57 protein-coding genes, 3 tRNA genes, 2 pseudogenes and 1 riboswitch (2 of these 63 only partly in view) are annotated in these 55,587 nt (G+C 55.2%); of the genes and pseudogenes, 29 read left to right on the top strand and 33 right to left on the bottom strand.

Going from position 1 to position 55,587, the window contains the following annotated elements; all coding sequences use genetic code 11:
- The 3 genes from L379_RS14280 to L379_RS14290 form a co-directional block, all read left to right on the top strand.
- A protein-coding gene (locus L379_RS14280; RefSeq protein ID WP_017693649.1) for a Kdo(2)-lipid IV(A) acyltransferase crosses the window boundary here: on the top strand, positions 1-232 show its final stretch. The gene continues 695 nt to the left of window position 1, outside the view; the window shows 232 of its 927 coding nt (coding positions 696-927); the start codon falls outside the window, past its left edge; it ends in the stop codon at positions 230-232.
- A gap of 141 nt (positions 233-373) precedes the next feature.
- Entirely contained in the window at positions 374-1,609 is a 1,236-nt protein-coding gene (gene mdtG, locus L379_RS14285) for a multidrug efflux MFS transporter MdtG (RefSeq protein ID WP_017384746.1), read from the top strand.
- 79 nt (positions 1,610-1,688) lie between these two features.
- A complete protein-coding gene (locus tag L379_RS14290; RefSeq protein ID WP_003858026.1) occupies positions 1,689-2,063 on the top strand; it encodes a MysB family protein in 375 nt (124 codons plus the stop codon).
- Positions 2,064-2,070: 7 nt separating this feature from the next.
- On the opposite strand, the gene L379_RS14295 is transcribed toward L379_RS14290, so the two are convergent.
- The 3 genes from L379_RS14295 to mdoG form a co-directional block, all read right to left on the bottom strand.
- Positions 2,071-2,298 carry a YceK/YidQ family lipoprotein gene (locus L379_RS14295; RefSeq protein ID WP_003858030.1) on the bottom strand — a complete coding sequence of 76 codons (228 nt, stop codon included), beginning with the start codon at positions 2,296-2,298 and terminating at the stop codon, positions 2,071-2,073.
- Positions 2,299-2,382: 84 nt separating this feature from the next.
- The gene (mdoH, locus tag L379_RS14300) at positions 2,383-4,911 is read right to left on the bottom strand and encodes a glucans biosynthesis glucosyltransferase MdoH (RefSeq protein ID WP_003858032.1); all 2,529 of its coding nucleotides are present in this window, start codon (positions 4,909-4,911) and stop codon (positions 2,383-2,385) included.
- Entirely contained in the window at positions 4,904-6,457 is a 1,554-nt protein-coding gene (gene mdoG, locus L379_RS14305) for a glucans biosynthesis protein MdoG (protein WP_015570847.1), read from the bottom strand. The genes mdoH and mdoG overlap by 8 nt, the downstream gene beginning before the upstream one ends.
- A gap of 255 nt (positions 6,458-6,712) precedes the next feature.
- Between mdoG and mdoC the strand changes: the two genes are divergently transcribed.
- The gene (gene mdoC, locus L379_RS14310; protein ID WP_017384749.1) at positions 6,713-7,852 is read left to right on the top strand and encodes a glucans biosynthesis protein MdoC; all 1,140 of its coding nucleotides are present in this window, start codon (positions 6,713-6,715) and stop codon (positions 7,850-7,852) included.
- Positions 7,853-7,893: 41 nt separating this feature from the next.
- Here mdoC and ymdB read toward each other — a convergent pair whose 3' ends face one another.
- The 5 genes from ymdB to csgB all read right to left on the bottom strand — a co-directional run bounded on the left by ymdB (position 7,894) and on the right by csgB (position 10,324).
- On the bottom strand, positions 7,894-8,430 hold the full coding sequence (gene ymdB, locus L379_RS14315; protein WP_015570849.1) for an O-acetyl-ADP-ribose deacetylase: 537 nt from the start codon (positions 8,428-8,430) through the stop codon (positions 7,894-7,896).
- Between the two features lie 80 nt (positions 8,431-8,510).
- Positions 8,511-8,831, bottom strand: a complete 321-nt coding sequence (locus tag L379_RS14320) for a type 1 fimbrial protein (protein ID WP_017384751.1) — start codon at positions 8,829-8,831, stop codon at positions 8,511-8,513.
- Positions 8,832-8,984: 153 nt separating this feature from the next.
- Entirely contained in the window at positions 8,985-9,317 is a 333-nt protein-coding gene (csgC, locus tag L379_RS14325; protein WP_023296298.1) for a curli assembly chaperone CsgC, read from the bottom strand.
- A gap of 56 nt (positions 9,318-9,373) precedes the next feature.
- Positions 9,374-9,829: a curli major subunit CsgA gene (csgA, locus tag L379_RS14330; RefSeq protein ID WP_003858043.1), complete on the bottom strand. Its 456-nt coding sequence runs from the start codon at positions 9,827-9,829 to the stop codon at positions 9,374-9,376.
- Positions 9,830-9,868: 39 nt separating this feature from the next.
- Positions 9,869-10,324, bottom strand: coding sequence for a curli minor subunit CsgB (gene csgB, locus L379_RS14335; RefSeq protein ID WP_017384753.1), 456 nt, complete (start codon positions 10,322-10,324; stop codon positions 9,869-9,871).
- Positions 10,325-11,067: 743 nt separating this feature from the next.
- On the opposite strand from csgB, the gene csgD reads away from it, so the two are divergent.
- The 5 genes from csgD to csgG all read left to right on the top strand — a co-directional run bounded on the left by csgD (position 11,068) and on the right by csgG (position 14,614).
- Positions 11,068-11,718, top strand: a complete 651-nt coding sequence (csgD, locus tag L379_RS14340; protein ID WP_017384754.1) for a biofilm master transcriptional regulator CsgD — start codon at positions 11,068-11,070, stop codon at positions 11,716-11,718.
- A gap of 4 nt (positions 11,719-11,722) precedes the next feature.
- On the top strand, positions 11,723-12,112 hold the full coding sequence (gene csgE / locus L379_RS14345; RefSeq protein ID WP_003858052.1) for a curli production assembly/transport protein CsgE: 390 nt from the start codon (positions 11,723-11,725) through the stop codon (positions 12,110-12,112).
- Between the two features lie 68 nt (positions 12,113-12,180).
- Positions 12,181-13,161: an IS5-like element IS5 family transposase gene (locus L379_RS14350; protein ID WP_001575870.1), complete on the top strand. Its 981-nt coding sequence runs from the start codon at positions 12,181-12,183 to the stop codon at positions 13,159-13,161.
- Between the two features lie 176 nt (positions 13,162-13,337).
- Positions 13,338-13,754: a curli production assembly/transport protein CsgF gene (gene csgF / locus L379_RS14355; protein ID WP_003858054.1), complete on the top strand. Its 417-nt coding sequence runs from the start codon at positions 13,338-13,340 to the stop codon at positions 13,752-13,754.
- 26 nt (positions 13,755-13,780) lie between these two features.
- Positions 13,781-14,614 carry a curli production assembly/transport protein CsgG gene (gene csgG / locus L379_RS14360; RefSeq protein WP_003858055.1) on the top strand — a complete coding sequence of 278 codons (834 nt, stop codon included), beginning with the start codon at positions 13,781-13,783 and terminating at the stop codon, positions 14,612-14,614.
- Positions 14,615-14,657: 43 nt separating this feature from the next.
- On the opposite strand, the gene L379_RS14365 is transcribed toward csgG, so the two are convergent.
- The 4 genes from L379_RS14365 to ghrA form a co-directional block, all read right to left on the bottom strand.
- Positions 14,658-15,140: a DUF1097 domain-containing protein gene (locus L379_RS14365; protein WP_072203222.1), complete on the bottom strand. Its 483-nt coding sequence runs from the start codon at positions 15,138-15,140 to the stop codon at positions 14,658-14,660.
- 96 nt (positions 15,141-15,236) lie between these two features.
- Positions 15,237-15,791, bottom strand: coding sequence for a TorD/DmsD family molecular chaperone (locus tag L379_RS14370; RefSeq protein WP_032653197.1), 555 nt, complete (start codon positions 15,789-15,791; stop codon positions 15,237-15,239).
- Between the two features lie 19 nt (positions 15,792-15,810).
- Positions 15,811-16,548 carry a phosphatase gene (locus L379_RS14375; protein ID WP_003858061.1) on the bottom strand — a complete coding sequence of 246 codons (738 nt, stop codon included), beginning with the start codon at positions 16,546-16,548 and terminating at the stop codon, positions 15,811-15,813.
- Between the two features lie 84 nt (positions 16,549-16,632).
- Positions 16,633-17,571, bottom strand: a complete 939-nt coding sequence (gene ghrA, locus L379_RS14380) for a glyoxylate/hydroxypyruvate reductase GhrA (protein WP_017693654.1) — start codon at positions 17,569-17,571, stop codon at positions 16,633-16,635.
- Between the two features lie 229 nt (positions 17,572-17,800).
- On the opposite strand from ghrA, the gene L379_RS14385 reads away from it, so the two are divergent.
- Positions 17,801-17,888, top strand: a tRNA-Ser gene (locus L379_RS14385).
- A gap of 120 nt (positions 17,889-18,008) precedes the next feature.
- Here the strand turns inward: L379_RS14385 and L379_RS14390 are convergent.
- Positions 18,009-18,914 carry a LysR family transcriptional regulator gene (locus tag L379_RS14390; RefSeq protein ID WP_032653195.1) on the bottom strand — a complete coding sequence of 302 codons (906 nt, stop codon included), beginning with the start codon at positions 18,912-18,914 and terminating at the stop codon, positions 18,009-18,011.
- Between the two features lie 109 nt (positions 18,915-19,023).
- On the opposite strand from L379_RS14390, the gene L379_RS14395 reads away from it, so the two are divergent.
- The 3 genes from L379_RS14395 (at position 19,024) to L379_RS14405 (ending at position 20,806) form a co-directional block, all read left to right on the top strand.
- Complete coding sequence (locus L379_RS14395) at positions 19,024-19,884, top strand: pirin family protein (RefSeq protein ID WP_015570855.1); 861 nt, start codon at positions 19,024-19,026, stop codon at positions 19,882-19,884.
- Between the two features lie 19 nt (positions 19,885-19,903).
- Entirely contained in the window at positions 19,904-20,581 is a 678-nt protein-coding gene (locus tag L379_RS14400; RefSeq protein WP_003858068.1) for an isochorismatase family protein, read from the top strand.
- A 137-nt stretch (positions 20,582-20,718) separates the two neighbouring features.
- Positions 20,719-20,806, top strand: a tRNA-Ser gene (locus L379_RS14405).
- A 245-nt stretch (positions 20,807-21,051) separates the two neighbouring features.
- Here the strand turns inward: L379_RS14405 and L379_RS14410 are convergent.
- The 5 genes from L379_RS14410 to efeU all read right to left on the bottom strand — a co-directional run bounded on the left by L379_RS14410 (position 21,052) and on the right by efeU (position 27,556).
- Complete coding sequence (locus L379_RS14410) at positions 21,052-22,557, bottom strand: alanine/glycine:cation symporter family protein (RefSeq protein WP_017384761.1); 1,506 nt, start codon at positions 22,555-22,557, stop codon at positions 21,052-21,054.
- A gap of 418 nt (positions 22,558-22,975) precedes the next feature.
- Positions 22,976-23,767 (bottom strand): phosphate starvation-inducible protein PhoH, encoded by a 792-nt coding sequence (gene phoH, locus L379_RS14415; RefSeq protein ID WP_017384762.1) that lies wholly within the window; start codon positions 23,765-23,767, stop codon positions 22,976-22,978.
- A 500-nt stretch (positions 23,768-24,267) separates the two neighbouring features.
- A complete protein-coding gene (gene efeB, locus L379_RS14420; protein WP_032619947.1) occupies positions 24,268-25,551 on the bottom strand; it encodes an iron uptake transporter deferrochelatase/peroxidase subunit in 1,284 nt (427 codons plus the stop codon).
- 3 nt (positions 25,552-25,554) lie between these two features.
- Positions 25,555-26,682 (bottom strand): iron uptake system protein EfeO, encoded by a 1,128-nt coding sequence (gene efeO / locus L379_RS14425; RefSeq protein ID WP_023303411.1) that lies wholly within the window; start codon positions 26,680-26,682, stop codon positions 25,555-25,557.
- 40 nt (positions 26,683-26,722) lie between these two features.
- Positions 26,723-27,556, bottom strand: a complete 834-nt coding sequence (gene efeU / locus L379_RS14430) for an iron uptake transporter permease EfeU (RefSeq protein ID WP_017384765.1) — start codon at positions 27,554-27,556, stop codon at positions 26,723-26,725.
- Between the two features lie 251 nt (positions 27,557-27,807).
- Between efeU and L379_RS14435 the strand changes: the two genes are divergently transcribed.
- The gene (locus tag L379_RS14435; protein WP_015570861.1) at positions 27,808-28,992 is read left to right on the top strand and encodes a NupC/NupG family nucleoside CNT transporter; all 1,185 of its coding nucleotides are present in this window, start codon (positions 27,808-27,810) and stop codon (positions 28,990-28,992) included.
- 72 nt (positions 28,993-29,064) lie between these two features.
- Here the strand turns inward: L379_RS14435 and L379_RS14440 are convergent, their stop codons facing one another.
- Both L379_RS14440 and putP read right to left on the bottom strand, forming a co-directional pair.
- On the bottom strand, positions 29,065-29,484 hold the full coding sequence (locus L379_RS14440) for a DUF3574 domain-containing protein (protein ID WP_023296292.1): 420 nt from the start codon (positions 29,482-29,484) through the stop codon (positions 29,065-29,067).
- 72 nt (positions 29,485-29,556) lie between these two features.
- Positions 29,557-31,065, bottom strand: a complete 1,509-nt coding sequence (gene putP, locus L379_RS14445) for a sodium/proline symporter PutP (RefSeq protein WP_032653192.1) — start codon at positions 31,063-31,065, stop codon at positions 29,557-29,559.
- 422 nt (positions 31,066-31,487) lie between these two features.
- Between putP and putA the strand changes: the two genes are divergently transcribed.
- Together putA and L379_RS14455 are read left to right on the top strand one after the other, a co-directional pair.
- Positions 31,488-35,450 (top strand): trifunctional transcriptional regulator/proline dehydrogenase/L-glutamate gamma-semialdehyde dehydrogenase, encoded by a 3,963-nt coding sequence (putA, locus tag L379_RS14450; protein ID WP_032653190.1) that lies wholly within the window; start codon positions 31,488-31,490, stop codon positions 35,448-35,450.
- Positions 35,451-35,550: 100 nt separating this feature from the next.
- The gene (locus L379_RS14455) at positions 35,551-35,946 is read left to right on the top strand and encodes a lysozyme inhibitor LprI family protein (RefSeq protein ID WP_017384770.1); all 396 of its coding nucleotides are present in this window, start codon (positions 35,551-35,553) and stop codon (positions 35,944-35,946) included.
- Here the strand turns inward: L379_RS14455 and rutR are convergent.
- Positions 35,943-36,581: an HTH-type transcriptional regulator RutR gene (gene rutR, locus L379_RS14460; RefSeq protein ID WP_023324433.1), complete on the bottom strand. Its 639-nt coding sequence runs from the start codon at positions 36,579-36,581 to the stop codon at positions 35,943-35,945. The genes L379_RS14455 and rutR overlap by 4 nt on opposite strands.
- Before the next feature lie 245 nt (positions 36,582-36,826).
- On the opposite strand from rutR, the gene rutA reads away from it, so the two are divergent.
- From rutA to rutG, 7 genes are read left to right on the top strand one after another with little or no spacing between them, the layout of a single operon-like run.
- A complete protein-coding gene (gene rutA, locus L379_RS14465) occupies positions 36,827-37,918 on the top strand; it encodes a pyrimidine utilization protein A (protein WP_003858092.1) in 1,092 nt (363 codons plus the stop codon).
- Positions 37,918-38,607, top strand: a complete 690-nt coding sequence (gene rutB, locus L379_RS14470; protein ID WP_032653188.1) for a pyrimidine utilization protein B — start codon at positions 37,918-37,920, stop codon at positions 38,605-38,607. The genes rutA and rutB overlap by 1 nt, the downstream gene beginning before the upstream one ends.
- Positions 38,608-38,618: 11 nt before the next feature.
- On the top strand, positions 38,619-39,005 hold the full coding sequence (gene rutC / locus L379_RS14475; protein ID WP_015570870.1) for a pyrimidine utilization protein C: 387 nt from the start codon (positions 38,619-38,621) through the stop codon (positions 39,003-39,005).
- Positions 39,006-39,012: 7 nt separating this feature from the next.
- Positions 39,013-39,813: a pyrimidine utilization protein D gene (gene rutD, locus L379_RS14480; protein ID WP_023296287.1), complete on the top strand. Its 801-nt coding sequence runs from the start codon at positions 39,013-39,015 to the stop codon at positions 39,811-39,813.
- Positions 39,814-39,822: 9 nt separating this feature from the next.
- The gene (locus L379_RS14485; RefSeq protein WP_017693662.1) at positions 39,823-40,413 is read left to right on the top strand and encodes a malonic semialdehyde reductase; all 591 of its coding nucleotides are present in this window, start codon (positions 39,823-39,825) and stop codon (positions 40,411-40,413) included.
- 12 nt (positions 40,414-40,425) lie between these two features.
- The gene (gene rutF / locus L379_RS14490) at positions 40,426-40,917 is read left to right on the top strand and encodes an NADH-dependent FMN reductase RutF (protein WP_032653187.1); all 492 of its coding nucleotides are present in this window, start codon (positions 40,426-40,428) and stop codon (positions 40,915-40,917) included.
- Positions 40,918-40,938: 21 nt separating this feature from the next.
- The gene (gene rutG / locus L379_RS14495) at positions 40,939-42,261 is read left to right on the top strand and encodes a pyrimidine utilization transport protein G (RefSeq protein WP_032653185.1); all 1,323 of its coding nucleotides are present in this window, start codon (positions 40,939-40,941) and stop codon (positions 42,259-42,261) included.
- A gap of 58 nt (positions 42,262-42,319) precedes the next feature.
- Here the strand turns inward: rutG and L379_RS14500 are convergent, their stop codons facing one another.
- The 4 genes from L379_RS14500 to L379_RS14515 form a co-directional block, all read right to left on the bottom strand.
- The gene (locus L379_RS14500; RefSeq protein ID WP_032647926.1) at positions 42,320-42,841 is read right to left on the bottom strand and encodes a GNAT family N-acetyltransferase; all 522 of its coding nucleotides are present in this window, start codon (positions 42,839-42,841) and stop codon (positions 42,320-42,322) included.
- 6 nt (positions 42,842-42,847) lie between these two features.
- On the bottom strand, positions 42,848-43,117 hold the full coding sequence (locus L379_RS14505; protein WP_001303459.1) for a type II toxin-antitoxin system TacA family antitoxin: 270 nt from the start codon (positions 43,115-43,117) through the stop codon (positions 42,848-42,850).
- 73 nt (positions 43,118-43,190) lie between these two features.
- Entirely contained in the window at positions 43,191-44,096 is a 906-nt protein-coding gene (locus L379_RS14510; protein WP_032653183.1) for a DMT family transporter, read from the bottom strand.
- A 116-nt stretch (positions 44,097-44,212) separates the two neighbouring features.
- Positions 44,213-44,383, bottom strand: coding sequence for a con-10 family general stress protein (locus L379_RS14515; protein WP_001273664.1), 171 nt, complete (start codon positions 44,381-44,383; stop codon positions 44,213-44,215).
- Positions 44,384-44,773: 390 nt separating this feature from the next.
- Here L379_RS14515 and wrbA point away from each other — a divergent pair, with 390 nt between their 5' ends.
- Complete coding sequence (gene wrbA, locus L379_RS14520; RefSeq protein WP_006809323.1) at positions 44,774-45,370, top strand: NAD(P)H:quinone oxidoreductase; 597 nt, start codon at positions 44,774-44,776, stop codon at positions 45,368-45,370.
- An 18-nt stretch (positions 45,371-45,388) separates the two neighbouring features.
- Positions 45,389-45,616 carry a YccJ family protein gene (locus L379_RS14525; protein ID WP_006809324.1) on the top strand — a complete coding sequence of 76 codons (228 nt, stop codon included), beginning with the start codon at positions 45,389-45,391 and terminating at the stop codon, positions 45,614-45,616.
- A gap of 223 nt (positions 45,617-45,839) precedes the next feature.
- On the opposite strand, the pseudogene L379_RS26275 reads toward L379_RS14525, so the two are convergent.
- The 5 genes and pseudogenes from L379_RS26275 to agp all read right to left on the bottom strand — a co-directional run.
- Positions 45,840-45,941, bottom strand: a pseudogene (locus L379_RS26275) (type VI secretion system lipoprotein TssJ); the annotation flags it as partial.
- Between the two features lie 152 nt (positions 45,942-46,093).
- A complete protein-coding gene (locus tag L379_RS24575) occupies positions 46,094-46,525 on the bottom strand; it encodes a DUF6201 family protein (protein WP_050597034.1) in 432 nt (143 codons plus the stop codon).
- A complete protein-coding gene (locus tag L379_RS14530; RefSeq protein ID WP_032653182.1) occupies positions 46,522-47,403 on the bottom strand; it encodes a DUF6402 family protein in 882 nt (293 codons plus the stop codon). The genes L379_RS24575 and L379_RS14530 overlap by 4 nt, the downstream gene beginning before the upstream one ends.
- Entirely contained in the window at positions 47,403-49,874 is a 2,472-nt protein-coding gene (locus tag L379_RS14535; RefSeq protein ID WP_081754686.1) for a type VI secretion system Vgr family protein, read from the bottom strand. The genes L379_RS14530 and L379_RS14535 overlap by 1 nt, the downstream gene beginning before the upstream one ends.
- Positions 49,875-50,163: 289 nt before the next feature.
- Positions 50,164-51,405 carry a bifunctional glucose-1-phosphatase/inositol phosphatase gene (gene agp / locus L379_RS14540; protein WP_032653180.1) on the bottom strand — a complete coding sequence of 414 codons (1,242 nt, stop codon included), beginning with the start codon at positions 51,403-51,405 and terminating at the stop codon, positions 50,164-50,166.
- A gap of 152 nt (positions 51,406-51,557) precedes the next feature.
- Between agp and L379_RS26270 the strand changes: the two are divergent.
- Positions 51,558-51,665, top strand: a pseudogene (locus tag L379_RS26270) (winged helix-turn-helix transcriptional regulator); the annotation flags it as partial.
- Between the two features lie 66 nt (positions 51,666-51,731).
- Here L379_RS26270 and L379_RS14545 read toward each other — a convergent pair.
- Entirely contained in the window at positions 51,732-52,091 is a 360-nt protein-coding gene (locus tag L379_RS14545; RefSeq protein WP_017384779.1) for a winged helix-turn-helix transcriptional regulator, read from the bottom strand.
- A gap of 100 nt (positions 52,092-52,191) precedes the next feature.
- Between L379_RS14545 and L379_RS14550 the strand changes: the two genes are divergently transcribed.
- Complete coding sequence (locus tag L379_RS14550; protein WP_032653176.1) at positions 52,192-52,941, top strand: SDR family oxidoreductase; 750 nt, start codon at positions 52,192-52,194, stop codon at positions 52,939-52,941.
- Position 52,942: 1 nt separating this feature from the next.
- On the opposite strand, the gene L379_RS14555 is transcribed toward L379_RS14550, so the two are convergent.
- Entirely contained in the window at positions 52,943-53,446 is a 504-nt protein-coding gene (locus tag L379_RS14555; RefSeq protein ID WP_015570881.1) for a DedA family protein, read from the bottom strand.
- Between the two features lie 159 nt (positions 53,447-53,605).
- A riboswitch (M-box (ykoK) riboswitch) is annotated at positions 53,606-53,775 on the top strand.
- A 60-nt stretch (positions 53,776-53,835) separates the two neighbouring features.
- On the opposite strand from L379_RS14555, the gene L379_RS14560 reads away from it, so the two are divergent.
- Positions 53,836-54,837 (top strand): magnesium transporter, encoded by a 1,002-nt coding sequence (locus L379_RS14560; protein ID WP_032653174.1) that lies wholly within the window; start codon positions 53,836-53,838, stop codon positions 54,835-54,837.
- A 42-nt stretch (positions 54,838-54,879) separates the two neighbouring features.
- Here the strand turns inward: L379_RS14560 and L379_RS14565 are convergent.
- A tRNA-Ser gene (locus tag L379_RS14565) sits at positions 54,880-54,967 on the bottom strand.
- Between the two features lie 254 nt (positions 54,968-55,221).
- Here L379_RS14565 and L379_RS14570 point away from each other — a divergent pair.
- Positions 55,222-55,587 carry the 5' portion of a LuxR C-terminal-related transcriptional regulator gene (locus tag L379_RS14570; RefSeq protein ID WP_003858117.1) on the top strand. 153 nt of this gene lie beyond the right edge of the window, so only the first 366 of its 519 coding nucleotides appear in the window; the start codon lies at positions 55,222-55,224; the stop codon falls past the right edge of the window.

Genomic DNA, 55,587 nt, shown 5'->3' with positions numbered 1-55,587 from the left:
GATGTCCAAAGCGGCTATCGTGCCGTTTGTGCCGCGCCGTAAACCAGACGGTTCAGGCTATCAGCTCATCATGCTGGAGCCGGAACTCGCGCCACCGCTGATTGATGCAGAAACCACCGCCCGCTGGATGAACGGCGTTGTCGAGAAATGCATTATGCTCGCGCCGGAGCAGTACATGTGGCTGCATCGCCGCTTTAAAACCCGGCCTCAGGGCGTCCCTTCCCGGTATTAACCTGCGTGCGGCCTTCCGGGCCGCATGTTGTTTTAGCTTTAAAAGCTCCCCGTCATTGCGGCAATCATACCCCGGGCGCATAATTAGCAGGCTTATTACCTCACTGTTCACGGTGCCCTGCACCTCATTATGCGGATAGTTATGTCCCCCACAGATGCTCCCATAAACTGGAAACGTAACCTGACGGTTGCGTGGCTGGGTTGTTTTCTTACTGGCGCCGCCTTTAGCCTGGTGATGCCCTTCCTGCCCCTCTACGTTGAACAGCTCGGCGTCACCGGACATAGCGCCCTGAATATGTGGTCCGGCCTGGTGTTCAGCATTACGTTCCTGTTCTCCGCCATTGCGTCGCCTTTCTGGGGTGGGCTGGCGGATCGCAAAGGCCGCAAAATTATGCTGCTGCGCTCCGCGCTCGGCATGGCGATCATTATGCTGCTGATGGGGGTGGCGCAGAATGTCTGGCAGTTCCTGATACTACGCGCGCTTCTGGGCCTGCTCGGGGGATTTATCCCTAACGCCAACGCCCTGATCGCCACCCAAATCCCGCGCCAGAAAAGCGGCTGGGCGTTGGGCACGCTATCCACTGGCGGCGTAAGCGGCGCACTGCTGGGCCCACTGGCGGGCGGGCTGCTGGCCGACCACTACGGACTGCGGCCGGTATTCTTCATTACCGCCAGCGTGCTGTTCCTCTGCTTCCTGGTGACGCTTATCTGTATCCGCGAGAATTTCACGCCCGTGGCCAAAAAAGAGATGCTGCACGCCCGGGATGTGCTGGCCTCGCTGAAAAACCCAAAGCTGGTGCTGAGCCTGTTTGTAACCACCATGATTATCCAGGTGGCCACCGGTTCAATCGCGCCTATACTGACGCTCTACGTACGCGACCTGGCGGGAAACGTCAGCAATATCGCCTTTATCAGCGGCCTAATCGCCTCTGTTCCCGGCGTGGCGGCGCTACTGAGCGCGCCGAGGCTCGGCAAGCTGGGAGACCGTATCGGCCCGGAAAAGATCCTGATCTGCGCCCTGATCGTCTCCGTCCTGCTGCTGATCCCCATGGCGTTGGTGCAGTCTCCGTGGCAGCTCGGCGTCCTGCGCTTCCTGCTGGGGGCTGCGGATGGTGCGCTACTCCCGGCTGTACAGACGCTGCTGGTCTATAACTCCACCAACCAGATAGCCGGTCGTATTTTCAGCTATAACCAGTCGTTTCGCGATCTGGGTAACGTCACCGGACCGCTGGTCGGCGCGGGGATTTCGGCCAGCTTCGGTTTCCGGGCGGTCTTTATCGTGACGGCAGGCGTCGTGCTGTTCAACGCCGTTTATTCGTGGCTCAGCTTATCCCGGGCGCTACGCCCGGCGCGAATAAGACAACATCGTGACGGCTAATTTTCGCATTCATACTTGCAAAATCACATAATCAGCTATTCTTTCCCTGAATACCTTCACGAAAAACAGGGAGACACCAATGACCATGTACGCCACGCTGGAAGAAGCAATTGATGCCGCTCGCGAAGAGTTCCTCGCCGATAATCCCGGCATTGAGGAAGAAGATGCTGACGTGCAACAACTCAATATCCAAAAATACGTCCTACAGGACGGCGATATTATGTGGCAGGCCGAATTCTTTGCTGATGAAGGTGAAGACGGTGAATGTCTGCCGATACTCAGTGGTGAAGGTGCACAGGCGGTATTCGACGGCGACTATGACGAAATTGAGTTACGTCAGGAGTGGCTGGAAGAAAATACGCTGCACGAATGGGACGAAGGTGAGTTTCAGCTCGAACCGCCGCTGGATACCGAAGAGGGTCAGGCCGCAGCGGACGAATGGGACGAGCGATAAGTCACCGCTACTCGTAGGGGCCGTGGCTGGCATCGATGGGCAGCAGTAGCGTGTCGAAAATCAGAGAAAACGGCAGATCGAGCACGGTGAGATAGCGCCATGCGGAATCACGGACATCCCACTGTACGCCGGGGTAGTACTGATTCCCGTGGCCCTGCCCGGGGATGGTGCGGCTGATAATGCTGCCGCAACCGCTGAGCAGGCATGCCATCATGACGACAATGATTACTTTCATTTCTGACCTCTAAAAAAATACCGGCGATTAAGCCGGTATTTTATTTGGCGGGTGGCGCTTCGCTTACCCGCCCTACTTAACAACTTACTTCGCCTTCAGGGCCAGCGGATTGAGCTTCACGTCCTTGTAGTAGTTCACCCACGAAGAGTATCTCTCCGGAGAGGACCACACGCGGTAGTGAAGCCGTGCCATCGTCACCGGATCGCTCAACAACACCAGACGACGGTCGCGGTTAAGCTTTTCTGGCGTCTCGTTCAGCGCCTGCTCAACGTGGCGATCGCGGGCGATCTCCAGCACCTGGCTGGCGCGGTGACGCGCCGTCGCCATCGCGGTTGCCAGCGCGTTGAATGACGGGTTAAACACGGCGTGCATAAAGCCATCATCCAGCGTGCGTTTGCGGTTCTGCTCCAGATAGGTATCGGTATCCACCAGCACCTGCGGCGGAGAATACTCTTCCGGGATCAGGAACAGCTTCCAGCGTTTGGTACGCAGGCCCACCGTGGAACGGCTGGAGATCACCGATACAAACGGCGACAGGATCAGCGAGAACACAATCGGCGCAAGCCAGAACAGGAAACGCAGATCCAGCCAGGCCATACCAACGGCCCACACCAGGCCCAGCAGCAGCTGAGAGCCGTGGCGCATAAAGGCTTCACTCCACGGCGTAGAGTCATCGTCACGCTGCGGTGAATTCCACACCACTTCCCATCCCAGGAACGCGCTCACCACAAACACCGTATGGAACAGCATACGCACCGGCGCCAGCAGGACCGAGAACAGCACTTCCAGCAGCAGTGAAAGGGTCACGCGGCAGAAACCACCGTACTCCTTCGAACCTTTGCACCAGATCAGAATGATACTGAGCAGCTTAGGCAGGAACAGCAGCACCATGGTCGACGCGAACAGCGCGATCGCAAGCTCCGGACGCCACTGCGGCCACACCGGGAACAGCTGGCGCGGTTGCAGGAAATACTGCGGCTCCGTCAGGGCATGCACAACCTGCAACGCGGTTGAGAGCGCCAGGAACATAAACCACAGCGGCGCAGACAGATAGGACATAACGCCCGTCAGGAACACCGCACGGTGAACAGGGTGCATCCCTTTCACCAGGAACAGGCGGAAGTTCATCAGGTTACCGTGACACCAGCGGCGGTCGCGTTTGAGCTCATCCAGCAGGTTCGGCGGCAGCTCTTCATACGAGCCAGGCAGATCGTAGGCAATCCAGACTCCCCACCCTGCACGACGCATCAGCGCGGCTTCCACAAAGTCATGCGACAGAATGGACCCGGCAAACGACCCTTCACCCGGCAGCGGCGCCAGGGCGCAGTGCTCGATGAATGGCTTCACGCGGATAATGGCGTTGTGGCCCCAGTAGTGGGATTCACCCAACTGCCAGAAGTGCAGACCGGCAGTAAACAGCGGCCCGTAGACGCGGGTCGCAAACTGCTGGCAGCGCGCATACAGCGTGTCCATACCGGACGCTTTTGGCGAGGACTGAATAATTCCCGCGTTCGGGTTGGCTTCCATCAGACGGACCAGCCCGCTCAGGCAGTCGCCGCTCATCACGGAGTCTGCATCCAGTACCACCATGTAGCTGTACTGGTTACCCCAGCGACGACAGAAGTCATCAATGTTTCCGCTCTTACGCTTAACACGACGACGACGACGACGGTAGAAGATCTGCCCTTCGCCCTGCACCTCGGCAATCAGTTCCATCCAGGCTTTTTGCTCCGCCACGCAGATATCCGGATTGTAGCTGTCGCTCAGGATATAGACGTCGAAATGCGCCGCGTTACCGGTCGCCTTCACGGACTCCCAGGTAGCACGCAGCCCGGCGAATACGCGGTCAACGTCTTCGTTACAGATAGGCATGATCAGCGCGGTACGATGCTCAGGATTGAGGGGCTCATCCCCGACCGTCGACGCGGAAATGCTGTATTTGTCACGCCCCATCAGCAGTTGCAGGAAGCCCATCAGCGCCGTCCAGAACCCGGCGGAGACCCAACAGAACAGCACCGCGAACAGCAGAAGAATGCCGCTCTGTAAAATATACGGCAGCAGTTGCATGAAGGAGACCCAGATATCCTGGCCAATCATGTCAGCAGGGTTAATCAACGCCCAGCCCTGGTACGGCAGAATGGTTTTCATGTACCAGGTGGCGACAACCGTCTGCGCCAGCGTCAGCAGCAGCAGAATGTAACGACGAATCGTTCCCACGGTACGCCATTTCTGCTCGGATGCCTGCTGTTCTTTGGTCAGACGTGACAGATAGCGCGGCGTCACGTCACGCCCACGCAGGCGATCCCAGAAGCGGCCCACCGGGTTGGTGCGCCACGGATCGGGGAACATGGAGGAACGCGTGGCCTTCGGCATCGCCTGTAGCTGGTCACGCCCTTCGTCATCCTTGATTAGCTGCCCTTCTGCCAGCGAGTCCGGCCATGCCTGCTCCAGACGTGCCTTCACTGACCCCAGCGGCGTATCATCATCACGGGAAAAGTGACGATGTTCACCATCCAGCGCGGTGTGAACCGCGCGGATGTCGCTCGCAGGGAGTGCCGCTTTTTCAATGTCCGTCAGCGGCATGGCATCAATATATTCAGATGTATTATTCATTGGCAGGTAGCTGATAGCTCCAGGTTTCACTCAGCGGCTTATCGTTACTGACCAGCGCGGCGCGCATTTCAGTGGTCTGTTTCGGATCTTTCACCTTCACGCGCAGGGTCAAACGCCACCCTTTGGTGACCGGGTTGTAACGCACGGCGTTCTCAACGATTTCACCGTTATCGCCAATGCTGGCCTGTGCCGTCACGGCAGTATCCGGCGCCAGTTTTTTCATATCCTGGCCGGTGAAGTCCACGATAAACGCCAGCGTGCCATCCGGCTGACGAATCAGGTTGGACTGCTTCACGTCACCCGTCGAACGACGCGTCTGCATAACATACGCGTTATCCGGTGCGTGCAGTTTGTCTTCGTCACGGCTGAAGGTGATCGCATACTTGAAGTTCATCTCTTTACCGGCTTCCGGCAGCTGATCCGGTGTCCAGTACGCCACAATGTTATCGTTGGTTTCATCGTTAGTTGGAATTTCAACCAGCTCAACCTTGCCTTTACCCCAGTCGCCTTTCGGCGTTACCCAGGCGCTTGGACGCAGATCGTAGCGGTCATCCAGATCTTCAAAGCGGGAGAACTGACGGCCACGTTGCAGCAGACCAAAGCCCTGCGGGTTTTCCATCGCAAAGCTGCTGACGGCGAGGTGTTTCGGGTTGTTCAGCGGACGCCAGATCCACTCGCCGTTACCCGCATGAATGGAGAGGCCGTTGGAATCATGCAGTTCAGGACGGAAATTGGTCGCCGGAGAGGGCTGGTTCGGCCCGAACAGGAACATGCTGGTCAGCGGCGCGACGCCCAGTTTGCCCACTTTATCGCGCAGGTAAACTTTAGACTGTACGTCAACCACCGTGTCACGCCCTGGCATGATCACGAAGCGATAAGCGCCTGTCGCACGAGGGGAGTCCAGCAGCGCATAAATTGTCAGACGTTTGTCGGTTGGTTTTGGACGTTCGATCCAGAACTCGCGAAAACGTGGAAATTCTTCACCTGATGGCAGCGCGGTATCAATTGCCAGACCGCGCGCAGAAAGCCCGTACACCTGCCCCGCGCCAATCACGCGGAAGTAGCTGGCGCCAAGCATGCTGACGATTTCGTCGTTTTTATCTTTGCTGTTAATCGGGTAAAGCACCTTGAAGCCTGCGAAGCCGAGGTCTTTTACCGTGTCTTTATCGTGTTGCACATCGCCAAAATTGAAATAATCCGGGCTGTACTTGATTTTGCGTACCGCGGTCGCCGTCACTTCGTTGATGGCAACCGGCGTGTCGAAGTACATACCCTGGTGGTAAAATTCAAGCTTGAACGGGGTTTTAATATTGTTCCAGTACGCTTTATCGTGATTGAACTGGATCTGCTGATAGTCCGCGTATTTCATGTCGCGGAAAACGGAGGGCAGGTTACTTTTTGGCGCTTCGTAGCTCTTGCCCGCCATCGATTTAGCCTGTTTTGCGACATCATCGATGTTAAAGGCCAGTGCAGATGAGGTATACAGTGACAACAGCACTGCTACACCCAACCAACGCATTTTCATCATTTGTGGTTTATGTTTCATAATAAGTAAGCACTTCCCCCTTTGTGTGCTTATATCGATCCGATCCATTTTAATGGAAACTCAGGCAATCCGACAACATTATCACTGCTTTGTTCAGCTCGCTGGCTCATGGATTAAGCAAATGAAAGAACCCGCTTTTCACTTTGCGTGCTTATCCTGGAGACAGGGTGTCGGTCTTGGTGTAGGGTTGGCTCCGAATGTAACCATTATGAGCCTTAGGGATAAGGCGAAAAGTCTGAGAATGCGCAAAGTTATATGAGCACAACCCCTGTACAACGTGAATATTTCCTCGACTCGATCCGCGCATGGCTCATGCTATTGGGGATCCCTTTTCATATTTCACTGATCTATTCCAGCCACACCTGGCACGTGAACAGCCAGATGCCCTCCTGGTGGCTGACGCTGTTTAATGATTTTATCCATGCCTTCCGCATGCAGGTGTTTTTTGTCATTTCCGGTTATTTCTCTTACATGCTCTTCTTGCGCTATCCCCTCAAACGATGGTGGAAAGTGCGCGTGGAGCGCGTGGGCATACCGATGTTGACGGCCATTCCGCTGCTGACGCTGCCGCAGTTCATCATGTTGCAGCATGTTAAAGGCAAGGCGGAAAACTGGCCGAATCTCTCCTTCTATGAGAAATACAACACCCTGGTCTGGGAGCTGATTTCCCACCTCTGGTTCCTGCTGGTACTGGTGGTGCTAACCACGGTGAGTTTGCTGATCTTCAGCCAGCTGCGCCAGCGCGCGAGCACCGCATCCTCGACCTTCTTCGCCAACATCACCCTGGGCAAGCTGTCGCTGCTGTTTCTTGCGCTGGGGGTCGCGTATGCCGCCGTCAGGCGTACCCTGCTCATTGTCTACCCTCCCATTCTGAGCGATGGGCTGTTTAATTTCGTGGTGATGCAGACCCTGTTCTACATTCCCTTCTTCCTGATCGGGGCGCTGGCATTTATTCATCCCCGGCTTAAAGCGCTGTTTACCACCCCCTCCCCCTGGTGTGCGGTGGGTGCTGCGCTGGCCTTTGCCGCCTATCTTCTCAATCAGCGCTATGGCAGCGGGGACGCGTGGATGTATGAGACAGAGAGCGTGATAACGATGCTGATGGGCCTGTGGATGGTTAACGTGGTGTTCGCCCTTGGCCATCGTCTGCTGAATTTTAAATCCAGCCGCGTCACCTATTTCGTTAATGCTTCGCTGTTTATCTACCTGGTTCACCATCCGCTGACGCTGTTTTTCGGGGCGTACATTACGCCGCATATCGCCTCGAATGCGCTGGGCTTCTTCACCGGCCTGGTCTTTGTGGTTGGCATTGCCATCGTGTTGTATGAAATCCACCTGCGGATCCCGCTTTTGCGTTTCCTGTTCTCAGGCAAACCTCAGGTTAAAGCGGGATAACAAAACGGCGCCTCCAGGGCGCCGTTTTTGCATTTCAGACATCAAAAAGCCTGGCTGCGCGCGGTCAAAATCCGCTGATACAGGTCGGCGGTGTGCTCATCGAAGCAGACAAAAATGACTTTTTCCGGCATGGGTTTAAGGGAAAGGTAGTGATAAACGGTATTCACGGCGATTGTAGCTGCCGCTTCCTTTGGATAACCGTATACCCCGGTGCTAATGGCGGGGAACGCCATGGTCTTATACCCGTTATCCGCCGCAAGCCGCAGGCAGTTACGATACGCCTGCTCCAGAATCTCAGCCTCATGGCGGTCGCCACCGTGCCAGACGGGTCCAACGGTATGGATCACCGCTTTGGCCGGGAGATCGCCTGCAAGCGTAATAACAGCATGCCCCGGCGGGCACTCTCCCTGCTGCTGACGCACGGTTTTGCATGCTTCAAGGAGCTGAGGGCCTGCGGCCCGGTGAATGGCACCGTCCACCCCGCCCCCACCCATCAGGGAGGAATTGGCTGCGTTGACGATCACGTCAACGTGTACCGTCGTGATATCGCCATGAATAACGTCGATTTGCGGTCTCATAAACACCCTCTGCAACCCGCCTTTTTCATCAGTGTATCGCAGAGGGAGAAGGAGAAAAACTGCCGTGAAAAAAACGTCGGTTAGCGGTAATCCACCTGAACGACCGCAAGCGTTTTCTGTTCATTCAGGTATTTCATGCTGACAGCGGCCAGAGCTGAATGAGGATGATGGCCCCGGAGCGCCTCGTCATAACTGATGGTATGCGTTTTCATACGGTTATTTTCCGGACAGGAGATCGCAAACTGCTGATGCCGGGGCGTGACTTCGCACGGGTCAGCGACCACCGCGCCACGAAAATGAATCACCCCACCATTTTCTATAGTTGCTGAATAAGCCGGAGATAAAAAAGAGGACAGGATCAGTCCCAGACCAGAAATAATACACGCTGCGGATTTGAACATTATTTGTACTCCTCAATGAAATTCGTCCTTGAGGGGTAAAAACGCTCCGTTATGACGTATCAATTTAAGCAACCCGATGACTGGGTTCTTGATATCAGCATAGCTTACCTGTGCAGCGCCGCCACTTTATTAAATCATTGATTTCATGAATTATTAAAGCGTACTTGCCGGTGCGTTCCACTGCTGTGATAAATGAAGCGATTTTCCATCGGAAACGGTGACGATTATTTTTACCGCATCCCCTGAACGAATATTTAAACTGATTCGCGTTAAATCAATCGGCTGATTAGCGGGTATAAAAAGAGTATTTTTCTGCCGCGATGTACTTTGTCCCGCTTGCCCCTGTCGGACAGATAACACCTCAACCTGACATTCGCAGGCGTCTGCCAGCGTGACCTGAGGAATAATGGTTGTCATATTTGCCTGCTGTGAGGTGCTGAACGTTATCTGGCTGGCAAGCGCAGCAAGGAGAATGAAGGTGCTCATGAGATCCTCCCGAAAAAAAACAGGGCACATGCCCTGTTTTTTGGTACAGAATTGAATCAGTACTGATGTGCGGTCGCGTTGTTGCCAAAGCCAACCTGGTGCACAGTCACCGTTGAGCCGGACGCTGTCTGGTCTACCGCCGCGCCGTTGCCGCCGCCGAACTGTTTCACGTTGATAACAGAGTCTTTGCTATTCCACTGGTCGATGGTGGCGCTGTTACCAAAGCCTTTTTGCAGCAGATCGATAGAACTGTCATCAGAGCCCTGACCAACATCTGCGCCGTTACCGCCACCGTGCTGGGTAATGGTCAATTCAGAATCTCGGGCGTCCGTCTGCAAAGCAAGCGCGGAGTTACCGCCGCCGTACTGGTAAATGCTCAGGGTTGAGTCAGGGCCGTTATTGCCGCCACCCCAGCCACCTCCGTGGCCGCCGCCAAATTGTGGTACCGCACCTGCGAAAGCACTGCCAGAAACTACGATTGCTGCAATAACTGCCACTTTGAAAAGTTTCATGGTAAACCCCCATCGGATTGATTAAGGCGTCACACATCGCTAGCGTTGAATAACGCGAATAGCCATTTGCGACTGTCTCTGTACTACAACTGCTGTTTTCTGCGTACCATACTGCGTTATATTCGCCCTGTTACCCGAGCCTTTCTGGATAATCATGGCGGTGTTGCCAAAAGCGCCCTGCTTAATACTCGCATCGTTGCCGTTACCGGTCTGATCGATATAAGCAAGGTTATACGTCCCTGACTGATCAACATGCGCGCGGTTATTCCCGCCCTCCTGGGAAATAATGGACAGCAATTTAGAACCGCCCTGGCGTACATCAGCATTATTACCTGAGCCCTGTTGACCAATAATGGCTGCCTGATTGTATGAAGCTTTACTTAATTCATTTATCGCAAAATTATATTCAGAACTGGCTAAATCTGAATCACCTGCGATTACAAACCCAGGCGCACCCAGTAATGTAAACATCATAAACAACATTTTGTTTTTCATGCTGTCACCCTGGACCTGGCTATAAAATAGGTATGTCTTTACCCGTTAACGCGATTCGTTTTGTTAACGCCGCGTTACGGAAAAGAGTATGTCTGCCGAAACATATTTAATATCTCACCCGTGTGCCTTATTTTTATATGCTCATTCACCTCAAAGTCGTAAATCTCGCCTGAAACGACGCGACACACCACTAATGCAGAAATAAATTCTTGTCTGAGCGTCTGGACAACAGCGAGACAGGCTGTCCAACCTGTACCGGCTTCTACAGACAAACATGGCAATGTCTTTTGCCAGGTGCGTGACACGAAGCAAGTTTTCTTAAGAAAAATTTCCAGCTTAGAGAAGTCTTAACTTTTTAGCTGAGTTCATACTTTTTACCGGCTGGCTTACAATAATTAAAAGCTCAATAATTCAATTCTTTATAATATATTGTATGACTTTCAAAATCTGTGCACGTTTATACACCTGTACAACTTTCCCCTTATCTTAAAATCTATTCACCCTGCAAAATACACAACTTAATATCGAATTTTACATTCTGTTACATGATTAACACTTGCTTTAACGTTTGCAATAGCTAGATTGAAAACAGCAGTACGTTATTTGTTTTTAATTTTACCGCCTCCTTTGGAGGAAGGTTTTTTAACTACACACAGCAGTGCCACACCTGTCAGTACTTCTGGTGCCTTTTTCAATAATACGAGGGCAGCTGCCGGGTGTCATAAATAACGTGGGGTTTCATCATGTTTAATGAAGTCCATAGCTTACCCGGTCATACATTATTGTTGATCACAAAACCTTCCCTACAAGCGACAGCGTTATTGCAGCATTTAAAACAATGCCTCTCGCTTAACGGGAAACTGCATAATATTCAACGTTCTTTTGATGATATCGCTCCTGGCAGCATCATTCTTCTCGATATGATGGAAGCGGATAAAAAACTGGTCCATTACTGGCAGGATAATTTAAGTAGGAAAAACAATAACATCCGCGTATTGTTATTAAATACGCCTGATGAGTATCCTTTCCGCGATATTGAGAGCTGGCCGCATATTAACGGCGTGTTTTACGTCACTGAAGAAGAAAACCGTGTCGTGGAGGGTTTGCAGGGCATATTGCGGGGGGAGTGTTATTTCTCGCAAAAACTGGCCAGCTACCTCATTACCCACTCCGGAAATTATCGCTATAACAGTTCAGAATCTGCACTTCTGACGCACCGTGAGAAAGAGATCCTGAACAAACTGCGTATTGGTGCTTCAAATATTGAAATCGCCCGTTCGTTATTTATCAGCGAAAATACGGTTAAGACGCATCTTTATAATCTTTTCAAAAAGATAGCTGTTAAAAATCGCACGCAGGCGGTGTCGTGGGCAAACGATAACCTCAGGCGTTAATAGCATGAAACGCACCCTAAGTTGGATTGCCGCCGCAGGCATTATGCTTGCTGCCGGAAACCTTCAGGCTGTTGAGGTGGAAGTTCCCGGACTGTTGACCGACCACACCGTCACCTCTGTCGGACACGATTTTTATCGTGCCTTCAGCGATAAGTGGGAAAGCGATTATCCGGGTAACTTAACCATCAACGAACGGCCCAGTGCGCGGTGGGGAAGCTGGATCACAATAACCGCTAATCAGGACGTTATTTACCAGACTTTTTTATTCCCAACGAAAAGAGACTTCGATCAGAACGTCGCTTTCGCGCTGGCACAAACAGAAGAAGCTATTAACCGCCTACAGTTAGACAAAGCCCTTTTGAGCACAGGCGATTTAGCAAAAGATGAGTTCTAGGGAAGGTGCGAACAAGTTCCTGATATGAGATCATCATATTCATCCGGAGCGCATCCCAGAGGGACATCATGAGCCATCAACTCACCTTCGCCGATAGTGAATTCAGCACTAAGCGCCGTCAGACCCGAAAAGAGATTTTCCTCTCCCGCATGGAGCAGATTCTGCCATGGCAGAATATGACCGCTGTCATCAAGCCGTTTTATCCCAAGGCGGGCAATGGCCGACGGCCCTATCCGCTGGAGACCATGCTGCGTATTCACTGCATGCAGCATTGGTACAACCTGAGCGACGGTGCCATGGAAGATGCCCTGTACGAAATCGCCTCCATGCGTCTGTTTGCCCGGTTATCCCTGGATAGCGCCTTGCCGGACCGCACCACCATCATGAATTTCCGCCACCTGCTGGAGCAGCATCAACTGGCCCGCCAATTGTTCAAGACCATCAATCGCTGGCTGGCCGAAGCAGGCGTCATGATGACTCAAGGCACCTTGGTCGATGCCACCATCATTGAGGCACCCAGCTCGACCAAGAACAAAGAGCAGCAACGCGATCCGGAGATGCATCAGACCAAGAAAGGAAATCAGTGGCACTTTGGCATGAAGGCCCACATTGGTGTCGATGCCAAGAGTGGCCTGACCCACAGCCTAGTCACCACCGCGGCCAACGAGCATGACCTCAATCAGCTGGGTAATCTGCTGCATGGAGAGGAGCAATTTGTCTCAGCCGATGCCGGCTACCAAGGGGCGCCACAGCGCGAGGAGCTGGCCGAGGTGGATGTGGACTGGCTGATCGCCGAGCGCCCCGGCAAGGTAAGAACCTTGAAACAGCATCCACGCAAGAACAAAACGGCCATCAACATCGAATACATGAAAGCCAGCATCCGGGCCAAGGTGGAGCACCCATTTCGCATCATCAAGCGACAGTTCGGCTTCGTGAAAGCCAGATACAAGGGGTTGCTGAAAAACGATAACCAACTGGCGATGTTATTCACGCTGGCCAACCTGTTTCGGGCGGACCAAATGATACGTCAGTGGGAGAGATCTCACTAAAAACTGGGGATAACGCCTTAAATGGCGAAGAAACGGTCTAAATAGGCTGATTCAAGGCATTTACGGGAGAAAAAATCGGCTCAAACATGAAGAAATGAAATGACTGAGTCAGCCGAGAAGAATTTCCCCGCTTATTCGCACCTTCCCTAGCAACGACACCTATTTCGGAGGCTGTAATGCGTCTCGCACACACAGTGATTTCGTTAATGCTCATTGCGCCGTTGAGCTGGGCCGGAAATATGACATTCCAGTTCCGCAACCCTAATTTTGGCGGCAACCCGAATAACGGAGCCTTTATGCTTAACCAGGCTCAGGCTCAAAACTCCTATAAAGACCCCAGCTATGACGATGATTTCGGTATCGAGACCCCGTCGGCCCTGGATAATTTCACTCAGGCCATCCAGTCGCAAATATTAGGTGGCTTATTAACCAACATTAATACCGGAAAACCCGGCCGGATGGTCACTAACGACTTTATCGTCGATATTGCCAATAAAGATGGGCAGCTTCAGTTAAATGTGACAGACCGAAAAACCGGTAAAACGTCGACAATCCAGGTTTCCGGTTTGCAGACCAGTTCAACTGATTTCTAAACAACCCCGAAATAAGGACAATTATTATGCAGCGCTTTTTTATTTTAGTTGCAGTGTGCTTATTAAGCGGTTGTTTAACTGCCCCGCCAAAAGAAGCCGCTAAACCCACCCTGATGCCCCGTGCCCAGAGCTACCGGGATCTGACGCATCTGCCGGTCCCTACCGGGAAGATATTCGTCTCGGTCTATAACATTCAGGATGAGACGGGCCAGTTCAAACCGTATCCGGCCAGTAACTTCTCGACGGCCGTACCGCAGAGCGCCACCGCGATGCTGGTCACCGCCCTGAAAGATTCTCGCTGGTTTATCCCGCTGGAACGTCAGGGGCTGCAAAACCTGCTTAACGAACGAAAAATCATTCGTGCCGCGCAGGAGAATGGTACCGTTGGCGTCAATAACCGCATGCCGCTACAGTCTCTCACCGCAGCCAATATCATGGTGGAAGGCTCGATTATCGGCTACGAAAGTAACGTGAAATCGGGCGGCGCGGGTGCGCGTTACTTTGGCATCGGGGCCGACACGCAGTATCAGCTGGATCAGATTGCCGTCAACCTGCGCGTGGTTAACGTGAGCACGGGTGAGATATTATCCTCCGTGACCACCAGCAAAACGATTCTCTCTTATGAAGTGCAGGCCGGGGTGTTCCGCTTTATCGATTACCAGCGTCTGCTGGAGGGTGAAATTGGCTATACCTCTAACGAGCCGGTCATGCTGTGTCTGATGTCGGCCATCGAAACCGGCGTGATTTTCCTGATTAATGACGGTATCGATCGCGGCTTGTGGGATCTTCAGAATAAAAGTGACGTGAGTAATGCGGTTCTGGTGAAATACCGAGAGATGTCGGTGCCGCCGGAGTCATAATCGGCGGCGCATAAAAAAGGCGAGATTTCCGTCTCGCCTTTTTTTATTTACTTACCGCAGGAACGCTCTGGCTCTTCTCGCGTCGGGCCGCAAGCCAGAGGCCGCTGTTCTTCATGGCGTAGCCAAACAGTAATCCCAGCATGAGCGAAGGGACCACCAGCTTCCAGTCCCCCTGCCCCGCAAAGGTCGCGCAGGCACCCATGAACGTGCCGGGCACAAAGGACAACAGCAGATGTTTTGCCTGAACGCACATCAGGAAGGCCACAATGCCGGTGATGGCGTACCCCAGGATTTCCACCTGCGGCGCCAGCGCGCTGCCTTTCATAATGACCAGCGCCCAAATCACACCGCTCATCAGAGTACAGCCGGAGATGAAGAGCCCTTTGAGACCACCCTGCGGGCAGGCGAAATAGGCCGTGCAGCCAAGAAAACCAGCCCAGCTCAACAAGCCGAGAGAGACAGCCACCCAACCCCAGAGGCCGGAGAGGATGCCAGTCGTGATTGCAATACAAAGTAGTATGTTCATGGTGCGCATCTTAGCAGATGCGCACCATAGAAATGAGATCAGAAGCACATTACGTGCAAGTTGAAATGTATCGTTGCAGGATTTTTGTGATTCAAATCACTCTTCGTTCTCTTCTTCCAGCTCGTCCCACATGGCAGCGATGGCGTCACGCGTCAGCGGAGCCAGCGCTCTCCAGAACGGCGAGGTGGCATGGGCTTCAACTTTACCCAGGAAGGTGCCAACCCACGGAAGCAAATACGTTTCGAACAGGGTTTCAATCGCCTCGTTCTCATCATCATCTGCATTATCTTCAATCCAGGAGGCCGCCAGCAGCAGGGTACCGATATGATCGGCAGGCATATCCGTCAGCGGCATGCCGCGTTCTGAAAGAAACGCCCGAACTTCCGCTTCGGTCGCACCTTCCTGCCAGGCAGAACGATACGGCGACACGCGACACTCTTCCCCCACAAACAGCGCGTTGTAATCCGTTGAAATCTGCTGCATATCGCAGCTTTTTTGCAAGCGTTCCAGCAACTCATCCTGTTCCAGCGGCCAGCTCTGCGCCAGTTTACCTTCACGAATCAGGGTAAACAGCGGAACCAGCAGCGGATCCTGCGGCTGGCGGTAATATAAGGTGCCCAGCACGCGGCAAAGGATGGAAAACTCATTCATGTTTTTATTCCGTTATTAATTAAAGATCGGCAAATTCATCAATCGGCGCCATGCCGCGCGACTCAAGGAAGTCGAGCATACGACGCGGCGTGACGTTCAGGATCTGTTCTTCCGGGAAATTCACGTCCCGCAATATTTTCAGGCACTCGCTAAAATCACCCAGCGTGAAGGCCGTGTGTGAATCAGAGCCCAGCGCCACCATGCCGCCCGCGTCACGCACGGCCGCCGCCACTTCGCGGCAGTTGGCTTCACTGCCCTTACGCGAGTGAACAAAGGAGGAGTTGTTAATCTCCAGCGCCACACGGTGCTTCGCTGCCGCCTGCGCCACGGCCTGAATATCAATCGGGTATTTCGGATTTCCCGGGTGGCTAATAATGTGCACGTTGCCGCTGGCAATAGTGGCAATCATCGCTGCGGTGTTGGTCTCTTTATCCTGGGGCGCAAAGACCGGCTCGTGGAAGCCGGCGAGGATCAGATCTAACGAGGTCAGCATCGGGCCGGTGCAGTCAATCTCACCGTCAGTATTTTTGATGTTCGCTTCGATGCCGCGCAGTATCCCGATACCGTCCACCAGGCGTGGCCAGATACGCATATTCACAAAATGCCAGTAGTGCGGCGCATCCGCCATATCCGGACCGTGATCGGTTATCGCAAACAGTTTAATGCCTTTCAGCTTCGCCTGAGCGATATAATCATGGAGGTTACTGTAAGCGTGGGTACTGGCGACGGTGTGCATATGCAGGTCAACGGGATACATCTTTCTCTCCTCTGCGGTTTTTCCAAAGGATAGCAGTTATCAGCGGCGAATATTAGCAAAAACCCGGCGAACGCCGGGTTTCTCTCAGTAGCCTCGCTGTCTGTCGACCTGTCCGGTCACCGCGTTGCCCTTCTCTATTTCGCTGATGGTATGCGAGATGTACGCCACGGCCTCCACCGGTCGCGTCACGGCCGCAATATGAGGCGTCATCGCCACGCGCGGATGTGCCCAGAGCGGGCTGTCTTTTGGCAGCGGTTCGCGGCTATACACATCCAGCATTGCGCCTTTCAGTTTACCGCTATCCAGCGCTTTCAGCAGATCGTCTTCCACAACGTGTACCCCGCGCGCCAGGTTCATTAAGTAGCTGTCTTCTGCCAACTGGTTGAGGAGCGTGCCATTGATAATGCCGACCGTTTCCGCCGTATTCGGCAGCAGGTTAATGAGGACGCGAGTCCCTTTCAGGAACGCCGGGAGTTCGTCCGTTCCGGCAAAGCTCTCGACGCCTGGATAATCCTTACGGCTCCGGCTCCAGCAGCGCAGTGGGAAGCCCCACGGCGCGAGCGCTTCGGCGACTTTCGAACCCAGTACACCCGCGCCGAGGATGCCGATGATGAAATCTTCATGCTGATAATCCGGAAGCGGTTCCCAGTGGGATTGCTGTTTGAACGCCTGATAATCGTCGAAACGTCGGAACCAGTGCAGCACCTGGCTCACGGCATATTCCTGCATCTGTTGCCCCATACCGGTATCTTCCAGACGAAACAGGGGAATATCCTCCGGCAGCATTTCAGGGTGTGCCTTCAGCTTACTGAGAATGGAATCCACACCCGCACCAAGAGCAAACACCGCCTTCAAACGGCGTCCCTGAAGCATTTCGACCGGGGGATGCCAGACCAGCGCGTAGTCAGCATGTTCATTATCGCCCTGTTTCCATTCGCGAACGCGTGCGCCAGGCAGTGCCGCCGTGAGCGCGTTAATCCAGTAAGCCGTATCAAAAGTGGGGTGATAGAAGATAATATCCATAGTCATTGCCTTTTATTGCGCTGTTTTATTTTCATTTTCAACTGGCTTGCCAGCATAACAAATTTATCGCTAAACCGCGTTGCTGATAAAAGAGGCGTATTTCGCACATTTCGGAATCAGGTTGCCTGAAGTTTGTCTAAACACGCTAAATTACTGAAAAAGTGGGTTGACGGCAGTACGGCTTTTCCTTACATTAGCGCCCGTCCCGACAACAACGGGATGACAATATGGTGAGGTGTCCGAGTGGCTGAAGGAGCACGCCTGGAAAGTGTGTATACGGCAACGTATCGGGGGTTCGAATCCCCCCCTCACCGCCATATTCAAGACAAGAGCTCGTACGAAAGTACGGGCTTTTTTCTTTTATATTCTCCGTAAGGAGATTCGCTCCCTGCGTTCTTTATGTCGGGTGGCGCTACGCTTACCCGACCTACAAAAAGCTAGTCTTCAACCATCTTTGCATACTCTTCGGTGAGAAAATCCACCAGCGTCCTGACCGATGGCAGCAGGCCGCGCCGGGATGGATACACCGCGTGGATCACTTCCCGTCTGGGTTCCCAGGCATTCAGCACCCGAACAAGTTCACCTGAAGCCAGCTGATCCTTCACCATCAAAATGGGCAGCTGTACCACGCCCACGCCCACCATCGCCGCCTCCCGCAGCGCCAGCATGTCGGTAGTCACCAGGCGCGGCGTGAAGTGAATTTCTGCCTTTGCGCCCTCCGGCCCGCTCAATTCCCACTTATGCAGGTGCTTGCCCGCCCCCATACTTAACCCCGGCCACTCGCTGAGTTCAGAGGGCATCGCCGGGTTGCCCATCCGTTCAATCAGTGCCGGCCCGGCAACCAGACAGTGCCCCCTGTCCGCCAGCACCCTTAATACCAGATCGCTGTCATCAAACGGGCGCGGACGAACGCGGATCGCCACATCCACCCCCTCCGCCACCAGATCGACCCGGCGGTTGGTGGCTTCAAGCTGGAGGTTGATCCCTGGATAGCGCGCCATAAACCGTGCCAGCATGGGCCCCACGTGAACGTGCAGCAAGGTGACAGGACAGGTGATCCGGACCATACCGCGCGGCTCAGCCTGTAAAGCAGCCACCGCCTCCTCCGCAGCTTCAGCTTCCACCAGCATGGCTTTACAGTGCTGATAGAATGTCTGCCCCACCTCCGTCACCGCAAACTGCCGCGTGGTACGTTGTATCAACCGAACGCCCAGGCGTTCTTCCAGCTGCGCAATCCGACGGCTCAGTTTCGACTTAGGCTGATCGAGCGCCCGCCCCGCCGCCGCAAAGCCGCCATGCTCCACCACCTTCACAAACCATACGAAATCATTGAGATCCTGCATACGCCTCCATTGTTCCATTTAAGGAACAGTGAATGTCATTTTTGCTATCTACCGGGATATTAGCCCTGAATATAAGCTAATTCCATCAACAGGACATCAGGAGTTAATCATGAAAAACGTAACAGGCGTGTATACCGCACCTCGTCCGCACTGGGTCGGTGACGGTTTTCCGGTTCGTTCGATGTTTTCTTACCAGACGCACGGCGAGCCCCTGAGCCCGTTCCTGCTGCTGGACTACGCCGGACCACATACCTTCCCGGCGGACGGCGCGAAACGCGGCGTGGGCGAGCATCCTCATCGCGGTTTTGAAACGGTGACCATCGTCTACTCAGGCGAAGTGGAGCACCGTGATTCCACTGGCAGAGGCGGCGTTATTGGCCCAGGCGATGTGCAGTGGATGACGGCAGGCGCAGGCATTTTGCACGAGGAGTTCCACTCCAGCGCGTTTTCGCAGAAAGGCGGTGAACTGAAAATGATGCAGCTGTGGGTCAACCTGCCCGCTAAAGACAAAATGGCGACGCCTGGCTACCAGAGCATCACTCAGTCGGATATCCCGGTGGTCACCCTGCCGGATAACAGCGGAACATTGCGCGTGATTGCTGGCCGTTTTGGAGAGGTAACCGGCCCGGCGCATACCTTCTCACCGCTGAACGTGTGGGATCTCGCGCTGCGCCAGGGTAGCCATCTGACGCTCAATCAGCCCGAAGGCTGGAGCACGGCGCTGGTTGTCGTTGAAGGCAGCGTGACGGTGAACGGCACCACGCCTGCCGGTGAGGCGCAACTGGTCGTGCTGAGTCAGAGCGGTGACAAACTGCATCTCGAAGCCAGCAGCGATGCCAAAGTGCTGCTGATGGCCGGGGAGCCGCTGAATGAACCCATCGTGGGCTATGGCCCGTTTGTGATGAACAGTAAAACCGAAATTGCCGAGGCTATTCGCGATTTCAACTCCGGCCGCTTTGGCCAAATCTAAACGTAATAAGGAGCGCATTATGTCTACCCCTGCAAACTTCAACGGTGCACGTCCCGTTATTGACGTAAACGATGCCGTTATGCTGCTTATCGATCACCAGAGCGGGCTGTTCCAGACCGTAGGAGACATGCCAATGCCTGAGCTGCGCGCCCGTGCAGCAGCGCTGGCAAAAATCGCCTCGCTGGCGAAGATCCCGGTGATCACCACGGCGTCGGTTCCACAGGGACCGAACGGCCCGCTTATCCCGGAGATCCACGCCAACGCGCCGCACGCACAGTATGTGGCACGCAAGGGTGAGATCAACGCCTGGGATAACCCGGAGTTCGTGGCGGCGGTGAAAGCCACCGGGCGCAAAACGCTGATTATCGCGGGGACGATCACCAGCGTCTGCATGGCCTTCCCGTCCATCAGCGCGGTGGCGGACGGATATAAAGTGTTTGCGGTGATTGATGCCTCCGGCACCTACAGCAAAATGGCGCAGGAGATCACCCTGGCGCGCGTGGTGCAGGCAGGCGTGGTGCCGATGGACACGGCTGCTGTTGCTTCCGAAATTCAGCGCACGTGGAACCGTGAAGATGCGGGTGAATGGGCTGAGGTGTACACACACATCTTCCCGGCCTACCAGCTGCTGATCGAAAGCTACAGCAAAGCGCAGGACGTGGTGAAAAATAGCGAAGTGCTCGATTCGCAGCGTTAATCCTGCGCGCTGCGACATAAGCTGATTAAGGCTTAACCGAACAAGCACGAATGCTGAAAATCTGCTTGACCGTTTTAGCGCAACTCCCTATAGTAGCGCCCCGTTGCCCCCCAAGCGGTCAGGCAGCAAAACAATATGGTGAGGTGTCCGAGTGGCTGAAGGAGCACGCCTGGAAAGTGTGTATACGGCAACGTATCGGGGGTTCGAATCCCCCCCTCACCGCCATATTTGAAGAAGAGCTCGCATGAAAATGCGGGCTTTTTTTTTCGCATGTTGCACGCCTTTGGGGGGGATGAGAACCCCCGACCGGGGTTCGACAACTGGCGGCAGCCAGTTGGACAGACTGAGAGCATAGCGAACAGGCTGCCCGCAGGGCGAGCGAAGCGAGTCAATCCCCCCCGGTGCGACACGAGCTGCCTCACCTACAAAAAAAAGCCCGTACAAAAGCACGGGCCTGTCTCAACCATTCCTCAGCTATTCAGCTTTCCAGCCGGTTGCTTTCCCTCGGGAGCAAGTCTCTGGCCAATATTCAAACCCGCTTCATCCTTACGCTCCTCCAGCCAGTAATCCGCATTTTTAATCCCCAGCCGAACCGGGTCAAAGTGTGGATCCAACCCCTGTGCATTCTGGATTTCATAATCCTTCAGGCTGGCAAACGCTTTTTTATGCAACAGAACGATGGCAATAATGTTGAGCCATGCCATCAGCCCTACGCCGATATCCCCTAATCCCCAGGCCAGATCCGCGGTGCGTACCGTGCCATATACCGTCGAAGCCATCAGACACAGCTTGAGCAGGAACGTCAGCCACGGGCGATGAATCTTACGGTTGATGTAGGCGATATTCGTTTCAGCGATGTAGTAGTAAGCAATGATCGTGGTGAAGGCAAAGAAGAACAGCGCGATGGCAACAAAGTAATTACCGAAGCCCGGCATCATACTTTCCATTGCCGTCTGGACATATCCCGGTCCTGCGGCCACGCCTGCTATTCCGGTATAGAGCGCTGCGCCGTCGACGCCCTGCACGTTATACAGCCCGGTGATCAACAGCATAAACCCGGTCGCGGAGCAGACAAACAGCGTGTCGATGTACACGGAGAACGCCTGAACCAGCCCCTGTTTCACCGGATGGCTTACGGCCGCCGCCGAGGAGGCATGTGGCCCGGTACCCTGCGCCGCCTCGTTGGAATAGACGCCACGCTTCACGCCCCACATGATGGCCTGGCCCAGAATAGCGCCAAACCCAGCTTCAAGGCCAAAAGCACTTTTCCAGATCAGCAATATAACTGAAGGAAGCTGATCAATATTGATAGCGATAATCACGCACGCGACAATAATATAGCCGAGCGCCATAAACGGAACCACCATGCTGCTAAAGCTGGCAATCCTTTTTACGCCGCCAAAAATAATAAAACTCAACAGCACAGCAAGTAACGCCGCCGTGACATTTGGGCTCAGACCAAAGGCAATATCCAGGCTCGCACCAATAGAGTTTGCCTGCACACCTGGCAGTAATAATCCGCAGGAGAAAATCGTTACGATGGCAAATAACCATGCGTACCACTTCACGCCTAACCCTTTCTCAATATAAAAGGCAGGACCACCACGATATTCGCCGTTAATTTTCTCTTTATAAACCTGACCTAACGTGGATTCGACAAAAGCAGAGCTTGCCCCCAAAAATGCCACTATCCACATCCAGAAAAGCGCACCGGGTCCACCAAAGGTAATGGCGGTCGCTACACCGGCAATATTCCCTGTCCCCACGCGGCCCGCCAGCGTCATCGTCAGCGCCTGAAACGACGACACGCCTGCCTCGGTAGGACGCCCCTGAAACATCAGGGTAATCATAAGTTTTATATGCCGTAATTGCAGAAAGCGACTACGCAGCGAGAAATAGAGGCCGACACCCAGACATAAAAATATTAACGCCGGGCTCCAGATAACACCATTAATTGCACTAACCAGTTCGTTCATGTATGACCCTTAGCGTGATGTTCCAGAGGAAACGATCCCCTGGCGAGTTTCTTTTTAGAATTTTGTCTGAACAAGTACGAAACATAGATAATTACCCAAAAGACACCAACTTAATTTTTACTGCTTAGTCATGTTCTGTGACAACATTCACGTTTAATTTTAAACCAATAATTAGCATGATCATTATATTCATAGATATTTTGTGGGTATTATAAATACATATCACATTTTCGTGACCTGTATAAAAAGCGTTCGCAGCAAATTAACAGTAATATTATTATTACCGCAAAACGGGGCGTAAATCCTGTTGAATGCTATAGGAAATAAATATGATTTAAAAAAGCCACGCGTGCAGAGGGAATAAAGGAAGCTTCCCGGCATAACGCCGGGAAGAAATGACTTAAAATGTGAAATGATCTTAGTCGGAGTACACTTCCAGCGTTCGTTGGCACAGCGCTGAGCGGACGCAGTCCTCTTTTGTGAAGCGGACCACCCCTATCATCTCATCTTCCTCAAAACGTGACATGGCATCGCTCAGGCCGGACTTCACGCCCGACGGCAGGTCACACTGGGTAATATCGCCGTTGACGATAACCGTCACGTTCTCCCCGAGGCGCGTTAAAAACATCTTCATTTGCGCAGCGGTCACATTCTGAGCCTCGTCAAGAATAACGACCGCATTTTCAAATGTACGTCCGCGCATATAGGCGAACGGCGCGATTTCCACCTTGCCAATCTCTGGTCGCAGGCAGTACTGCATAAAGGAAGCGCCCAACCGCTTCACCAGCACGTCATAGACGGGCCTGAAGTACGGGGCAAACTTCTCGGAAATATCGCCGGGCAGGAAGCCCAGATCTTCATCCGCTTGCAGTACCGGACGGGTAACGATGATCCTTTCCACGTCCTTATGAATCAGCGCCTCCGCCGCTTTGGCGGCGCTGATCCAGGTTTTCCCGCATCCGGCTTCCCCGGTTGCAAAGATGAGCTGTTTACTCTCGATAGCATTCAGGTAGTGCGCCTGAGCTTCATTCCGCGCCACAATTGGCGATGCATCGCGGCTGTCCCGCGCCATGCCAATGGATTCTACGCCGCTCATCTGCACAAGCGAGGTGACCGATTCTTCTTCACGCTGCTTATGGCTACGTGAATCCCGTCTCAGCACACGTTTTGCTTCACGACGAGCTTTGATCACTGCTTTCTGTCTTCCCATGGATAGCACCTTGAGTTGTTGGTATTCATCACACGCGCCAGCATCGGCACGATTATGCGCACGAACATCAGAGGGTTGGCTTCCTTGTAAGCCATTGCTTGCATTACCGGATGACGATATACAACGGCTACGCGCACCGTTATGCACGTCGGTAGAAAAAGGTTCTTGAGGTGAAGGAGAGAATTTGGTGGTGAAGAAATCGCTGCCGGAGTCTGAGCCTCCGCGCCGGGTACTGCGGTTGATGTGTTTACCTTGTCCAGTACAGGACGCAACCATTCGCGATCTCCATAGTGAGTTAGCATCACTGCCGGGAACTACCGCTGTCTTCTCTTAAGTACATCAGGAATTATCATAAATGCAACATTTATTTTACCTGAATGCAACTTTTAGGACTGCCCCTACATGGAAAATCAGTCTTATATAGAAATATTACAGAAATATAACAATAAGATAGTCCTTCGAAAAAATAATGTCCCCGCGAACTGTCGCAGGGACGATTATCAGGCTTCTATCAGACCCTGAGCGAGCCAGGCGTTCGCGTTACGCGCGCCGGGCAGGGCAAAGAAATAGCCGCCGCCGATGGGCTTAATATATTCCTCCAGCGCTTCGCCGTTGAGCCGCTTCTGCACGGTGAGGAATCCCTTCTCCAGATCGTGCTGATAGCAGACAAACAGCAGTCCCATATCAAGCTGACCGGAGTTGGTCACCCCCAGCGAGTAGCTGTAGCCCCTGCGCATCATGAGGCTGGATTGCGTCTCTTTGGTGCGAGGATTGGCGAGGCGAATATGGCTGTCCAGCGCGATGACATCCCCGTTCGGATCGCGGGCGTAGTTGGGTTCATCGTGCTCGTGCTTCATGCCGAGCGGTGCGCCGGTTTGCTTATCGCGACCGAAGATAGTTTGCTGCTCTTTCAGCGGCGTGCGGTCCCAGAACTCCACGTGGAACTGAATGATACGCACCGCCTGATAGGTGCCTCCGACCGCCCAAGCCGGTTCGCCCTGATCCGCCGTCACCCATACCACGTTCTTCATCAACGCGGTATTGCTGCTGTCCGGGTTGGCGGTGCCGTCTTTGAAGCCCAGCAGGTTGACCGGCGTCTCTTTCCCTTTACTGCGCGCGGCGTGGTCAGAGATAAAACCTTCCCGCTTCCAGCGCACGCTCAGCAGATCCGGGGTGTGCTTGATAATATCGCGCAGGGCATGGATCACCGTATCCTGGGTATTAGCGCAGATCTGCAACAGCAGATCGCCGTGGCACAGCGCCGCGTCAAGAGAATCATTCGGGAATCGCGTCATTTTTTGCAGCGCTTTCGGCTTCTGCTTCGCCAGTCCGTAGCGATCATCAAACAGCGATTCCCCCACCGACACGGTGATGGTCAGATTATCGGGAGCGATAAACGCGCCGAGGATGCCGGAATCCATCGGCGGCAGGCGCGGATTCGGTGTTTCCGGTGCGGGACCGCCGGCGGTGAGGAAGGCAATACGCGTGGTCAACAGCCTGAACAGACGCTCAAGGTCGGCTTTATCACTCGCCAGCGAATCGAAAGCCACCAGCATCATCGAGGCCTGCTGCGGCGTCAGGATCCCCGCCTGGTGCTCACCATAAAACGGCTGCGTTTCCATACGCGCATCCGGGGAGAGCGTGCCAGGGGCGCTTTGCGGTTTTGCCGCATGCGCCACCGGACAGCCTCCCGCCAGGGCAAACGCGCCGCCCAGCGCCCCTACCCCTTTTAACAACCGACGTCGGGAAGGTTCCGCCACGTCGTATTCGTCATGCTTGTTCATCGCTTAATCCAGACCCAGTACGCCACGCAGCAGGGAGAGATCTTCCGCCAGGGTGGTTATCGGGCCTTTCAGCGCGTTACGGTCAGCATCGGTCAGCTTGTCGTAGGTTTCGAACCCGTCTTTGGTGCGGTATTTCGCCAGGATAGCGTCAACTTTCTTAAAGTTGGCATCCACTTTCGCCAGCAGCTCGCCGTTCTCTTTTTGCAGCTGAGGCCGCAGCAGATCGACAATTTTCTGTGCGCCGTCGACGTTCGCCTGGAAGTCCCACAGGTCGGTGTGGCTGTAACGATCTTCTTCACCGCTGATTTTGCTGGCGGCCACTTCTTCAATCAGGCCCGCTGCGCCACCCACCACTTTCGACGGTGGGAATGCCAGCTCGCTGATGCGTTTTTGCAGCTCCAGCACGTCGCTGTTGAGCTGCTCGGCGTATTTCTCCATCCCACTGGTGGAGTTATCGCCAAACAGGGCTTTTTCCAGACGGTGGAAGCCGGTGAATTTCGGATCGGCGGCCTTCTGCTCGTAGTCGTCTTCACGGGCGTCAATGCTGCCATCGAGGTCAGAGAACAGTTCGGCAATCGGCTCAATGCGCTCGTAGTGCTGACGGGTAGGCGCATACAGGGATTTCGCTTTTTCGATGTCGCCCGCTTTCACCGCGTCGGTAAAGGCTTTGGTGCCTGCCACCAGGTCCGCTGTCTCTTTGGTGACGTAGGCTTTATAGGCGGTAATGGCGTCGCCGAGGCTCAGCAGCGCCGTGCCTTTGGCCGCATCCGCCGTCGCTGCGCCTTTGACGATCAGCTTACCTTTCGGGTTAGTCAGCAGGCCGCAGGTCATGTCATATTCCCCGGGCTGAAGATTTGCGGTCATCTTCTGGCTGAAGCCCGGCGCGATATTCTCGCGCTCTTCCACCACCATCACGCCTTTCAGGATTTCCCACTCCAGCGCCTTCTGGCTGTGGTTCTGAATAATAAACTGCGTTTTACCGCTGTTAACCGTGATGGTCATCGGCTCGCACTGTTTATCGTTGACGGTGACTTTTACCTGCGGAATATCTGCCGCCTGAGCGGTGAAGGCAGACACGAACAGCGCGGCAATGCCTGCGCATAACGCACTACGACGGAACTGAATGGCCATGACTCTTCCCTTTAAAAGTATGTTGTAACTAAAACAGCACTTACGGCGCTACGCGCGACGTCTGCGAGCCGGTACGCGGCGGCATAGCGAACAGGATCAGCGCCGGAACCAGATAGATAAAGTACATCGCCACTTCGCTGACGCTCGGCGTTTCCTGGTAGCCGAAGATCCCTTCGAGCAGGGTACCGGTCAGTGAATGGGTCGACAGGACGTTGCTGAGATCGAACGCCACGTCCTGGAAGTGGTTCCACAGACCCGCTTCGTGGAAGGCGCGGATCGCCCCTGCCGCCAGCCCTGCGGCCACCAGCAGAATAAACAGGCTGGTCCACTTGAAGAACGCGCCCAGGTTAAGACGAATGCCGCCCCAGTAGAGCAGGAAGCCAAGCACAACCGCCGTGGCCAGCCCGAGCACCGCGCCCAGCGGCGGCCAGATGCCCACGTCCTGCTGAAAAGCCGCGAGCAGGAAGAACACAGACTCCAGGCCTTCACGCGCCACGGCGAAAAAGACCATCATGATCAGCGCCCAGCCGTGGTGGTTGCCTTTTTGCAGGGCGTTATCCACCGCCTGCTCAAGCTGTACCTTCACGTTACGGGAGACCTTGCGCATCCAGAACACCATCCAGGTGAGGATCACCACCGCAATCACGGCGACGATCCCTTCAAACAGCTCCTGCTCTTTCTGCGGGAACTCCCCGGTGGTTTCGTTGATGAGGATACCGAGGCCCAGGCAGAGCGCCGCAGCAAGGAAAACCCCAACCCACATGACGCCAATCCAGCGTCCGCGCTGGGTACGCTTCAGATAACTGGCGATAAGGCTAACAATCAGGGCCGCTTCAAGGCCTTCACGTAACATAATGAGAAAAGGAACAAACATGCCGACACCTTAAATGTTTATCGCGGTCAACTGATGCAAAGAAAGGTAAATTCTTGTGATAGTGATTATCATTACGGCAACAAGAAAAACAAGCGAAATGTGTTGCGTTTTGATGACCAGATGTAAACGCATTGCGGAGTAATAATTGCCTGAGTAACCGTTACGTTTATAAGGTATAACGAAAATGCCCATTTACGGTTAACCGGGGCTGTGGCTAAATGTCCCCCTCGAAAACCAACTGAAAATAAGCCATGTTTAAAATTGTCCATTTCCTGCTGGCGCTGGTGATTATTCTTGCGCTCGCCTGGCTGGTGAGTTTCGACCGCCGAAAAATTCGTATTCGTTTCGTTTTACAGCTGATCGTGATCGAAATCGCGCTGGCGTTCTTTTTCCTCCACGCAGAAAGCGGCCTGTTTATTATTAAATACGTCTCCGGTTTCTTTGAGTCGCTGCTTAAATTCGCTGCCGAAGGGACGAATTTTGTCTTTGGCGGGATGGGGGAAAAAGGGCTGGCGTTCATTTTCCTTGGCGTGCTCTGCCCCATTATTTTTATCTCGGCACTGATTGGTATTCTTCAGCACTGGCGTATTCTGCCGATCTTTATTCGGGTGATCGGGACGCTGCTGTCAAAACTGAACGGCATGGGCAAGCTGGAATCCTTTAACGCGGTGAGTTCGCTGATCCTCGGTCAGTCGGAAAACTTCATTGCCTACAAAGGCGTGCTGGGCGATCTCTCCTCGCGTCGTCTGTTTACGATGGCTGCCACGGCCATGTCGACGGTTTCGCTGTCGATTGTCGGGGCCTATATGACTATGCTCGACGCCAGGTTTGTCGTCGCGGCGCTGATCCTGAACATGTTCAGCACCTTTATTATTCTTTCGGTCATTAACCCGGTCCGCCCGGAAGCGGAGCCGGATATCAGGCTGGAAAAACTGCACGAATCCCAGAGCTTCTTTGAAATGCTGGGCGAGTATATTCTGGCCGGTTTTAAGGTGGCGATGATTATTCTGGCGATGCTGATTGGCTTTATCGCCCTTATTAGCGCCATTAACGCCCTCTTCTCCGGCATATTTGGCATGAGCTTCCAGCAGATTCTGGGTTATGTGTTTTATCCGCTGGCGTGGCTTATTGGTATTCCGCTGAGCGATGCCTTAAGCGCGGGGAGCATTATGGCAACTAAACTGGTGGCGAATGAATTTGTGGCGATGATCGAGCTGCAAAAAATAGCCCATCAAATGTCACCGCGCGGGCTGGGGATTTTGTCCGTGTTCCTGGTATCGTTCGCTAACTTCGCTTCCATTGGCATTGTGGCGGGGGCAATAAAAGGTCTGAATGAGCAACAGGGTAACGTGGTGTCACGGTTTGGTTTACGCCTTGTATACGGGGCAACGCTGGTAAGCCTGCTGTCGGCGAGCTTTGCGGGGTTGGTGCTGTAAGTTTTGTGCCCGGCGGCGCTTCGCTTGCACGGGCCTACGATACAACAACGGCGGGTTATCCCGCCGTTTTCATTAAAACTGCACGCACACCGGCTGGTCGACCCGCATCACCGACTCCTGCGCGAAGCGTGATTTATAAATTCCGCGCAACGCTTCGATGTTCTTCTCGCTCTGCGCATCTTTACCGTGGATCAGCATCAATGCCTTGCTCGGCTCGCGCGCCACTTTTCCATCATTCCCCAGCCACTGACCGCGCGCATCAAATACCGTTAAACCATCGCGAAAGCGTGGCGTCACGTCCTGGTCGACAAACTGCTGCCATTCGTTGCCTGTGATTTGCGCCCCGGCAGGACGGTTTAAGCCGAAATAAAGCGTGGTCTGCTGCATCTGATTTTCTGCTTTGCAGGTTTCCACCGCCGCGTGCTGTGCGGGTGCGCTACAGCCCGCCAGCATCACGAATGCTGCCACCATTAACCCTGTTTTAATTCTCATTGATGAAGACTCACATAGATGAAAGGACTATCCCCTCTCCCCACCGGGGAGAGGGTTAGGATGAGGGGTAAATTACTCAGCCTGGAGCTTAGACGGCGGCGCTGAGTGATAGTGCGCGTCCGCCTCCGCAAAGCGTTTCTGCATAGACGCAGACGGCGCTTTACCCAGCAGGCTAAACACCACGATACCGAGGCTGCCGAAGATGAAGCCCGGAATGATTTCGTACAGGCCCAGCCACGCGAACTGTTTCCAGACGATAACGGTTACCGCACCGATAATCATCCCCCCCAGCGCGCCGTTGCGGGTCATGCGTGACCACAGTACAGAGAACAGCACCACCGGACCAAATGCCGCACCGAAGCCCGCCCAGGCGTAGCTCACCAGCCCCAGGACGCGGTTTTCCGGGTTTGCCGCCAGCGCAATCGCCACCAGCGCAACCACCAGCACCATAAAGCGCCCTACCCACACCAGCTCTTTCTGGCTCGCGCCCTTACGCAGGAACGCTTTGTAGAGGTCTTCGGTGATGGCGCTGGAGCACACCAGCAGCTGACAGCTCAGGGTGGACATCACCGCCGCGAGGATCGCGGAGAGCAGAATACCGGCAATCCACGGGTTGAACAGGATCTGCGCCAGCTCGATGAATACGCGCTCGGCGTTCTGGTTCACCGCGCCCGCCTGCGCCGGGTTGTTGTTGAAGTACGCGATACCGAAGAAGCCGACCGCACACGCCCCCGCCAGACACAGGATCATCCACGTCATGCTGATGCGACGCGCGTGAACGATGGTGTGGTGAGAATCCGCCGCCATGAAGCGCGCCAGAATGTGCGGCTGGCCGAAGTAGCCCAGGCCCCAGCCCATCAGAGAGACGATGGCGACGAAGTTCAACCCTTTCAGCATATCGACGTTTTCGATGCTCTTCTGCTTGATCACTTCCAGCGATTCGCCAAAGCCGCCGACGGTGAAAATGACAATCACCGGAGTCAGGATCAGGGCGAAGATCATCAGGCTCGCCTGCACGGTATCGGTCCAGCTTACCGCCAGGAATCCGCCCACGAAGGTATAGAGGATGGTTGCTGCGGCGCCGGCCCACAGGGCGGTTTCATAGCTCATGCCGAAGGTGCTTTCGAACAGGCGCGCGCCCGCCACGATGCCGGAGGCACAGTAGATGGTGAAGAACAGCAGGATCACCACCGCGGAGATAATGCGCAGGATACGGCTGTTATCTTCAAAGCGTCCGGTGAAGTAGTCCGGCAGCGTCAGGGCGTTGTTGTTGGCTTCGGTGTGCACGCGCAGACGGCCTGCCACCAGCTTCCAGTTAATCCACGCGCCAACGGTCAGGCCGATGGCGATCCAGCTTTCGGAGATACCGGAGATGAAAATCGCGCCCGGCAGCCCCATCAGCAGCCAGCCGCTCATGTCGGAAGCGCCCGCAGAGAGTGCGGTGACCATCGGGCCTAAGCTGCGCCCGCCGAGGATGTAGTCGTCAAAGTTTTTAGTGGAACGCCATGCCAAAAACCCTATCAGGATCATGCCAAAAATATAAACGAGAAATGTCACCAGCATCGGTGTGCTAATAGCCATTCAAATTCTCCAAAATGTCGAGCGACAACCGTCCGGGTTGCCTTGTTATGTCATCACCGGAACGTAGTGATGTGTGTATGTGTTTCCGTTGGGCGCGCTATCCTGCCGTATACGCATCCCACTGACAAACGATTTAACACTGCATTTACATGAATTTCATCCCTGGTTTTATACGTCTTTCCTATAGGTTGCACTCGCTCACGCTTTTACGGGTTGCACCTTTAAAAAGTGTTAAGCACCGCATAAAAACTGGGCTCAGAAACCGCCGCACGTTCTTTTTCACAGCTAACTAATCGTTAACAATCCATTCATTTTCCAGCTTGCAGACCAGGTCACATTTAACACGGTTGCACAAAGTTGCAACATGGTGGATATTTCACGCTATCAACAGAACGCTATTACAGAACAACAGGAGTTTTGGCATGGGGATGACCACCATGGGGGTTAAGCTGGATGACGCTACCCGCGAACGGATTAAAACCGCTGCGACCCGCATCGACCGCACACCGCACTGGTTAATCAAGCAGGCGATTTTTAACTATCTGGAAAGACTGGAGAGTGAAGAAGGTCTGCCGGAGCTGCCTGCCCTGCTGGCGGGTGCAGCGAACGAAAGCGAAGAGGCCGCGACGGCCGTTGAAGAGAACCACCAGCCGTTCCTGGAATTTGCCGAGCAGATCCTGCCGCAGTCCGTCAGCCGTGCCGCCATTACCGGCGCCTACCGCCGTGCCGAAACCGACGCCGTGCCGATGCTCCTGGAGCAGGCGCGCCTGCCGGAAGCCGTTGCCGCTCAGGCGCACAGCCTCGCGTATCAGCTCGCCGACAAGCTGCGTAACCAGAAAACCGCCAGCGGACGCGCCGGTATGGTGCAGGGTCTGTTGCAGGAGTTCTCCCTCTCCTCGCAGGAAGGCGTGGCGCTGATGTGTCTGGCGGAAGCGCTGCTGCGTATTCCGGATAAAGCCACCCGCGATGCCCTGATCCGCGACAAAATCAGTAACGGCAACTGGCACTCCCACATTGGCCGCAGTCCGTCCCTGTTCGTTAACGCCGCCACCTGGGGCCTGCTGTTTACCGGCAAGCTGGTCTCCACCCATAACGAAGCCAACCTGTCGCGCTCTCTGAACCGCATCATCGGCAAGAGCGGCGAGCCGCTGATCCGCAAGGGTGTGGACATGGCGATGCGCCTGATGGGCGAGCAGTTCGTCACCGGGGAAACCATTGCCGAAGCGCTGGCGAACGCCCGCAAGCTGGAAGACAAAGGCTTCCGCTACTCCTACGACATGCTGGGTGAAGCGGCGCTGACCGCCGCCGACGCGCAGGCCTACATGGTCTCTTACCAGCAGGCGATCCACGCCATCGGTAAAGCGTCCAACGGTCGCGGTATTTATGAAGGTCCGGGCATCTCTATCAAGCTTTCCGCCCTGCACCCGCGCTACAGCCGTGCGCAGTACGACCGGGTGATGGAAGAACTCTACCCGCGCCTGAAGTCCCTGACCCTGCTGGCGCGCCAGTATGACATCGGCATCAACATCGACGCCGAAGAGGCGGACCGTCTGGAGATCTCCCTCGACCTGCTGGAAAAACTGTGCTTCGAGCCGGAGCTGGCGGGCTGGAACGGGATTGGTTTCGTTATCCAGGCCTACCAGAAACGCTGTCCGTTCGTCATTGACTACCTGATTGACCTGGCCAGCCGCAGCCGTCGCCGCCTGATGATCCGTCTGGTGAAGGGCGCCTACTGGGACAGCGAAATCAAACGCGCCCAGATGGAAGGTCTGGAAGGTTATCCGGTCTATACCCGCAAGGTCTATACCGACGTCTCTTACCTCGCCTGCGCGAAAAAACTGCTCGGCGTGCCGAACCTGATTTATCCGCAGTTCGCCACCCACAACGCCCACACTCTGGCGGCGATCTACAGCCTCGCGGGTCAGAACTACTATCCGGGCCAGTACGAGTTCCAGTGCCTGCACGGCATGGGTGAACCGCTGTACGAGCAAGTGACCGGTAAAGTGGCCGACGGCAAGCTGAACCGTCCGTGCCGAATCTATGCCCCGGTAGGTACCCACGAGACCCTGCTGGCCTACCTGGTGCGTCGTCTGCTGGAGAACGGGGCGAACACCTCCTTCGTTAACCGCATCGCCGATACCACCCTGCCGCTGGACGAACTGGTGGCCGATCCGGTGCAGGCCGTTGAGAAGCTGGCGGCGCAGGAAGGCCAGATTGGTCTGCCGCATCCGAAAATTGCCCTGCCGCGCGAGCTGTACGGCGCGGGCCGCGTCAACTCGGCGGGTCTGGATCTGGCGAACGAACACCGTCTGGCGTCGCTCTCTTCCGCCCTGCTTAACAGCGCATTGCAGAAGTGGCAGGCCAGGCCGATCCTTGAGCAGTCCGTTGAGGACGGTGAAATGCAGCCGGTGATCAACCCGGCAGAGCCGAAGGACATCGTCGGCTACGTGCGCGAGGCCACGGAAGCGGAAGTGGAGCAGGCCCTGGAGAGCGCGGTGAACAACGCGCCAATCTGGTTTGCCACCCCGCCGCAGGAGCGTGCCGCCATTCTGGAACGCGCGGCGGTGCTGATGGAAGATCAGATGCAGCAGCTTATCGGCATTCTGGTGCGTGAAGCGGGTAAAACCTTCAGCAACGCCATCGCCGAAGTGCGCGAGGCGGTCGACTTCCTGCACTACTACGCCGGTCAGGTGCGCGATGATTTCGACAACGAAACCCACCGTCCGCTCGGCCCGGTGGTGTGTATCAGCCCGTGGAACTTCCCGCTGGCGATCTTCACCGGCCAGATTGCCGCGGCGCTGGCCGCAGGCAACAGCGTGCTGGCGAAACCGGCAGAGCAGACCCCGCTGATCGCCGCCCAGGGCATTAACATTCTGCTGGAAGCGGGCGTACCGGCGGGCGTGGTGCAGCTGCTGCCAGGGCGCGGTGAAACGGTCGGGGCCAAACTGACCTCCGATAACCGCGTACGCGGCGTGATGTTTACCGGTTCTACCGAAGTGGCCTCCCTGCTACAACGCAACATCGCCACCCGTCTGGATGCGCAGGGCCGTCCTACCCCGCTGATCGCTGAAACCGGCGGCATGAACGCCATGATCGTGGACTCCTCCGCGCTCACCGAGCAGGTCGTCGTTGACGTGCTGGCCTCTGCCTTCGACAGCGCGGGCCAACGCTGTTCCGCCCTGCGCGTACTGTGCTTACAGGATGACGTGGCTGACCACACGCTGAAGATGCTGCGCGGTGCGATGGCGGAATGCCGCATGGGCAACCCGGGCCGTCTCACCACCGACATCGGGCCGGTCATCGACGCGGAAGCCAAAGCCAACATTGAAAACCACATTCAGACCATGCGTGCCAAAGGCCGTCCGGTGTTCCAGGCGGTGCGCGAGAACAGCGAAGATGCCCGCGAGTGGCAGACCGGCACCTTCGTGCCGCCAACGCTGATTGAGCTGGCAAGCTTCGACGAGCTGAAAAAAGAGGTCTTCGGTCCGGTACTGCACGTGGTGCGCTACAACCGTAACAACCTCAACGAGCTGATCGATCAGATCAACGCCTCGGGTTACGGCCTGACGCTTGGCGTGCATACCCGTATCGACGAAACCATTGCCCAGGTGACCGGCAATGCTAAAGTCGGCAACCTGTACGTCAACCGCAACATGGTTGGCGCGGTCGTGGGCGTGCAGCCGTTCGGCGGTGAAGGTCTCTCCGGCACCGGCCCGAAAGCGGGCGGTCCGCTCTATCTGTACCGCCTGCTGGCAAACCGTCCGGAAAATGCGCTGGGCGTGACGCTGGCGCGTCAGGACGCGGAATATCCGGTGGATGCGCAGGTGAAAGCCGTGCTGACCCAGCCGCTGGACGCGCTGATTAAGTGGGCTGAAAATCGTCCCGAGCTGCATGCGATTGCACAGCAGTACGGCGAGCTGGCGCAGGCGGGAACACAGCGTCTGCTGCCGGGTCCTACCGGTGAGCGCAACACCTGGACGCTGATGCCGCGCGAGCGTGTGCTGTGCGTGGCGGATAACGAGCAGGACGCGCTGGTGCAGCTGGCAGCCGCAACGGCAACGGGCTGTGAGGTGCTGTGGCCGGAAGATGCCCTGCATCGCGACCTCGCCAAACAGCTGCCAAAAGCGGTCTCGGCCCGCATTCGCTTTGCGAAAGCCGATGCCCTGCTGACCCAGCCGTTTGACGCGGTGATCTACCACGGTGATTCTGACCAGCTGCGCGAACTGTGCGAGCAGGTGGCGGCCCGCAGCGGCGCGATTGTCTCGGTGCAGGGCTTCGCCCGCGGGGAGACCAACCTGCTGCTGGAGCGCCTGTACGTTGAGCGCTCGCTCAGCGTTAACACCGCGGCGGCGGGCGGTAACGCCAGCCTGATGACAATCGGTTAATCGTGTAAACTCTCCCCGGTGACGCTACGCTTACCGGGGCGACAAAATAGCCCAGGCCGGATAAGCACAGCGTATCCGGCTTTTTTACATGGAGGGGATGATGAAAAGAGTATTTCTCGCAGGTGCAGCCCTGCTCATGAGCGCCAGCGCGCTGGCCGACGAGTGCGATAACGCGACCACCCAGCTTGAACTGAACACCTGTAGCGCGCAGCAGTACCAGGCCGCCGATAAAAAGCTCAACGAGACGTATCAGGCCGCCATCAAACGTGCGGCAGCGCCTCAGCGCGATCTCCTGAAAAAGGCGCAGCAGGCGTGGATTAGCCTGCGCGACGCGGACTGTGCGTTTATCGGTTCGGGTACGGAAGGCGGGAGCGTTCAGCCAATGATTGTTAACCAGTGTCTGGCGGAGAAAACCGCGGAGCGCGAAGCGTTTCTGGCCACGCTGATGCAGTGTGAAGAGGGCGACTTAAGCTGTCCTCTTCCGCCGGGAAACTAGCGCACGCGGATCCCTTCGATAATCATCCGCTGTACGTTTTCCAGGGTGCTCTGGAAAAACGCCTCGTCCTGGAGCGTTTTACCGGTCACCGCCTCGACCTGGGCCGCGAAGTCAGCGTAGTGCTGGGTTGAGGCCCAAATCATGAAGATCAGATGATGCGGATCGACGGGCGCCAGTTTTCCGCTGGCGACCCATCCGGCAATAATGGCCGATTTATCGTCCACCAGCTGCTTTAGATCTCCCGTCAGCTCCGCCTGCAACAGCGGCGCGCCCTGCAACATCTCCAGGCAGAACAGCCTTGATGCCTGCGGGTAATCACGCGATACCTCCAGCTTCAGGCGTATGTACTCCTCTATCGCCACCAGCGGGGCCAGCTCTTCGCGAAATGCTTTAAGTGGTGCGAGCCAGATATCGAGGATCTGCTGCATCACCGCCACATACAGCGCCTCTTTCGAAGGGTAGTAGTAGAGCAGATTGGTCTTGGACACCCCGGCCTGCTCCGCCACCTGCTCAAGGCGCGTACCGTGAATACCAAACTGCGAAAATGTCTCCAGCGCAGCGCTGAGGATCGCCTGTTTCTTGGCGCTCACCGCCTGCGAACGTTTACCGGGTGTTTTCACTGCGCCTTGTGTCATTTTCGCTCTCCATTTTCTGTCCTGCGCTCAGCATAGCAAAACCCCCGTCTCGCCACGACCTTCTGCACCCTCAGCGCGCATGAGTGCCTGTTTTCTGTGCAATGATTTTGACCATCCAGTCCACATTTTCGCTGTTAATTTTAACAAGCATCATTTAACACATTAATAACAAAGTGATTTTCAAAACTGGCACTGCCTTTGCAAAAACATCGTGACACCTGCGACGTAATGAAGAGAGGTTCGTGATGAAAATTGGCGTATTTGTACCGATCGGCAACAACGGCTGGCTTATCTCGACCACTGCCCCGCAATACATGCCGACCTTTGAGCTGAATAAAGCCATCGTGCAGAAAGCGGAGCACTACCACTTCGACTTTGCACTCTCGATGATCAAGCTGCGCGGTTTCGGCGGTAAGACCGAATTCTGGGACCACAACCTGGAGTCTTTCACCCTGATGGCGGGCCTGGCGGCGGTAACCTCGCGCATCCAGATTTACGCCACCGCCGCCACCCTTACCCTTCCCCCGGCAATCGTGGCGCGGATGGCCTCCACCATCGACTCCATCTCCGGCGGGCGCTTTGGCGTTAACCTGGTCACCGGCTGGCAAAAGCCGGAGTACGAGCAGATGGGGATCTGGCCGGGGGACGATTACTTCTCCCGTCGCTACGACTACCTGACTGAATATGTGCAGGTGCTGCGCGATCTATGGGGCACCGGCAAAAGCGATTTCAAAGGCGACTTCTTTACCATGAACGACTGCCGCGTCAGCCCGCAACCGTCGGTGCCGATGAAGGTGATATGCGCCGGACAGAGCGACGCGGGAATGGAATTCTCGGCGAAATACGCCGACTTCAACTTCTGCTTCGGCAAAGGCGTTAACACCCCGGCCGCCTTCGCGCCCACCGCGGCACGCATGAAAGCGGCCGCCGACAAAACCGGGCGCGACGTGGGCTCCTACGTGCTGTTTATGGTGATTGCCGACGAAACCGACGACGCCGCGCGCGCCAAATGGGAACGATACAAGGACGGCGCGGATGACGAAGCGCTGAGCTGGCTTACCGAGCAGAGCCAGAAGGATACCCGCTCCGGCGCGGACACCAACGTTCGCCAGATGGCCGACCCGACGTCTGCCGTCAATATCAACATGGGCACCCTGGTTGGCTCGTATGCCAGCGTCGCCAGAATGCTCGACGAAGTGGCTGCCGTGCCCGGCGCCGAAGGCGTGCTGCTGACCTTCGATGATTTTCTCACCGGCGTGGAAACTTTCGGCGAGCGCATTCAGCCGCTGATGCAGTGCCGCGCCCACATCCCTGCCGTGACGAAGGAGGTGGCGTAATGACGACCCTCAACGCTCGCCCGGAAACCATTACCTTTGACGCGCAGCGCAGCGCGCTGATCGTGGTGGATATGCAAAACGCCTATGCCAGTAAAGGCGGGTATCTGGATCTGGCCGGGTTTGACGTCTCCACCACGCAGCCGGTGATTGAGAACATCAAAACCGCCGTGAGCGCCGCGCGTGCTGCGGGCATGCTGATCGTCTGGTTCCAGAACGGCTGGGACGACCAGTACGTCGAGGCTGGCGGTCCCGGCTCACCCAACTTTCACAAATCCAACGCCCTGAAAACCATGCGCCAACGGCCCGAACTCCAGGGCACGCTGCTGGCGAAAGGCGGCTGGGATTATCAGCTGGTGGATGAGCTGGTACCGGAGGCCGGCGATATCGTGCTGCCGAAACCGCGCTACAGCGGCTTTTTTAATACCCCGCTTGACAGCCTGCTGCGCAGCCGGGGCATTCGTCATCTGGTCTTTACGGGCATAGCCACCAACGTGTGCGTGGAGTCGACCCTGCGCGACGGCTTTTTCCTCGAGTATTTTGGGGTGGTGCTGGAGGATGCCACCCATCAGGCCGGGCCGGATTTTGCCCAGAAAGCCGCCCTGTTCAATATCGAAACCTTTTTTGGCTGGGTCAGTAACGTCAATGATTTCTGCGACGCGCTGGATCCCCCGCTCGCCCGCATCGCCTGAGGAGAACCGCTATGCCGAAATCCGTGATTATTCCGCCGGGCACCAGCACCCCGATTGCCCCGTTTGTCCCCGGCACCCTCGCCGACGGCGTGGTGTATGTCTCGGGCACGCTGCCGTTTGATAAAGACAACAACGTGGTGTTTATCGATGACCCAAAGGCGCAAACCCGCCACGTGCTGGAGACGATCAAAACCGTGATCGAAACGGCGGGTGGCACTATGGAGGACGTGACCTTCAACAGCATCTTTATCACCGACTGGAAAAACTACGCCGCGATTAACGAGATTTACGCGGAGTTTTTCCCCGGCGATAAACCGGCGCGGTTTTGCATCCAGTGCGGGCTGGTAAAGCCCGAAGCGCTGGTTGAAATTGCCACCGTTGCGCACATCGCGAAGTGAGGCGGCCATGAAACTGTCCATTTCACCGCCCCCCTTTGCGGGCGCGCCCGTGGTGGTGCTGATTGCCGGGCTCGGCGGCAGCGGCAGCTACTGGCTGCCCCAGCTCGCCGTGCTGGGGCAGGAGTATCAGGTGGTGTGCTACGACCAGCGGGGCACGGGGAATAACCCGGATACCCTGCCGGAAGACTACACCCTCGCACACATGGCCGACGAGCTTGCGCTGGCGTTAGCCGAGGCCGGGATCGCCCGTTACTGCGTGGTCGGCCACGCGCTGGGGGCGCTGGTCGGCCTGCGGCTGGCCATCGATAAGCCCGACGCCCTCACCGCGCTGGTCTGCGTCAACGGCTGGCTGACCCTCAATGCCCATACCCGCCGCTGTTTTGACGTTCGCGAACGTCTGCTGCATGCGGGCGGCGCGCAGGCGTGGGTAGAGGCACAGCCGTTGTTCCTCTACCCGGCAGACTGGATGGCCGCCCGCGCCCCGCGGCTGGAGGCCGAGCACGCGCTGGCGCTGGCCCATTTTCAGGGCAAAGCCAATCTGCTGCGCAGGCTGCATGCCCTGAAACAGGCCGATTTCAGCCGCCACGCTGCACGCGTTCGCTGCCCCGTACAGATTATCTGTTCCACCGACGATCTGCTGGTGCCGTCCGTCTGCTCCGCTGAACTGCACGCCGCCCTCCCGCACGCCCGCAAAACGGTCATGCGCCAGGGCGGGCATGCCTGCAATGTGACCGCGCCGGACATCTTTAACACTCTGCTGCTGAACGGGCTTGCCAGCCTGCTGCACAGCCCAGAACCCGCTTTGTAAGGAGCTTGAATGAGCGAAGCCATCACGCCCGCCGCGCTGGAAACGCTGTTTACCGGCGCACGTACCCATAACGGCTGGCTGGATATACCGGTCAGTGACGAGACGCTGCGCGAGATTTATGACCTGATGAAATGGGGGCCGACGTCCGCCAACTGCTCCCCGGCGCGCATTGTGTTTGTGCGAAGCCCGGAAGGAAAAGAGAAGCTGCGCCCGGCGCTCTCCAGCGGCAACCTTGAGAAAACGCTCACTGCCCCGGTCACGGCGATTGTCGCCTGGGACAGCGAGTTTTATGAGCGCCTGCCTGAACTGTTCCCACATGGCGATGCCAGAAGCTGGTTTACCTCCAGCCCCGCGCTGGCGGAAGAGACCGCCTTTCGCAACAGCTCAATGCAGGCCGCGTACCTGATTTTCGCCTGCCGCGCGCTCGGGCTGGACACCGGGCCGATGTCGGGTTTTGACCGGGAAAAAGTGGACGCGGCCTTTTTCACGGGCACGCTACTCAAAAGCAATCTGCTGATTAACATCGGCTATGGCGATACGACCAAACTGTACGGACGCCTGCCGCGTCTGGCCTTTGACGATGCCTGCGGGCTGGCGTAAGGAGCGAACGTGATGACACCGGATAAACAAACCTTTCGCGACGCTATGGCCTGCGTCGGCGCAGCGGTCAATATCATTACCACCGACGGCCCGGCGGGAAAAGCGGGCTTCACCGCCAGCGCGGTATGCAGCGTAACCGATTCCCCGCCCACTCTGCTGGTTTGCCTCAACCGTGGCGCGTCCGTCTGGTCGACGTTTAGCGAAAACCGCACCCTGTGCGTTAACACACTGAGTGCCGGACAGGAGCCTTTATCCAACCTGTTTGGCGGGAAAACGCCGATGGCGGACCGCTTTGCCGCTGCCCGCTGGCAGACAGGCGACACGGGCTGCCCGCGTCTGGAAAATGCGCTGGCCTCGTTCGACTGCCGCATCAGCCAGGTGGTGAGCGTTGGCACTCACGACATTCTGTTTTGCGACATCGTATCCATCGTACGCCACCCGGCGCCGCAAGGGCTGGTGTGGTTCGACCGCGGCTATCACGCACTTATGCGACCCGCCTGTTAATCCGCATTCAGGAGACAGATCATGTTCGGACTTCCCCACTGGCAGTTGAAATCGACCTCCACAGAAGAAGGCGTGGTCGCGCCGGATGAAAGGCTCCCGCTCGGGCAGACCATGGTGATGGGCGTGCAGCATGCGGTCGCGATGTTTGGTGCGACGGTGCTGATGCCCATGCTGATGGGGCTGGATCCTAACCTCGCCATTTTGATGTCGGGTATGGGTACCCTGCTGTTCTTTTTTGTCACCGGCGGGCGTGTGCCCAGCTATCTGGGCTCCAGCGCCGCCTTCGTGGGGGTGGTCATTGCAGCGACCGGGTTTAACGGTCAGGGTATTAACCCCAACCTGAGCGTGGCCCTCGGCGGCATTATCGCCTGTGGGCTGGTCTACACCCTGACCGGTCTGGTGGTGATGAAAGTCGGCACGCGCTGGATCGAGCGGATGATGCCCCCCGTCGTCACCGGGGCGGTGGTGATGGCGATAGGCCTGAACCTCGCGCCGATTGCGGTGAAGAGCGTTTCCGGCTCACCATTTGAAAGCTGGATGGCGGTGATAACGGTGCTGTGCATCGGCGTGGTGGCGGTCTTTACGCGCGGCATGATCCAACGGCTGCTGATCCTGGTCGGGCTGATTGCGGCCTGTCTGGTCTACGCGCTGCTGGCGAACGTGTTCGGTCTCGGCAAACCGGTTGATTTCACACTGATTCACCAGGCCGCCTGGTTCGGCCTGCCGCAGATAACCTCACCCACCTTTAACGCTCAGGCGATGATGCTCATCGCGCCTGTCGCGGTGATTCTGGTGGCTGAAAACCTGGGCCACCTGAAAGCCGTAGCGGGAATGACCGGGCGCAATATGGATCCGTATATGGGGCGGGCGTTTGTGGGAGACGGTCTGGCGACCATGCTCTCCGGCTCGGTCGGCGGCAGCGGCGTGACGACCTACGCGGAAAACATCGGCGTGATGGCAGTGACCAAAGTCTATTCGACGCTGGTCTTCGTGGCGGCGGCGGTGATGGCGATGCTGCTCGGCTTTTCCCCGAAATTCGGCGCATTGATCCACACCATCCCGGCCCCCGTGATTGGCGGCGCCTCGATTGTGGTATTTGGTCTGATTGCCGTCGCGGGGGCACGTATCTGGGTGCAGAATCATGTTGATCTGAGCCAGAACGGTAACCTGATCATGGTGGCGGTAACGCTGGTGTTGGGGGCGGGTGATTTCGCCCTGACGCTGGGCGGATTTACGGTGGGCGGGATTGGCACGGCGACCTTCGGCGCGATCCTGCTCAACGCCCTGCTGAGCCGCCGGGTGGCTGCCGCGCCGCAGGGCGCCGTGGCGACTCAGGATCCATGAAATCTACACGTCGGGTGACGGCGACGCCTTACCCGACGTGCATGTTCCTTAAGAGCGATCACGCCTGCTCAAACAGTCGTTCGATAGATTGCGTGGGGAAGAACAGCGAACTGCTGTTTTCACCTGCCAGCGGGATAAACCCCAGCTTCAGATAAAATCGTTTGGCCCGTTCGTTAAGCGCATCCACAAAAATTCCGTGGACGCCAACAGCCTGCGACGCCAGATAAACCACGCGCATAGCGTGTGTGACAAGCGTTGTTCCCCACTCGTTTCCCTGTAGTTCTTTATGGACAGCCAGACGCCCCAGCGTCACGCTGGGGACGTTGCTGTATGGGATGCGGCGCTGCTGAGTCTTTGAAGGAAGCATCGCTTTTTCAAAGCAACTTCCCGAAAGTGTGTAATAGCCCAGGACACGCGGATGGTCGCGTTCTTTAAGCAGGTAGCCGCGTAAAATACGCCCGCCGTGCTGACGTATCAGGTGCTCGGTAAGGAAGGCATTTAGCGAGGGTTCACCACAATCGAAATCGCCGAAATCGTAATCGGTTCCCTCTGATAACATTTCGATCGTGAGATTTGCCACGACGCTTCACTCCATGTTTCGAAGACGTTTCGCCGCTCGCTTCAGGCGTTCATTTGGCTCTGGTGGATTGTCGATGGCATCCATAACGGCATTCCATGAGGCTTCGTTTAATACGAGACGCCGATGCTGTTCGATGACTTCGGCAGCACGCTCTGACGCACTGTTCACCATAAACTGGGTGATCGTTTGGTTGGTCATCGCTGCCGCTTCTTCAATCATTGTTTTGTCTTCGTCCGACAGGCGAAGATCGATACGCTGTTTTTTGAGTGCTGGCATGGTTTCATTTATCGTGTACGGTTTTCATCCGTACACATCGTAGTTAAACCTGCCCTTTATTTCAATCAAAAGCTTATTCGGCCGTTAAATCGTTCACCGCATTCCGACGCTTTCTGAGTTTTAACTCACTCACCAGCACGCCGAGAACAATAAACGCCGCGCCCACCAGCGCCAGCAGGGGCAGACGCTCCCCGGCGAGTCGCCCGAAAATACCCGCCCACACCGGTTCACCGGTATAAATGACCGTCGCCCGTGTCGGGGATACGCTGCGCTGCGCCCAGTTCATGGTGACCTGGATAATGGCGCTGAAAATGCCCAGCCCCAGCGCCACGACGATAAGCCCGGTAGACATCGGCGGGACGGACTCCCCTGCCGGCACCATCGTCGCGAACGCCACCAGCGACGCGGTGGCAAGCTGCACCACCGTCACCCGCTTGACGTCCACTTTTCCTGCCCAGGCGCTAATCAGGATAATTTCTGCCGCAATGGCGACGGCCCCCACCAGAGTGATGATCTCCCCCGGCCCCAGCGCCAGCAGATTATTTTCCGGCCCGGCTAATAAAATAAGGCCGATGAACGCCAGCACGATGCCAATGCACGACATCAGCCCCGGCATTCTGCCGAGGCACAGCCACTGCAACAGCGGCACCAGCGGTACGTACATGGCGGTGATGAAGGCAGATTTACTGCTGGAGATAGACTGGAGCCCCCACGTTTGCAGGCTGTAGCCCATGGCAATCGCTACGCCAATGGCGACACCCGCCTTAAGCTCTCTCAGGGTCAACCCGCGCAGGGTTTTCAGCGAAATAAGCGCCACGGCAATCGCCGCGGTTGCAAAGCGCAGCCCCACGAAGAAAAACGGATCGCTCATCGTGACCGCGTACTGAACGGCAAGAAAGGTTCCGCCCCAGAACATGGTGATCAAAATCAGGATCGCTTCCTGAGGCTTAATGGAGAAGGTAAAACGGGAAACGGACATGGGACACCAGCACGAAGAATCAATCCTGTAGTGTGCGATGCCTTTGATGACAGTTCAATGTAGCAGACATAAAAAAACCGCCGGGAAACCCGGCGGCAGGGAGTTAACCCGGCGTACTACTTGTTGCTGCCGTGGCTATTTTTACCCCCTTTTTTACCAGCCTCTGATGCGCGCTGAGGGTCGTTTTTAAAGTTGCCCCCGCTAGACTGGCCACCTTTACGACCTGCTTCTGATGCTCTTTCACGGTCTTCAGCGAAATTACCTGAACCACCACGATGGTTTGCCATCTCTAACCTCCAGAGTGTGAAACATTAGACATCATATTGCATTCAGTAAAAGAGGATTCTTTCACCTCGCGGCTCAAGGGCAGTGCCTTTATCTGTGCCGCGTGAAACTAAGCTTAGTGTAATGCGGCTATCCGGCAAGCGAGAGGTAATATTCTGCAACATGATCTCAGCCTTTCGTATGTAATATCGGGGAAGTCATTCATAAGCCATTCTTATATTTTGAAAATCCGCGCCGCGAAAGTTGTTTCATTTTGCTACAAGGCACGTAACTAAAAGATATTGTTATATATCAAAGAAATGCCGTTCATTTTTGCAGTCTGGCTGTGATGTCATATCTTTAAAGGAACGCAGCGATCCGCTGTAAGAAAAACCAACGAGGAGTGATGCAAAATGGCAAAAGTTCTGGTGCTCTATTATTCCATGTATGGACACATTGAAACCATGGCTCACGCAGTAGCAGAAGGCGCAAACAGAGTAGACGGCGTTGAGGTCGTGGTTAAACGCGTACCGGAAACCATGCAGGCGGAAGCCTTCGCCAAAGCCGGGGGGAAAACACAAAACGCCCCGGTCGCCACCCCGCAGGAGCTCGCGGACTATGATGCCATTATCTTCGGCACCCCGACCCGCTTCGGCAATATGTCCGGCCAGATGCGCACCTTCCTCGACCAGACGGGCGGGCTCTGGGCCTCCGGCGCGTTATACGGCAAGCTGGCCAGCGTGTTCAGCTCTACCGGCACGGGCGGCGGCCAGGAGCAGACGATCACCTCCACCTGGACTACTCTTGCCCATCATGGGATGGTGATTGTGCCGATTGGCTACGGCGCGCAGGAACTGTTCGATGTTTCTCAGGTTCGTGGCGGGACACCGTATGGCGCGACAACCATTGCCGGTGGGGACGGTTCACGTCAGCCAAGTAATGAAGAACTTTCAATCGCCCGCTATCAGGGTGAATACGTCGCGGGTCTTGCCAAAAAACTGAACGGCTAACCCAACAGGAGGACAAGTATGCCAACTCAAGAATCCAAAGCTCACCACGTGGGCGAATGGGCAAGTTTACGCAATACCTCTCCGGAGATTGCCGAAGCCATCTTTGAAGTCGCCAATTATGACGAAAAGCTGGCTGAGCAGATTTGGGAAGAAGGCAACGATGAAGTGCTGGTTCGCGCCTTCGAAAAAACCGATAAAGACTCGCTGTTCTGGGGCGAGCAAACCATCGAACGTAAAAACGTCTGAACGTTCCCCCCGCCCGCGCGGGGGTCTCCTATACACTCATCCTCCAGCGCTATTGCCGGAGGATTTTTGCATCTTCCCCCGTTTGGTTCTTTCTGTTTGGTATTTGCTTAATTCTGATGTTTTGCTGCATATGGGCGGCTAAAGAGATGAAAATTATACTGCTCATCATTGAGTCACCAACTTCGGCAACAGCTACACATGCGGACAGGCATCACCCGCAGTTCTTTGACGCCAGTACGTCGTCCTGAAGTACCGTATCGGTCTTGCGAAGCAAGGTCGGGTAATCAGCGGCATCTACCGCTTTGCGATCCCTGAGCAGCCAGACCTCACTATCAATTGCGGCCTGCGAACAGGTTTAACACTAAATAGAGGCCGATAACATATTCTTTGTAGAAAAGCAACAATTAATACTGCGATAAAAAAGCACTGAAAACTCGCTTCATCATAAAACAACCATCATTTTTGGGTTTTTACTATTCAATAAAAAAATGAGTAAAAAACACTCCACCATTTTTTCTTTTTGACGGGGATTGTGTAACCTTCGGTAAAATCATTTACCCCGTTAAGATATAATGACTTATCTTCTCCATCAGTATCATCAGGGAAAAGTATATCATTTCCAAAAATAGTATATTGGTCTGTAAACCAAAATGGTGAACTTTGGCCTAAATAATTATTATCCGCATCATACAGTACCAAAAAAACATCACCTTCGAAAGCCCATTGAAAAAAAGATACTGGGGTAGTGGGCAGGACATAATAAGCCACAATTTTGTATTTTCCATCTTCACTAATTTTTTCGTGTGTTTTGTTGAAATCTCCAGTGAAGGCTGTTGGTGATAAAATCATCCACAATATAAAAAATGGTGTGAATAATAGACATAATTTCAACCTTTTCATTTTATTCATAGAATCACCAAACGGTCTTTATCTAATGGTGGCAGCCAAAGCAAATCAGAAAAAACTATATAGTCTCCACCAGTGTTATGTTTTTTTTGCCATTTCCTGAAGTCGGAATTAAACACTGGCACAAAGCCGGGAAATATTTCAACTAAAAGTCCAAATGCACCTGATCCGTAGGATGACATATACGAAAGTGTTTCCACTTTATTTAGAATTCGTTCTTTCCCCCAAATGCCTAATGACTCTGGTATATCGATACCAAATTTATGATTATCCAGAAAGTCGTATGTATCTTTAATATAAAACCCTAAAGACTCAATAGTCAGAGTAAGTATATCATTAAGTAGATTGACTGTCCCACGGACGCATACTTTTAAATTACAATTACCAATTGCGCCATACCAATCATTTATCGTATCGAATTTATCGCCAATTATAAGAAAATTAGCCTGAGCTGTCGCATCTAATTCTTTCACATCATCTGAAAACCCAAACTTAATAGTTTCCCCTTCAGAGATATCTAACTTGGATATATGCTTTTTTAATATCTTTCGGCTATTTATGGTGTGCCACGTTGACCTAAGCTCATTAATACCATTTTTAACCTGGGGATACTGATTCGCCCATGCCATTTTAACAATGTTATCATTCACCTTAGATGGAGGGATGCTTCTTGCATCGCAGTTTAAAAGTTCCGTTTTTGATTCTTTATTAAATGAGTAAGCTGGGAAAATACTGAACCAATGCTCCATTAATTTGGGTGCCATTTCCCAGCCCATCTTTCTCATTGCATTGGGAATCATATCAATGTGAAAGAAATCAACACTGACCTTCTTTTCCTGCTGCTCCTGCTCTTTTGTGGTTGTTGTTGATGAAACTGCCATTACCTTGTCCCCGCTCTGATCTGGAAAACATAGACCAGGTTTACGTTTTCTTCTGTATCTGAATTTACTACATGCGTCAGGGCTGAATCCGTTCTTCCTGCCGCTGTACCGGTAGATGTCTGTAATTGATATGCAAACTCAATATTTTCAGATCCTGTTAAGGAATCCAGGACCCTGAAATACGCTGTATTTGGACCACATGATAAATTTGGTAATGGAGCGGGCATTTCAGTCGGACGCTGCTCCAGGGTAATGCTTCCCGCCGCCATCGTCCTTTTCACCTTTCGCAGGTATATTGCTGTCGTGCCGTATTCAACCTTCCCCGCCTCAAGTTTCAGGTAACTGCCGCCACCAATCAGCGTGATACGTTTTTTCCCGGCTAGGGAGATGTCACCCGCCGAGCTCATCGTTAGCTTCTTCTCCGCAAACAGCCGCAGGCTGGCGTTCTGCGCCTGCACCTCCACCGGCCCTTCCCCTGACTTGACGCTCAGTTGACCTGTCCGGGCAAACAGTCCCAGCTTCTCCCCGGTAAGCAGCGTCAGATTGCCCATTGTTCCGGCGCTGATATCGCCCCCGGCGTTAACGGCAACGTTTTTTGTGGCTGTCATTTGCAGATGCTCCCCGCTGGTCAGCGCCATCCCTTCCGGAGCGGACATCAGCAGCACCTCATTGAGAGGCTTCAACCGCTGCTCAAACATCTGTATCTGGCTGTCGACATCCGCCTTCAGCGCCTGCGCCTGTTCTGCCGCCATTTCCAGCTGTTGCAGTTGCTGGTTAAGCCGACCGATTTCCTTCAGTGCGGCATCCATGTCCAGTGCAGCACCCTGCGCTTTCGCCTGCGCATCCGCACTGACAAACAACCCCTTCCCTGCTCTCAGGGTTCCCCACTCATCGGTGCGCAGCTCCGTTCCCTGACCGCGGGCTTTTCCCTGAGCGTCCACCAGGTGACCAGTGTTAAGCTGCGTTTTGCCATATTCCGTCGCGAGCTTGACATGCTCCTCACCGCGCTTATCCTCCATCCGCAGCTTGTTGTTCGCCGGAGTGCGCAGCACGTTGCGGGTGTGGTTGTCGCGGGTCACGGGGTCAGGATGTTCCGAGTCGTGCAGCGCATACGCGATGTACGGCAGGTCGATGTCGCCGTTGCTGTACGCAATCGCCACTTCGGTCCCGTCGGTCAGTGGCGTATGCCAGCCGTACGTCTCTCCGGCATACGGTTTCGCCATCCGCAGCCACAGGTATGCGAATCCCTGTTCTGCATCGTTCCGGTCAAAGTCCAGCCTGACGCGGTAGCGTCCGTGCTCATCCAGATGGGCGTAAATGTCATTTTTCTCACGGCTCTCAATCCGCGCCGGAAGCGTGCCGTGAATTTCCGGGCGCGGGCTATCCGCCGGGCGGAAACAGTAGCGCTCAGTGTAGGGCATTCCCCGGACCGACACATGCAGGCGGGAATCCCGCGCTCCCCGGAAGGTCACCAGCGTGAGGATGACCCCCTCTTTCAGGGCATCAATGACATCGCCCTGCGGCTCCAGCACCTGACCGGGCGCGAGGAGTGAGGCATTGCTGAACAGGTGAATGCGGGCTGATTTATTGAGTTCCCGCTCGTGATGAAGCCGGGCATAAAAGGCACCGGACTCGGTTTCCGGCTCCGGGTCGCTGTCGTCCCCTGCCGTGCGGTACGGCGCGGCGTAGCGGTAGTGCTCGCCCGTCGTCACCGCATTACTGCGCACGCTGACCGTCGCATCCATCGGCGTGGTGGCTGTCCGGTAGTTGTAATCCCGCGTGGCGACGGTGCCGGTGACTACCCTGTGCCAGGTCCGCACATCCCAGACTGACTCCGCCGCACCGTCAAACAGACCCGATGGCTCACGGTACGGCAGGCGCACGTCAAACCGGTAGTTAAGCTGGCTGTCGGCAAAAATGTACGTATCCAGACCGCGCACATCATCCATCTCCGTACGCCAGTAAATCCCCACCTCTGACAGAATGCGCTGGATAAACTGTAAATCCGTCTCCCGCCACTGGGTGATAAGTTCACGCGCCGGATAGCTGCGCTCCAGACGAAACTCAAAGTCCGGCCCTTCCAGCCCGTGCTGACGCAGAACCTGCTCCACCACCTCCGGTACGGACTGGTTCTGGAAAATGCGGCACTGGCGGGTGCGGCTGAGCAGCGCCAGACGGGAGCTCAGCTCCACCCGGTAATGCGACTGGTCGGCGGTGATGGAAAGCCACTCCAGACGGGTGATGATGCCGTGCACCGCCCTGCCGCTGCGCATGCGCAGGGTGGCGTGTTTCATCAGCACCTGTTCCGGGGGAATGTTCGCCTGCACGGAGGTGAACTCAATGTCCCAGCGGAAGGGCTCGCTCAGGGCTTCCCTGCCGCGAAAACGCAGGACATCCGGCTTCACTGTACTGTCATTAATGTCCAGAAAGTATCGGGTCTGTCCGTCAAAAAGCGCTGACCAGTTATCCATACCAGAAACCACGCTAATAGAATGGGTAAAGTGAAAAGTTTACATAATTCAAATTTGTTGTAAATATCTGATCTTTGAGAGGGAAATAACAGTATTGAATATAAATGGAGGAGATAAATAATTAGACCTGCTAAGGATACAAATTATTTATATAATTACTCACGTTTTGCTGGCCGAGTACAGTTTCACCGCTCAGGTCGTCGACACGGAAACGATCTGAAAAGAAGCCTGGCTCAAACATCAGGGATATTGTTTATAAGAGACAGGCTTGTGCAGCGGGAACTCTCTTCTATTTCGCCGCGTTGTTCATCACCGCATTGAATTTATCGACAGGACAGAAGCCGTTGCCATCCACCGGACAGCCCTTCAGCTCCAGCGTCACGCGCTGCGCAGGGGATTGCAGCGACAGTACGCTGGCGTTACGCAGTTGATCTGAACTCTGGTAGACATACTCAATTTTCATCAGCTCCTGATTAGTGTTTTTGTCATGCCAGCGCTGGAAGACAATTTTACCGCCAATCGGGGTTCTTTCCTGCTGGTCGTGCAGCTGATAAGGCCTGAAGTCCAGCGCGGTCAGCAGCGAGGCGATGTTGGAGTCGTGCCCCACCAGCAGGGTGATTTTTGGCGCTTTTGCCTGGTCGGTCACCAGCGCTTTATCAATGTACTTCACCAGCGGTTTAGCCACGTTCTGCGCCACCTCCGTCGACGTAAACAGCGAGTCCTGATAGCCGTTTTTCAGCTTCGACAGCACGCGCCACTGCTGATCGGTTTTGATTTCCCCCCAGGCCACCTGGTCTGTCGGGAATCCTTCGTAATACTGTAGCGTGAACGCATCCACCAGCGAGTTACTCACCTTCAGCGGCCCGGAGACGCCCGGCTCTTTTTCATAATCGGCGCTGAACGTATCTTTCGCCTCCGTCAGGGAGCAGACTTTTTTCTCCTTGCAGGACGGCGAGTCGCTGTAGTTTGTCAGCTGTTCCAGCAGTTTGTAGCTTTCATCCAGCTGCATTTTCTGCCGTTCCGTCTCCATCGCTTTCAGCGCTTTCTCGCGAAACTCAGGGGAGTTATCGGTAATGACCGGATTGAAGGTGGGGTCCATGGTGCCCATTTTTTCCTGGTGATGCACAGGAACATCGCACCCGGGGAACGCGCCGGTGATAAAGAACTGCGCGGTCGCCACGGTGCGCTGGAGGCTGTTGGCGTAGGCATAGACGGTATCCGCTGGCGGGCATTCACCCGTCTTCACCATCCCCTGCTCTGCCAGCCACTCGCGCATATAGTGACCCATATACACTTCCAGTACGCCACCTTTGGTGGTGAGCTGTCCACCCGGGACGTCCCACTCCGGCCACTGCTTCGGCGTGGACTGCTCCAGCACGCTGCCGTTATTGGCAAGCGGCGCGCGCAGGTTGTGGCGGCTCATGATGAGCACCTGTTCCAGCTGATAGCCGTCCGGCGTGTCCTGCGCCTGTGCGCCAAAGGTCACGGAAAGGGTACCTGCCACGGCAACTGCGAGTAGTGCTTTTCTCATCCCTAATTCCTCACACGTTTTTAATGTCGCCCTGAGTGTGACAGATCCGTGACAGGTTTTTCGGGAAGCATTTCTCAAACTGATGATTAACGTGCTTACGGCGTGTGCCGATGAGTTTTATAAAAAAACCATACCCCACCGGAGAATTCGCTGTGAAACGTACCCGCCTTGAAGAGAGCACCTGCCCCGTCGCCCGTTCGCTGGATATTATCGGCGACTGGTGGTCGCTGCTGATTGTTCGCGACGCGCGCTACGGGGTCGCAGTCGATATTCTGGTGGCCAATCTCACCGATGAAGCGGGGATCCGCGCTACGTAAAACAGTAGCCTAACGCTGAAGCTGGTCGCCGTATTCGCTCATCCAGGCGGCCAGCGGCGAGAGTGCGTCCTGAAGGGTTAGCCCCAGCTCGGTGATCTGATACTCCACGCGCGGCGGGATCTCCGGGTAGACCGTTCGCGTCACCAGCCCGCGCTGCTCAAACAGGCGCAGCTGCTTCGTCAGCTCTTTCTGGGTGATGGGGGCAGCGGCACGCAGCAGATCGCCAAAGCGAACGGGCGTATTGAACACAATCAGGCGATAGAGAATGGGGATCGCCCACTTACCGGAAATCAGGTTCACAAACTGCGTCATCGGGCAGGTATACGCCTCAGATTTTTTTTCGCAGCACGCTTCCAGCAGCTCTGCCATTTCACACCTCTTGCCTCGTTAGTATCCATTTGGTACCTGGTTTCCTTTCGATACTAACGTTTCTATAGTGCTTTCTCCAGAGACATTTCAGGAGAAGAACATGGGTCGTTTAACCGATAAGTATACGTTGATTACCGGCGGCACCAGCGGTATCGGTCTCGCCACCGCGCAGGTGTTTATCGCCGAAGGGGCCCGCGTCGCCGTAACCGGACGCAACCCGGATACCCTCGCCGAAGCAGAGCGCATTCTGGGCGATAAGGCCTGGGTGATCCCAACCGACGCAGGCGATATTTCGTCGCAAAAAGCGCTGGCGGAGACCCTCACCGCCCGCTGGCCACGCCTGGATGCGGTCTTTCTCAACGCCGGTGACGTAACGCACGCGCCGCTGGAAGCCTGGCAGGAAGAGGCCTGGGACCGTCTGATGAACATCAACCTGAAGGGACCGTTCTTTTTAATTCAGGCGCTGCTGCCGCTGCTGAATAACCCATCCTCGGTGATCCTCTGCGGCTCCGTGAGCGCGCGCATCGGCCTGCCCACCAGTAGCGCGTATGCCGCGAGCAAGGCCGCCGTGCTGTCGCTGGCGCGTACACTGTCGGCGGAGCTGCTGCCGCGCGGGATCCGCGTCAACGGTCTGAGTCCCGGTCCGGTGGAAACCCCGGCGTTTACGAAAACGGGCTTAAGCGACGAGGCGCTTAACGCGATGATGGCAGAGGTCATTAAGCTGGTGCCGCTGGGCAGAATGGGCTCGACGACCGAGCTGGCAAAAGCCGCACTCTATCTGGCCTCCGACGAGTCGAGCTACACGGTGGGAACGGAACTGCTGGTGGACGGCGGAATGGGGAGCCTGTAATTCAAAAGGCGCTGATGCCGGTGACCGCGCCGACATACAGCGCCGCCCACGCACAGGCGGAAAGCAGGCTGACGGCGTAGACCTTGACGGCGTTCAGCCTGAGCATCCCGGCCGCCAGCGGGACGATGTAACGCAACACCGCCAGGAAGCGCGACGTAAAAAGCACGATGACCCCGTTCTTTTGCAGCTGATGCTGGACCCGCAGGAACTTATTGGCATGCTTTGAGGTGAAGCGCGTGACCATCCGGGTATGCCCCATCAGTTGGCCGATATGGTAATTCAGCACCGAACCCGCCGTTGCCCCCATCACCACGGCGAGCCACGTCAGCGCAGGATGCATGCTCCCCTGGCTGACGGTAATGCCCGCCAGCAGCATCACCGACGCGGGCGGCAGCACGGAGGAGATCAGCACCGTCGATTTGCTCAGCGCCATCACGAATAACAGCACAAACAGATGTGCCGGATATAGCGCAAAATGATTCAGCAGGTTATCAAACCATGTCATTTTCCCCTCCCCCGTTAATAATTTAATTGTCCATTTAAAATGAATAACCTTAAATAAACCCTCAACATTTTATTAATAAGATTTACCTAAACCGTTCTTAAACATTATTTAATTTTCTGAGCACTAAATTTAAACAGGCGTATTATCCCTCTCGTTTTACAACGATCTCGTTATGGCGAGGCTCCTGTACAAATACACGTTATCGCTCTGGTGGGTTCGAGAGAACCGGCACAGGGTAAAACAGGCACTGTCGAATCAAGGCTTTGTCAGTATAACTTCCCTTGTGGGATACGGTGTACAGTGCTGAACCCAGGACGTGGGGATCTCCTTTCCGACATGCCCTGTCTTGCTCGCCCCTGAGAGATTTTATTATTCAAAGGGAATTTACTATGTCTTACGCTATTCACAACCAAAATCTGGCTTTTAATGACAGCGCCATCGCGCAATATATGAATACCGATTTTATCGTTATCGATATTTCATTATGCGTAGCTCTGGCACGCGAGCAGTTCTTTGAAAAATTAAAAGATGATGATATTCCGTCGCATATTTTTATCGAAGATAACGGTCGCCTCGCGGGTTTAATCGCCGTACGCAAATTATTGCAGGCCACGGACACCGTGCAGCCTGTTAAGGGGTTGATGATATCGGATTTTATTCAGCTCAAACCGGAAGATGAGCGGGCGGATGTCGCCGGGCTGCTGGCGCACGCGGGTGCGGATGTAGTGCCGGTGGTGACCCACGGCAAGCTGGTGGGCTGCCTTAACGAGCGTGAAATCGCCCATCTGCTGGAAGATGACGTTACTGAAGATGCCCAGCTTCAGGGGGCGACGCTGCCCCTGGAGAAGCCCTATCTGGAAACCAGCGCCTTCAGCCTGTGGAAAAAACGCTCCGTCTGGCTGCTGCTGCTGTTTGTTGCGGAAGCGTATACCAGTTCGGTGATCCAGCATTTTGAAGAGGCGCTGGAATCTGCCATCGCGCTGGCGTTCTTTATTCCGCTGCTGATTGGCACCGGCGGAAACAGCGGGACGCAGATCACCTCGACGCTGGTGCGCGCCATGGCGCTGGGTGAAGTCCACCTTCGCGATGTGGGTCGCGTGCTGCGCAAAGAGATCAGCACCTCGTTAATGATTGCCGCCACGCTGGGTCTGGCGGGCTGCGTTCGCGCCTGGATGATGGGTATTGGGATGGAAATCACGCTCATCGTCAGCCTGACGCTGGTCTGCATTACACTGTGGAGCGCCATCGTCTCGTCGGTGATCCCGATGGTACTGAAACGCTGCAAAATCGATCCGGCGGTGGTCTCCGCACCGTTTATCGCCACGCTAATCGACGGGACCGGGCTGATTATCTACTTCAAAATCGCGCAGTATACGCTGGGGCTGGAATAACGAAAAAACCCTGCGATATTGCTATCGCAGGGTTTTCGAATTTGGCGGAAGCGTAGAGATTCGAACTCTAGAACCCTTTCGGGTCGCCGGTTTTCAAGACCGGTGCCTTCAACCGCTCGGCCACGCTTCCAAAGTGAGGCGCACTATAAACATCTCTGAGCATGATGTAAAGCACGAAATTGCATAACATTACACGTCTTCCGTCCTCCCCTTCCGTCCCGCTGATTTCTTCGCCATCGACTGGCTAAAATGTAAACATTTATTTTTACATTCATAACGTTTATTAGATTCGCGGGTGGTCATTTAGACTCTTTTTCGCACAACACCCATTAACCGTGGATCACTGCGATAAGAGATTAGCCATGACTTTATTTAACGACGATTATGAATTTTTTATTTATCAGTGATAACTATTACCTTTGCCATGGTGTATCAAGCTCCCTGACATCAACCCATTTGATTCGCGATGACGCGGATATTCACGATCTTGATGGGGTCGATCAGGCGATGGATTTTATCATTGCGATTGAACAGGATAAGTTACGCAATAAAACCATTCGGCAGGTCAAAAAAGTTAAGCGTGATTACATTGTCCTGATGCATGAGATAGAAGCCAACCGCGCAGTGAGAATCGATAATATTATCTATTCGTCGATGCATTTTACTGCTCACCCTTTTCAGCAGCTGATGCGCTTTTACCGGGCGCTCAGGACACACTCCTTTACGCGACGCGAATATGACGTGCTGAAG

This window comes from Enterobacter sp. MGH 33 (assembly GCF_000534535.1).
GTDB lineage: Bacteria > Pseudomonadota > Gammaproteobacteria > Enterobacterales > Enterobacteriaceae > Enterobacter > Enterobacter hormaechei_C.
This window is presented reverse-complemented; position numbering and strand designations above follow the sequence as displayed.

Coding starts and splice junctions, on each gene's coding strand:
- mdtG (WP_017384746.1), top strand. CDS start 374: ATGTCCCCCACAGATGCTCCCATAAACTGGAAACGTAACCTGACGGTT.
- L379_RS14290 (WP_003858026.1), top strand. CDS start 1,689: ATGACCATGTACGCCACGCTGGAAGAAGCAATTGATGCCGCTCGCGAA.
- L379_RS14295 (WP_003858030.1), bottom strand. CDS start 2,298: ATGAAAGTAATCATTGTCGTCATGATGGCATGCCTGCTCAGCGGTTGC.
- mdoH (WP_003858032.1), bottom strand. CDS start 4,911: ATGAATAATACATCTGAATATATTGATGCCATGCCGCTGACGGACATT.
- mdoG (WP_015570847.1), bottom strand. CDS start 6,457: ATGAAACATAAACCACAAATGATGAAAATGCGTTGGTTGGGTGTAGCA.
- mdoC (WP_017384749.1), top strand. CDS start 6,713: ATGAGCACAACCCCTGTACAACGTGAATATTTCCTCGACTCGATCCGC.
- ymdB (WP_015570849.1), bottom strand. CDS start 8,430: ATGAGACCGCAAATCGACGTTATTCATGGCGATATCACGACGGTACAC.
- L379_RS14320 (WP_017384751.1), bottom strand. CDS start 8,831: ATGTTCAAATCCGCAGCGTGTATTATTTCTGGTCTGGGACTGATCCTG.
- csgC (WP_023296298.1), bottom strand. CDS start 9,317: ATGAGCACCTTCATTCTCCTTGCTGCGCTTGCCAGCCAGATAACGTTC.
- csgA (WP_003858043.1), bottom strand. CDS start 9,829: ATGAAACTTTTCAAAGTGGCAGTTATTGCAGCAATCGTAGTTTCTGGC.
- csgB (WP_017384753.1), bottom strand. CDS start 10,324: ATGAAAAACAAAATGTTGTTTATGATGTTTACATTACTGGGTGCGCCT.
- csgD (WP_017384754.1), top strand. CDS start 11,068: ATGTTTAATGAAGTCCATAGCTTACCCGGTCATACATTATTGTTGATC.
- csgE (WP_003858052.1), top strand. CDS start 11,723: ATGAAACGCACCCTAAGTTGGATTGCCGCCGCAGGCATTATGCTTGCT.
- L379_RS14350 (WP_001575870.1), top strand. CDS start 12,181: ATGAGCCATCAACTCACCTTCGCCGATAGTGAATTCAGCACTAAGCGC.
- csgF (WP_003858054.1), top strand. CDS start 13,338: ATGCGTCTCGCACACACAGTGATTTCGTTAATGCTCATTGCGCCGTTG.
- csgG (WP_003858055.1), top strand. CDS start 13,781: ATGCAGCGCTTTTTTATTTTAGTTGCAGTGTGCTTATTAAGCGGTTGT.
- L379_RS14365 (WP_072203222.1), bottom strand. CDS start 15,140: ATGAACATACTACTTTGTATTGCAATCACGACTGGCATCCTCTCCGGC.
- L379_RS14370 (WP_032653197.1), bottom strand. CDS start 15,791: ATGAATGAGTTTTCCATCCTTTGCCGCGTGCTGGGCACCTTATATTAC.
- L379_RS14375 (WP_003858061.1), bottom strand. CDS start 16,548: ATGTATCCCGTTGACCTGCATATGCACACCGTCGCCAGTACCCACGCT.
- ghrA (WP_017693654.1), bottom strand. CDS start 17,571: ATGGATATTATCTTCTATCACCCCACTTTTGATACGGCTTACTGGATT.
- L379_RS14390 (WP_032653195.1), bottom strand. CDS start 18,914: ATGCAGGATCTCAATGATTTCGTATGGTTTGTGAAGGTGGTGGAGCAT.
- L379_RS14395 (WP_015570855.1), top strand. CDS start 19,024: ATGAAAAACGTAACAGGCGTGTATACCGCACCTCGTCCGCACTGGGTC.
- L379_RS14400 (WP_003858068.1), top strand. CDS start 19,904: ATGTCTACCCCTGCAAACTTCAACGGTGCACGTCCCGTTATTGACGTA.
- L379_RS14410 (WP_017384761.1), bottom strand. CDS start 22,557: ATGAACGAACTGGTTAGTGCAATTAATGGTGTTATCTGGAGCCCGGCG.
- phoH (WP_017384762.1), bottom strand. CDS start 23,767: ATGGGAAGACAGAAAGCAGTGATCAAAGCTCGTCGTGAAGCAAAACGT.
- efeB (WP_032619947.1), bottom strand. CDS start 25,551: ATGAACAAGCATGACGAATACGACGTGGCGGAACCTTCCCGACGTCGG.
- efeO (WP_023303411.1), bottom strand. CDS start 26,682: ATGGCCATTCAGTTCCGTCGTAGTGCGTTATGCGCAGGCATTGCCGCG.
- efeU (WP_017384765.1), bottom strand. CDS start 27,556: ATGTTTGTTCCTTTTCTCATTATGTTACGTGAAGGCCTTGAAGCGGCC.
- L379_RS14435 (WP_015570861.1), top strand. CDS start 27,808: ATGTTTAAAATTGTCCATTTCCTGCTGGCGCTGGTGATTATTCTTGCG.
- L379_RS14440 (WP_023296292.1), bottom strand. CDS start 29,484: ATGAGAATTAAAACAGGGTTAATGGTGGCAGCATTCGTGATGCTGGCG.
- putP (WP_032653192.1), bottom strand. CDS start 31,065: ATGGCTATTAGCACACCGATGCTGGTGACATTTCTCGTTTATATTTTT.
- putA (WP_032653190.1), top strand. CDS start 31,488: ATGGGGATGACCACCATGGGGGTTAAGCTGGATGACGCTACCCGCGAA.
- L379_RS14455 (WP_017384770.1), top strand. CDS start 35,551: ATGAAAAGAGTATTTCTCGCAGGTGCAGCCCTGCTCATGAGCGCCAGC.
- rutR (WP_023324433.1), bottom strand. CDS start 36,581: ATGACACAAGGCGCAGTGAAAACACCCGGTAAACGTTCGCAGGCGGTG.
- rutA (WP_003858092.1), top strand. CDS start 36,827: ATGAAAATTGGCGTATTTGTACCGATCGGCAACAACGGCTGGCTTATC.
- rutB (WP_032653188.1), top strand. CDS start 37,918: ATGACGACCCTCAACGCTCGCCCGGAAACCATTACCTTTGACGCGCAG.
- rutC (WP_015570870.1), top strand. CDS start 38,619: ATGCCGAAATCCGTGATTATTCCGCCGGGCACCAGCACCCCGATTGCC.
- rutD (WP_023296287.1), top strand. CDS start 39,013: ATGAAACTGTCCATTTCACCGCCCCCCTTTGCGGGCGCGCCCGTGGTG.
- L379_RS14485 (WP_017693662.1), top strand. CDS start 39,823: ATGAGCGAAGCCATCACGCCCGCCGCGCTGGAAACGCTGTTTACCGGC.
- rutF (WP_032653187.1), top strand. CDS start 40,426: ATGACACCGGATAAACAAACCTTTCGCGACGCTATGGCCTGCGTCGGC.
- rutG (WP_032653185.1), top strand. CDS start 40,939: ATGTTCGGACTTCCCCACTGGCAGTTGAAATCGACCTCCACAGAAGAA.
- L379_RS14505 (WP_001303459.1), bottom strand. CDS start 43,117: ATGCCAGCACTCAAAAAACAGCGTATCGATCTTCGCCTGTCGGACGAA.
- L379_RS14510 (WP_032653183.1), bottom strand. CDS start 44,096: ATGTCCGTTTCCCGTTTTACCTTCTCCATTAAGCCTCAGGAAGCGATC.
- L379_RS14515 (WP_001273664.1), bottom strand. CDS start 44,383: ATGGCAAACCATCGTGGTGGTTCAGGTAATTTCGCTGAAGACCGTGAA.
- wrbA (WP_006809323.1), top strand. CDS start 44,774: ATGGCAAAAGTTCTGGTGCTCTATTATTCCATGTATGGACACATTGAA.
- L379_RS14525 (WP_006809324.1), top strand. CDS start 45,389: ATGCCAACTCAAGAATCCAAAGCTCACCACGTGGGCGAATGGGCAAGT.
- L379_RS24575 (WP_050597034.1), bottom strand. CDS start 46,525: ATGAATAAAATGAAAAGGTTGAAATTATGTCTATTATTCACACCATTT.
- L379_RS14530 (WP_032653182.1), bottom strand. CDS start 47,403: ATGGCAGTTTCATCAACAACAACCACAAAAGAGCAGGAGCAGCAGGAA.
- L379_RS14535 (WP_081754686.1), bottom strand. CDS start 49,874: ATGGATAACTGGTCAGCGCTTTTTGACGGACAGACCCGATACTTTCTG.
- agp (WP_032653180.1), bottom strand. CDS start 51,405: ATGAGAAAAGCACTACTCGCAGTTGCCGTGGCAGGTACCCTTTCCGTG.
- L379_RS14545 (WP_017384779.1), bottom strand. CDS start 52,091: ATGGCAGAGCTGCTGGAAGCGTGCTGCGAAAAAAAATCTGAGGCGTAT.
- L379_RS14550 (WP_032653176.1), top strand. CDS start 52,192: ATGGGTCGTTTAACCGATAAGTATACGTTGATTACCGGCGGCACCAGC.
- L379_RS14555 (WP_015570881.1), bottom strand. CDS start 53,446: ATGACATGGTTTGATAACCTGCTGAATCATTTTGCGCTATATCCGGCA.
- L379_RS14560 (WP_032653174.1), top strand. CDS start 53,836: ATGTCTTACGCTATTCACAACCAAAATCTGGCTTTTAATGACAGCGCC.